Here is a 44,289-nt window from a genome sequence, read left to right as displayed (position 1 = left end):
CGACCGGCTGTCGGCCAATTCAAAGCGCACGCCGGTGTCCGTCTGTTGCGGCAACCCGACCACACGCCCCTCCACCCAACGCGTTTCGCCGTCCAGCGCCGGGCGCAATCGGTCATCCAGTGCCCACTGCGCGCTGATGCAAGCCCAGCCCAAGCCCAGCAGGAAAAACGCCAGCGGATAGGTGCGAAACGGCAGCAGCATCAAGGCCAACACCAGCATGGCCAACAGCCATCCGGTGGGCGGCAACGCCGGAAGAAAGCGCAGGGTCAGTAACCCCAGCGCGAGCGCGAACATCCCTGTTCTCATGAATCATCCCTTTCAATGATTCATTCAGTCTTAGTCGGAGTTCCCAGGGGCGCCTTTGATGTTTTGTCACAAAGTCTGAATTTTCTGTTTATAGAATACGCGCATACTTGCCCCTCGAACTGACCTGGACCCCCTATGCCCCGGCGCTTATTCAAACGGTACATGCCCGACCCCAGCAGTATCAGGGAACACAAGTCATTACAGTTTCTTGGCACCCTGCTGCATGATCCGAACCTCTGGCACCTGAACCGGCACTCGGTGGCTCGCGCCATGGCCGTGGGGTTGTTTGCCGCGTTTATCCCCATCCCGTTGCAGATGTTGCTGGCCGCGATCCTGGCGATTGTGGTGCGCGGCAACATGCCGATTGCCGTCAGCCTGGTGTGGCTGACCAACCCGGTGACGATGCCGGTGGTGTTTTTCTGCACCTACATGACCGGCGCCTGGTTGATGAACGTGCCGCCGCGCAGCCTGCCCGATAACCTGACCTGGGAATGGATCAGCGGCGAGTTGAGCACGATGTGGCAACCATTCCTGCTGGGCTCGGTGGTCTGCGGGTTGGTATTGGGTGCCCTGGCCTACTGCCTGACCATGGGATATTGGCGCTGGTGGGTCGCGCACCAGTGGAAAAAACGCAAATTACGCCGCCGCTGAGGGCTAACGGGCAGGCAGGTGCAGAGGTACACGCTGGCCCTGCGCGCAATGCGCAAGCCCGGGCCGTAAACCGTCCAACCGAATAAAGCGCGCGAAGATACGTTCCAAGTCAGCCTCATCGGTACCTCCCTCCTGTTTCTCCCGCCAGACGCCGGCCGGCGCCGAATCGCCCGAAGATTGCGACATGTCACTAATTTACGAGATTCCCGAGGGCGCAAATGGCTACACTGCGCACGTGGCGTGGGCCGGATGCCTGCGTGGATGATTGATATCAATGTGGTAGCAGGAGAGTGGCGTGCTTAGAAGAATGGGAATAAAAGGCCGCGTACTGTTGCTGACTTTATTGCCGACCAGCCTGATGGCCCTGCTGTTGGGAGGCTACTTCACCTGGATGCAGCTCTCCGAACTGCAGACGCAATTGCTGCAACGCGGCGAAATGATCGCCGAGCAGTTGGCGCCGCTGGTCGCACCCGCCCTGAGCAGCAGGAACACGGATCTGCTGGAACGCATCGCGACCCAATCCCTGGAACAACCGGATGTGCGTACGGTGTCGATCCTGGCGCCGGACCGCTCGTCCCTGGCCCATGCCGGCCCGACCATGCTCAATCAACCGCCCACCGGCAACAGTTCGCACCTGCTGCAGCGCAGCGGCAATGATGCCACCCGCTACCTCATGCCCGTGTTTGGCCGCCATCGCAACCTCGCGGGCGAGCTGATCCCGGATGAGTCCGACCGCCTGTTGGGCTGGGTCGAAGTGGAACTGTCCCACAATGGCATGTTGCTGCGCGGCTATCGCAGCCTGTTCGCCAGCCTGCTGCTGATCGCCATCGGCTTGATCTGCACCGCGGCGCTGGCCCTGCGCATCAGCCGCACCATCAATTCGCCGATCGGCCAGATCAAGCAAGCCGTGGCCCAGCTCAAGGACGGCAACCTGGAAACCCGTCTGCCGCCGTTGGGCAGCCAGGAGCTGGATCAGTTGGCGTCGGGCATCAACCGCATGGCCGAGACCCTGCAAAACGCCCAGGAGGAATTGCAACACAGCATCGACCAGGCCACCGAGGATGTGCGCCAGAACCTGGAAACCATCGAGATCCAGAACATCGAGCTGGACCTGGCCCGCAAGGAAGCCCTGGAAGCCAGCCGGATCAAATCGGAATTCCTGGCCAATATGAGCCATGAGATCCGCACCCCGCTCAACGGCATCCTGGGCTTCACCCACTTGCTGCAAAAAAGCGAATTGTCGCCGCGTCAGCTGGATTACCTGGGCACCATCGAAAAATCCGCCGACAACCTGCTGGGCATCATCAACGAAATCCTCGACTTCTCGAAGATCGAAGCCGGCAAACTGGTGCTCGACAGCGTGCCCTTCAACCTGCGCGACCTGCTGCAAGACACCCTGACCATCCTCGCTCCCGCCGCCCACGCCAAACAGCTCGAACTGGTCAGCCTGGTCTATCGTGACACGCCGCTGTCACTGGTGGGCGACCCGCTGCGCCTCAAGCAGATCCTGACCAACCTGATCAGCAACGCGATCAAGTTCACCCGCGAAGGCACCATTGTTGCCCGCGCGATGATCGAGGACGAACAGGAAGACAGCGTGCAGCTGCGCATCAGCGTGCAGGACACGGGCATCGGCCTGTCCAACCAGGACGTGCGTGCGCTGTTCCAGGCCTTCAGCCAGGCGGACAATTCGCTGTCGCGCCAGCCGGGTGGTACCGGCCTGGGCCTGGTGATTTCCAAGCGTCTGATCGAACAGATGGGCGGCGAAATCGGCGTCGACAGCACACCGGGCGAAGGCTCGGAGTTCTGGATCAGCCTGAACCTGCCCAAGACCCGCGACGACGTTGAAGACTTGCCCAGCGCGCCGCTGCTCGGACGCCGCGTGGCGGTGCTGGAGAACCACGAGCTGGCGCGCCAGGCCCTGCAACACCAGTTGGAAGACTGCGGCCTGGAGGTGACCCCGTTCAACACCCTGGAAAGCCTGACCAACGGCATTACCAGCGCGCACCAGACCGAACAGGCGATTGACCTGGCGGTGCTCGGCGTCACCGCCAACGACATCCCGCCCGAGCGCCTCAACCAGCACTTGTGGGACCTCGAACACCTCGGCTGCAAGGTGCTGGTGCTGTGCCCGACGACCGAGCAGATGCTGTTCAACCAATCGGTGCCCAACCCCAACAGCCAGTTGCAGGCCAAGCCCGCGTGTACGCGCAAGCTGCGCCGGTCCCTGGCCGACCTGATCAGCCCGCGCCCTTTGCGCAACGAACCGGGCGAGCCATTGTCCAGCCGTGCGCCGCGCGTGCTGTGCGTGGACGATAACCCGGCGAACCTGTTGCTCGTGCAAACCCTGCTTGAAGATATGGGCGCCAAGGTCATGGCCGTGGAAAGCGGCTATGCGGCCATTGACGCGGTCAAGCAGGAAACCTTCGACCTGGTGTTGATGGATGTGCAGATGCCGGGCATGGACGGGCGCCAGAGTACCGAGGCGATTCGCCAATGGGAAAGCGAACGCCATGGCACGCCGCTGCCGGTGGTCGCCCTCACCGCCCATGCCATGGCCAACGAAAAACGCGCCCTGCTGCAAAGCGGCATGGACGATTACCTGACCAAACCTATCAGCGAGCGGCAACTGGCCCAGGTGGTGCTGAAATGGACCGGCCTGGCCCTGCGCAACCAAGGGCCGGAACGCGTTCCCGAAGGCCCCGGCCCAGGCGTGCAACTGCTGGTGCTGGACCATGAGGAAGGCTTGCGCCTGGCCGCCAACAAGGCCGACCTGGCGGCGGACATGCTCGCCATGCTGCTGGCCTCCCTGGAAGCCGATCGCCTGGCGATCACGGTCGCCCGTGAAGCCAATGACAATCATGCCCTGATCGAACGCGTCCATCGCCTGCATGGCGCCACGCGCTACTGCGGCGTGCCGCAATTGCGCGCGGCCTGCCAGCGCGCCGAAACCCTGCTCAAGCAGGACGACGCCAAGGCCATGGCTGCACTGGATGAACTGGACATGGCAATTGCACGGTTGGCCAGTGAAGCGCGGGTCAGCGCCTGACGCTATTTTCAGGTGGGGCTTGCCCTAATACCTGTAGGAGCGAGCTTGCTCGCGAAAAACTCCCAGGCACCGCGCTCATTCAGGAAGCACGCGTTATCGTTGACGTTTTTCGCGAGCAAGCTCGCTCCTACAGGCATTTTTCACGTGTAAATCGCAGGGAGCCCCTTTCAATGCGCGTCATTCTTTTCAGCAGCCAACCCTACGACCGCGACAGTTTTAGCGCTGAGCCACTCCCCCAGGGCATCGAGCTGCAATTGCAACCCGCCCGCCTCAACCTCGACACCGTGGCCCTGGCCGAACACCATGAGGTGGTCTGCGCCTTTATCAACGATGACCTCAGCGCCCCGGTACTCGAGCAACTGGCCAAAGGTGGCACGCGCCTGATTGCGTTGCGCTCGGCCGGCTATAACCATGTCGACCTGCGCGCCGCCAAGCGCCTGGGCCTGAGTGTGGTGCGCGTACCGGCCTACTCGCCCCACGCGGTGGCCGAGCATGCCGTGGCGCTGGTGCTGGCCCTGAACCGGCGCCTGCACCGCGCCTACAACCGCACCCGCGATGGCGATTTCAGCCTGCACGGGCTCACCGGGTTCGACCTGGTCGGCAAAACCGTCGGTGTGGTCGGTACCGGGCAGATCGGCGCCACCTTCGCCAGGATCATGAACGGTTTCGGCTGCCGGTTGCTGGCCCACGACCCCTTCCCCAACCCTGAGGTCCAAGCCATGGGCGCGCGCTACGTGAGCCTGCCCGAACTGCTCGCCGAGGCGCAGGTCATCAGCCTGCATTGCCCGCTGACGGCCGACAGCAGGCACCTGATCAACGCCGACACCCTGGCCCACATGCAACCGGGCGCCATGCTGATCAATACCGGCCGCGGTGGCCTGGTCGACACGCCGGCGCTGGTGGAAGCGCTCAAGAGAGGCCAACTCGGTTACCTGGGGCTGGATGTCTATGAAGAAGAGGCCCAGCTGTTTTTCGAGGACCGCTCGGACCTGCCCCTGCAAGACGACGTGCTCGCCCGCCTGCTGACCTTCCCCAATGTGATCATCACCGCCCACCAGGCCTTCCTGACCCGCGAGGCACTGGCGGCGATTGCTGGCACTACACTGGCCAATATTGCAGCGTGGGCCGACGGCCACGCGCAGAACCTCGTCGAGGGATGATCAGCGGTCACATACCGGGCTCATGATAGTCCGGCACCCGTGATAGGATGCCGCGCCTATTTGGAGGATCCATGGCCGAACACGATTTCCGCTTCAGCTTGCTGAGCCCGCAACACACTCTGATCGAATGCCGCGCCCTGGTGCCGGGCCGTTATCAAGTCACCGGCAACGGTGGTTCGATCAAGCATGGCGACGTGCTGATCGTCACCCTGCGCGGCAGCAAAACCCTGTCGATGCGCCTGACCGTGGAAGGTGACGCGCGCTATTCCATCCGCCCGGCGGGCCAATGGGTCGCCATGGCCCAGGGGCCGAAATTCGGCGAGTTGGAGATTCACACCTGGAAGGTCAATTGCGACAGCTGCGACAGCGTGCTGGAGTTCGAATTCGCGGTGGAAACCAAGCTCACCCAGGAACCGCTGCAACCGGCCGCCAATGCCCGCATCAAAGCACTCGGCTGGGCCAGCGAAGGCGACAGTCACCGCTGCCCGAAATGCCAGCAGGCCGCGCAATGAAGCGCCTGCTGCTGCTCGCCGCCATGGGTACGGCCCTGAGCGGCTGCGCCGGCGATGCGGTCAAGCTCAAGCAGGATCACAGCTATGTAGTGGAGTGGATCGGCGAGCGGCCGTTGATGGACTACGCGCACCTGACCGTGACCCTCGGTGCCGATGGTCGCGCCTATGGCAATGGCGGCTGCAACCACTGGTTTGCGCCGTACACCCTTGAAGGCGCCAAACTCAGTTTCGGCCCGATCGGCAGCACCCGCAAATTGTGCGCCGAGGCGTTGATGGAGCAGGAGCACCGCTTCTTCCAGGCCCTGCAAGGCGTACAGCGCTGGGATATCTCGCCGATCGAGCAGACGCGATTCTGGCCGGCCGAAGGCAAGCCGATTCGCTTGTGGCTTGAAGAAGGCTGATATCTCCAATCTTTAGTTTGATGGGGTTCCAAATGTGGGAGGGGGCTTGCCCCCGATGGCGGTATATCAGCCAGCACACACAGTGACTGACACACCGCTATCGGGGGCAAGCCCCCTCCCACACTTTTTAACCGCGCAAGGCCTTGAGTTTGGCCAACACGCCCTCCGCCGTCTGCTCACCCATCAGTTGCTCGCGCACCTTGCCCTGGTCATCGATGATGTAGGTCACCGGCAGCGCCTCGCTACGCGGAATATCGAAGATGCCCTCCGGGTTCTGCGCCAGTACGGTGAACTTGATGCCCAGCTTGTCACTGGCAGCCTTGAGCTCCTCACCCTGCACATTGTCGAAGTTGACCCCGAACACGCCCACGTTCTGCGCTTTCAACTGTTCGGCCAGGGCATTGAGCTCGGGGATTTCCGTGCGGCACGGGCCACACCATTCGGCCCAGTAATTGACCACCAGCCACTGCTTGTCCAGGCGTTCGGCCGGCACTTTCTGGCCGTACTGGTCAACGCCGTAATCGTTACCGCAGCCGCTGAGCAGCAGGGTTGTGATGATCGCCAATGCTCCGATCAGTCGCCTTGTCATGGGGTAATCCTTCGCAAAAATGAACGTGGGCTGCGGCCTATCGCCTCTGACGGTTTAAGGACAGGCGCCAGCACGGGTAGAATACCCGCCACCTTACGCAAGATGCGACCCGCACATGACCGATCTGACGCTTTATCACAACCCGCGCTGCTCGAAATCCCGCGGTGCGCTTGAACTGCTCGAAGCTCGCGGCCTCACGCCAACCGTGGTGCGCTATCTGGAAACGCCGCTGAACGCGGCACAATTGCAGGCCCTGCTGGCCAAACTTGGCCTCAATGCCCGCCAATTGTTGCGCACCGGCGAAGATGAATACAAAAGCCTCAACCTGGCCGACGCCAGCCTCAGCGAAGCGCAACTGATCGCCGCCATCGCTGCACACCCCAAGTTGATGGAACGCCCGATCCTGGAAACCGCCGATAAAGCCATCATTGGCCGCCCGCCGGAAAACGTGCTGGAGATCCTGCCGTGACTGCGCCCTACGTGCTGGTGTTGTATTACAGCCGCAATGGCTCGGTCAGCGAAATGGCCCGGCAGATTGCCAGGGGCATCGAGCAGGGCGGCATGGAAGCCCGGCTGCGCACCGTGCCGGCGATCTCCACCGAGTGCGAGGCCGTGGCGCCGAGTATCCCGGACGAAGGCGCGCTGTATGCCAGCCTGGATGACCTGAAACACTGCTCGGCCCTGGCCCTGGGCAGCCCGACCCGTTTCGGCAACATGGCCGCGCCGCTCAAGTACTTCCTCGACGGCACCAGCAACCTGTGGCTCACCGGCGCCCTGGTCGGCAAGCCCGCCGGCGTGTTCACCTCCACCGCCAGCCTGCACGGCGGCCAGGAGACCACGCTGATGTCGATGCTGCTGCCGCTGCTGCACCACGGCATGCTGATCACCGGCCTGCCCTACAGCGAACAGGCGCTGCTCGACACCCAGGGCGGCGGCACGCCCTATGGCGCCAGCCACCACGCCGGGCCTGACGGCAAGCGTCTGCTCGACCCGCATGAAATCAGTCTGTGCCGCGCCCTGGGCCTGCGCCTGGCCAAGACCGCCACACTGCTGGAGAACGGCGTTGGCCAGAAAGCCTAAGGTCCTGCCGTCCCAGGCGTGGCTGGAACCACGGGTCAAGCTGGCGCGCGCACTGAGTCTGCTGGCGTTTTTCGGCCTGGTGGGCTTGTTGTGCGCCTATTACCTGTTCGTCGCCGACCTGCACGGGGCGCGTCCGTGGGTGATCCTGCTGATCGAACTGGTGCCGCTGCTGGTGCTGGCGCCAGGGATGATCACAGGCAGCGCGCGTGGGCATTCGTGGATGTGCTTTGTGGTGAACCTGTATTTCATCAAGGGCGCACTGGCCGCGTATGACCCGAACCGCCAGGGTTTCGGAGTGCTTGAGATGCTGGCGAGCCTGGCGGTGTTTTGTACGGCGCTGTTGTATGTGCGCTGGCGGCACCAGTTGAATCGGCGACTCGCCGATTGACACACTCTGACGATCGTTCCCACGCTCCGCGTGGGAATGCTGCCCCGGACGCTCCGCGTCCCAGACCTTGTGTAAGGGTGACGCAGAGCGTCACAGGATGCATTCCCACGCAGAGCGTGGGAACGATCAACGATCAGTGGTTGACGGTGTAGGCCAGCATCATCGACAACTGGCACATTGGCCGCCCACTCTCGGCATGCCATTGGTTGAACGCGCCCTGCACCGTCGCCAAATCCCGCAGGCTGGTCGGCGCCTTGTCGACGATCTTCTGCGCATTCAGCGCCGCCACCACGTCATCGCTCGGTACAAAAGTATCCTTGCCTACCATGCGCAGGAAACGCGGGGCCGACAGCCCGCCCAACTGGTGGCCGTGCTTGCTCAGGTATTTCCACAGCCCAACGATATCGGTCACCGGCCAGTCGGCGACAAACGCACCGAAGCTGCCCTTTTCCTGCGCGATATCCAGAATCATCTGCGCATTGCGCGGCACGCTTTTGAGCTTGCCCAGGTGGCGGATGATGCGCGTGTCCTGCATCAGCCGTTCCAGATGTTCGGCGCCCATCAGTACGACTTTTTCCGGATCGAAGCCGAAAAATACCTGTTCGAACGCGGGCCATTTCGCGTCGACCACACTGTGTTTCAAGCCCGCACGAAAGACTCGCAGCGCCAGGGTCGACAGGTAGCGATCATCGCTGATCTTGCGCAATTGCGCCGGCGTCTTGGGCACAGGCAGATGGGCTTCCAGCTTGGCCGCCGAACCGAAGCGGTTCAGACAATATTCGTGCAGCCACTTGTAATCGCGCATGCCCTCTCCTGGCAGTTGAATGGAAAACGGCGCCCGCAAGCGCCGTGTACTAGAGCCTCGATGCGGCTCAGAGGTTCACTACATTGACGAAACGCGAGGCGGCCGTCTCATCGATTTTCAAGCTGGCGAAGTCGAACAGGTTGCGATCGGCCAGTTGCGACGGGATCACATTCTGCAGGCTGCGAAAAATACTCTCGGTGCGCCCCGGGGTCTTGCGCTCCCACTCCTGCAGCATGTCCTTGACCACCTGGCGCTGCAGGTTTTCCTGGGAGCCGCACAGGTTGCACGGAATGATCGGGAATTGCTTGAAGTCGGAATAAGCCTGGATGTCCTTCTCGTTGCAATACGCCAGCGGGCGGATCACCACGTTGCGTCCGTCATCGGCGCGCAGTTTGGGCGGCATGGCCTTGAGCGAACCGTTGAAGAACATATTCAGAAAGAAGGTTTCGACGATGTCGTCGCGATGATGCCCCAGGGCCATCTTGGTCGCGCCGATCTCATCGGCAAAGGTATAGAGCGTGCCACGCCGCAGGCGCGAGCACAGCGAGCAGGTGGTCTTGCCTTCCGGAATCAGTTCCTTGACCACCGAATACGTGTCTTTCTCGACAATGTGGTACTCGACGCCCAGCTCGTTCAGGTAGGCCGGCAGCACATGCTCGGGAAAGCCGGGCTGCTTCTGGTCCATGTTGACGGCAACGATCTCGAACTTGATCGGTGCGACCTTTTGCAGGTGCAGCAGCACGTCGAGCAGGGTGTAGCTGTCTTTGCCGCCGGAGAGGCAGACCATGACCTTGTCGCCCTCCTCGATCATGTTGAAATCAGCGACCGCTTCACCGGCCAGGCGACGCAGGCGTTTTTGCAGTTTGTTCTGGTTGACCGTAAGAGTGCCCATGGCGCTTGGATCCGCTAAAGGTGTGTGACGAAAAGCCGGGGATTTTACCGGTATGAACGACCAAGTTCCAATGTGGGAGGGGGCTTGCCCCCGATGGCGGTGTATCAGTAGCAACTACCTCGACTGACACACTGCCATCGGGGGCAAGCCCCCTCCCACATTGGATCGCGTTGTCATCGACAGACCACGTGGCGATTAAGCCCCGTGTTTACAGCGCGATTTACTCTAAAGGCCCTACAGTTTTCCCGGGTATCACTTCCTATACTGCGACGTGAGGTCGCACAACTATCCAGACCTTGCAGGCCAGTTGGCCGGTGGGCGCTCCGATGGGGGCGATAGGAATAACGACAGGAGTGACCGGCATGATCCATCACGTCGTGGGGCTGTTTACCCATCCCGATCAGGAATGGCGGGAAATTCGTGGCGATAAAGAAGAAAGCATCAGCCACATGTACCTCACTCACACGCTGGTGCTCGCAGCGATCCCCGCCATCTCCGCGTTTATCGGCACCACCCGGGTCGGCTGGGTCATCGGCAACCGCGCGCCGGTCATGCTTACCCAGGAAAGCGCGCTGTGGATGACCCTGATGTCGTACGCCGCCATGCTGGGCGGTGTGGCGGTGATGGGCGCGTTCATTCACTGGATGGCCCGCACCTATGACGCCAACCCCAGCATGGCGCGTTGCGTGGCCTTTGCCACCTATACCGCGACGCCCCTGTTTATCGGCGGGCTGGCGGCGCTCTATCCGCACATGTGGCTGGGTATGGTGGTGGGGACCGCAGCAATCTGCTACACGGTGTATCTGCTTTATGTGGGCTTGCCGACGTTCATGAGTATCGACCCGGATGAAGGTTTTCTGTTCTCCAGCTCGGTATTGGCCGTGGGCCTGGTGGTGCTGGTGGCGATCATGGCGTTTACCGTGATCGTCTGGGGCCTGGGCGTCGGGCCCATCTACACCAGTTGAGCCCCAGGCATGCAGGCAAAGCCACCGAAAAGGTGGCTTTGTGCGTTAGCCATGACCATTCGGCGCCTGAGAGATTCGGAAACCCCCTGCTTTGCGGCATACTGGGCGTCTCTGGAGATATGTACAGCATGCCCGAGCAACTCAATACCCGCGTCGAAGATTGTTTCCTGCAAGCCGAATCCTTTTTCAAACGAAGCTTCAAACGCCCCACCGTCAGCCTCAAGCTGCGGGGCCAGAAAGCCGGTGTCGCGCATTTGCACGAAAACCTGCTGCGCTTCAATCCTCAGCTCTACCAAGAAAACAGCCAACACTTCCTCAAGCAGACCGTGGCCCACGAAGTGGCGCACCTGATTGCCCACCAACTGTTTGGCGAGCGCATCCAGCCCCATGGAGAGGAATGGCAGTTGATCATGCGTGGGGTCTACGAACTGCCGCCGGACCGTTGTCACACCTACGCGGTCAAGCGTCGCCAGGTGACTCGCTATATCTACCGGTGCCCGTGTGCCGACAGTGACTTTGCGTTTTCAGCCCAGCGCCATGGGATGGTCGGCCAGGGGCGGCGGTACCTGTGTCGGCGGTGCCGGCATACTCTTGTGTTCACTGGGGAGACTCGGGTGGAGTGAGGGCCTCATCGGGGGCAAGCCCCCTCCCACATTTTGAATGTATTCACAAATCAAAGGTGGGAGGGGGCTTGCCCCCGATGAGGCCAGAACAGTCACCGAATCACCTTGGCCTGCCGCAAATCCGCAATCCGCTGAGCACTCAACCCCAACTCCACCAACACTTCATCACTGTGCGCACCGACCGCCGCCCCGATATGCCGTGGTGCCGGCAAACCTTCGGAGAACTTCAGCGGGCAGGCCATCTGCGCCTGGGTCGAACCATCGCCCCTCGGCACCTGGCTGATCAAATCGCGCGCCTGCAACTGCGGATGCGCCAGCGCTTCACTCATGCTCAACACCGGTTCCACACACGCATCCACGCCCGCAAATAACGCACACAGCTCGTCAAAGCTGCGTTTTTCAAACTCCACCTGCAACGCCCGCTTGAGTGCCGGCTGCTGCTCAGGCTTCACACCGTGCACCGCGAGCTCCGGTCGCCCCAGGGTTTCACACAGCTGCTGCATGAACGCCGGTTCCAGGCTGCCCACCGACATCCAGCGCCCATCACGGGTGCGGTAGTAATCGTAAAAACTGCCGCCGTTGAGCACATGGTTTTCCCGCTCCGGCTCCACCCCGCAGGCCAGGTAACCCGCGCCGGCCATGGCGTTCAGGCTGAACGAGCAGTCGGTCATGCTCACGTCCAGGTATTGACCGACGCCGCTGTGCTGCCGCGCAACCACCGCCGCGAGCACGCCCACCACCGCATGCAGGGACCCGCCGCCCACATCCGCCAGTTGCACGCCCAGCGGCAACGGCCCACTGTCCCGCCGCCCGGTGTGGCTGGCCACGCCTGCGACAGCGAGATAGTTGATGTCGTGACCGGCGCGGTCCCTGTAGGGGCCGGTCTGGCCGTAGCCGGTGATCGACACATAGATCAGCCTGGGGTTGATCGCCTTCAGTGCGTCGTACCCCAGGCCCAGACGGTCCATGACCCCGGGGCGGAACTGTTCGATGAGAATATCGGTACCCTTGACCAGCTCGAAGACGATCTGCAGCGCCTCGTCCCGCTTGAGGTCCAGTGCCAGGCTGCGCTTGTTGCGATTGAGATAGGCATGGCTTGCCGACGTGCCGTGATCATGGGGCGGCCACACGCGCAACAGGTCCGGCCGCGTCGGCGATTCGATGCGCAGCACGTCGGCGCCCATGTCCGCCAGCATCAGCGAGGCGAACGGGCCGGGCAACAGGGTGGAAAAATCCAGCACTTTGAGGGACGCCAAGGGACCTGACATACAAACTCCGTTTGCGATTGGACTGGCCACAGCGTAGTCAGCCTTCGGTGCCGGCGGCAATCGTCAGAACGATCAAGCGCAGTGACCGTTTTGATCACGGCGGGCTTTTTCGTCGCGGCGGCTTTATCATTGGCCCACGTTTGTTCGCAGAGTGTTCCATGAAGTTCGCGATTGCAGTGTTTTGCGCCGCCCACGCGCCCGCCTCGCGCCGCGCCCTGTTGTTCGCCCAGGCGGCTTTGGCCGGCGGGCATGAAATTGTGCGGCTGTTTTTTTATCAGGATGGCGTGTACAGCGCCTCCAATAATATCGTCGCGCCCCAGGACGAGCAGGACATCGCGCGCCAGTGGCGCGAATTTGTCGGCACCCACCAACTCGACGGCGTCGTGTGCATCGCCGCCGCCTTGCGCCGTGGCGTGCTCAATGCCGAGGAAGCCACGCGCTATCAACGCAGCGCGGTGAACCTGGACGCGCCCTGGGCCTTGTCGGGCCTGGGGCAGTTGCATGATGCGATCCAGGACGCCGACCGCCTGATCTGTTTTGGAGGTGCGTGATGGCCCAATCATTGCTGATCATCAGCCGCCAAGCGCCATGGTCCGGCCCCAGCGCGCGCGAAGCGCTGGATATCGTGCTGGCCGGAGGCGCGTTCGATCTGCCTATCGGCCTGCTGTTTCTGGACGACGGCGTGTTCCAGCTGGCGCGGCACCAGGACGCCAGGGCCGTGCAACAAAAGGATTTGAGCGCCAACCTGCAGGCGCTGGGCCTGTTCGGCATCGACGACGTGTTCGCCTGCGGCCACAGCCTGTCCGCACGCGGGCTGCCGCCACCGGACAATGCGCAGGCCCTGGACAGCCAGGCCATTTCCAGGCTGATTGACCGTTACGATCAGGTGATTACCCTCTGATGTCGACTCTACATGTGGTGAGCCACTCCCCCTTTACCGACAGCCGTCTGGACAGTTGCCTGCGTGTGTGCGGCAACGCGGATGCCATCCTGCTGTGCGGCGACGGCGCCTACGGCCTGCACAACGCAGCGCTGCAAACCAGGGGGGTAAAAGTGTTTGTGCTGGCTGAAGACCTGCAGGCACGCAACCTGCCGCTCCCGGACTGGGCCGACAGCGTCGACTATCCGGGGTTCGTGCAGCTGTCGATCGACTATGGCAAGGTCAACAGTTGGTTATGAACACACTGACCGTCGGCACGCGCAGCCTGGCACTGGACAAGGACGGCTACCTCGTCGACCTGGATGACTGGTCCGATGAGGTGGCGCACGCCCTGGCCACCGCCGAAGCCGTGGAACTGACCCCGGACCACTGGGAAATCCTCATGTTGCTGCGCCAGTTCTATAGCGAATTCCAGCTGTCCCCCGCCACGCGCCCGCTGATCAAGTACACCGCCTTGAAGCTCGGCCCGCAAAAGGGCAACAGCCTGCACCTCAATAAACTGTTCAACGGCACTCCCGCCAAACTCGCCGCCAAGCTGGCGGGCCTGCCCAGGCCGACGAATTGCTTATGACCGATTTTGCCCCCCTGACCCTCTCGACGCCTGAAGAACATCCGTTTGCGCCGTTCGTGCGCATCCTGGGCAAAGGCAAGCGCGGCGCACGCAACCTCACCCGTGAGGAAGCGCGGCAAGCCATGGGCATGCTGCTCGACGAAAAAGTCGAAGACACCCAGCTGGGCGCCTTCCTCATGCTGCTGCGGCACAAGGAAGAAAGCCCGGAAGAGCTCGCCGGCTTCACCGAAGCGGTACGCGAGCGGTTGAACCCGCCCGCACTGAATGTGGATATCGACTGGCCGACCTACGCCGGCAAAAAGCGCCACTTGCCCTGGTTCCTGCTGGCGGCCAAATGCCTGGCGCAACAGGGTGTGCGCATCCTCATGCACGGCGGCGGCGCGCATACGGCGGGGCGCTTGTACACCGAGCAACTGCTGGAGCGCTTGCACATACCGCTGTGCCGCAATTGGCAGCAGGTCGAGGCAGCGTATGCACACGGCAACCTGGCGTTTATCCCGCTGGGCGACTGGGCGCCCCAGTTGCAGCGCATGATCGATCTGCGCAACACCCTGGGCCTGCGCTCGCCGATCCACTCCCTGGCCCGCCTGCTCAACCCGCTGAATGCCCGTTGCGGCCTGCAAAGCATTTTCCACCCGGGTTACCAGGGCGTGCACCGCGATGCCAGTGGCCTGCTGGGCGACAACGTGATTGTGGTCAAGGGCGACGGCGGCGAGATCGAGATCAACCCCGACACCCTCAGCCACCTGTATGGCACCACCGGCGGCCAGAGCTGGGACGAAGAATGGCCCGCCCTCTCCGCCCAGCGCCACGTCAAACCGGCAACCCTGGAGCCCGCACATCTGAACGCCCTGTGGCGTGGTGAGGTCGAAGACAGCTACCCGCAACTGGCGCTGATCGCGACCATGGCCCTGGCCTTGCGCGGCCTGGGACACGCCCGCGAGCAGGCGTTCGAACTGGCACAGCAATACTGGGAAGCGCGAGACAAATCGATTTAATCGATCATTCACCTCCGGTCTTTGCGCTTTTAGTTCGAACTCATCCCTTTAGACTGGGCTCCAACGCTTATTAGCCAAGGAGCCAGTCATGGGTTTGCTGATCGAAGGACACTGGAAAGACCAGTGGTACGAAAGTAGCGCAGATGGCGCTTTCCAGCGCGAACAGGCGCAACGTCGTCACTGGGTGACCGCCGACGGCCAGCCCGGCCCGAGCGGCGAAGGCGGTTTCAAGGCCGAGGCCGGACGCTATCACCTCTACGTTTCCCTGGCCTGTCCCTGGGCCCACCGCACCCTGATCCTGCGCAAGCTCAAGGGCCTGGAAAGCCTGATTGACGTCTCGGTAGTCAGTTGGCTGATGCTGGAAAACGGCTGGACCTTCGACAAGGCCCACGGCTCAAGCGGCGACGCGCTGGACGGTTTCGACTTCATGCACCAGCGCTACACCGCCGACACCGCTGACTACACCGGGCGCGTCACGGTGCCGGTGTTGTGGGACAAAAAGCTCAAGCGCATCGTCAGCAACGAATCGGCGGAGATCATCCGCATGTTCAACAGCGCCTTCAATGAACTGACCGGCAATACCCTGGATTTCTACCCGCAGGCATTGCGCTCGACCATCGACACCCTGAACGAACGCATCTACCCCGCCGTGAACAACGGCGTGTACCGCGCCGGGTTCGCCACCTCGCAGCAGGCTTATGCAAGCGCGTTTGATGATGTATTTGCCGAGCTTGATCACCTGGAACATCACTTGGGCGAGCATCGCTACCTGGCCGGCGAATACCTGACCGAGGCGGATGTACGGCTGTTCACTACGCTGATTCGTTTTGATGCAGTGTATTACAGCCACTTCAAGTGCAACCTGCGGCGGATTGCCGATTATCCGAACCTGTCGAACTGGCTAAGGGAGATGTATCAGTGGCCGGGAGTGGCCGAGACGGTGGATTTCGAGCATATCAAGGGGCATTACTATGCCAGCCATCGGACCATCAATCCGACGGGGATTGTGCCGAAGGGGCCGTTGCAGCGGTTTGATGTTGGCCATGATCGGGCGCGGTTGAGTGGCAAAGGTGTGTGGCGCTGATCCGGATCATGGGCTGGAGCTGATGGCCTCATCGGGGGCAACCCCCCTCCCACACTTGGAATGCATACCCATGTGGGAGGGGGCTTGCCCCCGATGCTTTTGAGCTTCAGACCTGAGACTGAGCGCCTTCAAACCACTTGAGCTTCTCGCGCAACACTACCACCTCACCTACGATCACCAATGTCGGCGCATGCACTTCATGCTCCGCCACCATGCGCGGCAAGTCGGCGAGTGTGCCGGTGAACACACGCTGGTTGGAGGTGGTGCCCTGCTGGATCAACGCTGCCGGCGTATCGGCGGCGCGGCCATGCAGGATCAACTGTTCGCAGATAATCGGCAAACCGATCAAGCCCATGTAAAACACCAGGGTCTGCGACGGCCCCACCAGGTCCCGCCAGGGCAAGTCCGACGTACCGTTCTTCAGGTGCCCGGTGATAAAGCGCACCGACTGCGCATAGTCACGGTGCGTCAGCGGAATCCCCGCATACGCCGCGCAACCACTGGCCGCAGTGATGCCCGGCACCACCTGGAACGGAATGCCGTGGGCCGCCAGTTCCTCGATCTCTTCGCCGCCACGCCCGAAAATGAACGGGTCGCCGCCCTTGAGACGCAGCACGCGCTTGCCTTGCTTGGCCAGGTCCACCAGTTGCTGGTTGATCTGGTCCTGGGGCACGGCATGCTCGGCGCGACGCTTGCCGACATACACGCGCTCGGCATCACGGCGGCACAGCTCCAGAATCGCCGGGGCCACCAGACGGTCATACAACACCACGTCGGCTTGCTGCATCAGGCGCAAGGCGCGGAAGGTCAGCAGGTCCGGATCGCCCGGGCCCGCGCCCACCAGGTACACCTCACCCGGTGCGTAAGGCGGTGCGCCATTGACCTTTTCGATCAGCAGGCGCTCGGCCTCAGCGCCCTGCCCGGCCAATTGGCGGTCGGCAATCGGACCCTGGAAGACTTCCTCCCAGAACGCCCGACGCTGCTGCACATCCGGGTACAAGCCTTTGACCTGGGCACGAAAACGCGCCGCCAACCCGGCCAATTGGCCATAGGTGGACGGAATCCAGGTCTCCAGCTTGGCGCGGATCAAGCGCGCCAGCACCGGCGCATCGCCGCCACTGGACACCGCAATCACCAACGGCGAACGGTCGACGATCGCCGGGAAGATCACGCTGCACAAGGCTGGCGCATCCACCACATTGACCGGTACACAGCGACGCTTGGCATCACTGGACACCTGCGCGTTCAGTGGCTCGTCGTCGGTGGCGGCGATGATCAGCACGCAACCGTCGAGGTCGGCCTCCTGATAACCGCGCAACATCAGGTCCCCGCCACTGCCCAGTACCAGTTCACGCAACTGGTCTTCGATCTGGGGAGCAACCACCCGCAGCACTGCGCCGGCGTCAGCCAGCAGGCGGGATTTGCGCAAGGCAATCTCCCCCCCACCGACGACCAACACACGACTGCCGCGCAGGTTATGAAACAGCGGCAGAAATTCCATTTAGCCGATGACCTCGACGCCGCCCATGTACGGCTTGAGCACCTCAGGCACGCGGATCGAACCGTCGGCCTGCTGGTAGTTTTCCAACACGGCCACCAGCGTACGGCCTACGGCCAGGCCCGAACCGTTGAGGGTGTGCACCAGCTCCGGCTTGCCGGTTTCCGGATTACGGAACCGCGCCTGCATGCGCCGGGCCTGGAAATCACCGCAGTTGGAGCACGACGAAATCTCGCGGTATTTGTCCTGGCTCGGCACCCACACTTCGAGGTCGTAGGTCTTCACGGCGCTGAACCCCATGTCGCCGGTGCACAGCGCCAGTACGCGGTACGGCAGCTCCAGCAGTTGCAGGACGCGCTCGGCATTGGCAGTCAGGCCTTCCAGCGCCTCCATCGACGTCGAAGGCTCGACCACCTGGACCATCTCGACCTTGTCGAACTGGTGCTGGCGAATCATGCCGCGCGTATCGCGACCGGATGCACCGGCTTCACTGCGAAAGCACGGGCTGTGGGCCACGAACTTCAACGGCAATTTCTTGGCATCGAGGATTTCCCCGGCAACGATGTTGGTCAGCGACACTTCGGCGGTCGGGATCAGGTACAGATCAGCGTCACCATCGCGGCTGATCTTGAACAGCTCTTCCTCGAATTTCGGCAGCTGGCTGGTGCCCATCAGCGCCGGCGCCTGCACCAGGTAAGGCGTGTAGGCTTCTTCGTAACCGTGCTCGGCGGTATGCAGGTTGATCATGAACTGCGCCAGGGCACGGTGCATGCGTGCGATCGGGCCGCGCAGCAAAGCAAAGCGTGCGCCGGACATTTTCGCGGCGGTCTCGAAATCCAGGCCGCCGGTCAATTCGCCCAGGGCCACGTGGTCCTTGATCTCGAAATCGAAGGCTTTCGGCGTGCCCCAGCGGCGCACTTCGACGTTGCCATCTTCGTCTTCGCCAATCGGCACCGACTCATGGGGAATATTGGGGATGCCCAACAGGATCGAATCCAGTTCGGACTGGATTTTGTCCAGCTCGACTTTGCCGTCGGACAGCTCGGTGCCCATGCGCTCGACGTCCGCCATCAACGGCGCGATGTCTTCGCCGCGCTGCTTGGCCTGACCGATGGATTTGGAACGCGCATTCCGCTCAGCCTGCAGTGCTTCGGTGCGGGTCTGGACGGTCTTGCGCTGTTCTTCCAGCGCTTCGATGCGCGCAACATCCAAGGCAAAGCCACGGGATGCCAGGCGGTCCGCTACGTCCTGAAGGTTGCTACGTAACAGTTTGGAATCGAGCATGTCGGTCTCTCGTTTATCAAAGTTTGGTCAGGGACAGGCCGGCCCAGGTGGCGAGCAGCCCGCCGAACACGCTGATGCCCAGGTACCCGAAGGCGACCAGGGCCTGCCCGCTTTCCAGCAGGCGCAGCGTATCCAGTGAAAAGGATGAAAAGGTCGTCAGACCGCCTACAAAGCCGACAATCAAGCCGGCGCGAATTTCAATCGGCACTTCCGGGCGCAACAGGAACCAGCCGTACAACAGCCCGATGATCAGGCAGCCCACCAGGTTGACCGCCAGGGTCGCCGCATAGAAATGCTTCGGCCAATGGGCGCTGACCCAGGTGCCGGTGGCGAAACGCAATAATGTACCAGCGATGCCGGCTGCGGACACGGCAAGAATCGTCTTGAGCACTACTTTCTCCGCTGACGGGGGCTGAGACGGTCGAGTTGGGCCAGATGGTTGAGCTTTTCGCCGATCTTCAGCTCCAGGCCACGGGGCACCGGTTGATAGAGCGCCAGCGGCTCGAGCTCATCGGGAAAGTAATCTTCGCCGGCCGCGTAGGCGTCCGGCTCGTCATGGGCATAGCGGTATTCATCGCCGTAACCCAGCTGTTTCATCAGCTTGGTCGGCGCGTTGCGCAAATGCATCGGCACTTCGAGGGAACCATGTTCGGCCGCCGCTCGCAGCGCCGACTTGAAGCCCATGTACACCGCGTTGCTTTTCGGCGCGCAGGCCAGGTAAGTGATGGCCTGGGCCACCGCCAGTTCGCCTTCCGGGCTGCCGAGGCGCTCCTGCACGTCCCAGGCCGCCAGGCACAGGCTCAAGGCGCGCGGGTCGGCATTGCCGATGTCTTCGCTGGCCATGCGCACCACGCGGCGCGCCAGGTACAACGGGTCGCAACCGCCGTCGATCATGCGCGCGAACCAGTACAGCGCGCCGTCCGGGTTGGAACCGCGTACGGATTTATGCAGCGCCGATATCTGGTCGTAGAACGCTTCACCGCCCTTATCGAAGCGCCGACGCGTGTCGCCCAGCAGGCTTTGCAGCAGGTCCACGCCAATCTCGCCGCCGTCTTCGGCAAGGTCCGAGGCGTTCTCCAACAGGTTGAGAAAACGCCGGCCATCGCCATCGGCGGCCGTGAGCAGGATCTTGAAGCCCTCTTCACTGACGCTCAGCTGGCGCTTGCCCAGGCCCTTGTCTTCGTTCAAGGCACGCTGCAACAACTTCTGCATCGCCGCTTCGTCCAGGCTCTTGAGCACATAGACGCGAGCCCGCGAGAGCAACGCGTTATTGAGTTCGAAAGACGGGTTTTCAGTGGTGGCGCCGATGAAGATCAACGTGCCGTCTTCGACGTACGGCAGGAATGCGTCCTGCTGCGACTTGTTGAAGCGATGCACTTCGTCGACAAACAGGATAGTGCGCTTGCCGTACTGCCCGGCCTGCTGCTTGGCGACTTCCACCGCCTGGCGAATCTCCTTGACCCCGGCCAGCACGGCGGAGACCGTTTCGAAGTGCGCATCCGAGACCTTGGCCAGCAGCCGTGCCAGGGTGGTTTTACCCACCCCCGGCGGTCCCCAGAAAATCATCGAGTGCAGCGCACCCTGCTCCAGGGCTTCACGCAAGGGCTTGCCGCGAGCGAGCAGATGCTCCTGACCGACGTACTCATCCAGGTTGGTCGAGCGCAGGCGCGCGGCCAGGGGTTGGGCAATCGGGTCACTTCGAAACAGATCCATGGGCAGCGTTTGAAACCTCTGGGGAGTTTATTCCTGGATCACGTCGGCACCCTTGGGGATGTCGAACTTGAACTTGGACGCTGGCACAGGCTGGTTGGCCTTGACCCCGGAGAACAGGATATCGGTGCGCTGGCCAACGCTGTCAACCAGGCGCATGTTGTTGATCACGCCGTTGCCGAACGACAGCGACAGGGTGTCGAACAACGTGTCCTTGGATTTTGGCTTGAGCGTGAACTCAATGACATTGCTGGTTTGCTTGGAGGTGATGTCGAAACTGTCGTTGATCTTCGACACGTCCCCCGATAGCAGCAGCGCCGGCGTCTGGTTCAGGCGCGGGTCGAGCTTCTTGATGGTCGCCTGTTCCAGGTCCGGGTCCCACAGCGTGACTTTCTGGCCGTCGGACACGATGGTCTGCTCGGCCTTGCCTTCGGTGTGCCAGTAGAACAGGCCGGGACGCTGCACGGCCATTTCGCCTGCGGTCTCCTGCAACTGGGTGCCACCGGCGTCCAGGGTCAGCTGGGAAAAGCGCGCGGTCAGGGTCTGGGATTTGTCCAGCAGGTTCTTCAGACTGGCCACGGAAGCCGGGTCAGCGTGGGCCGAAACGGCGGTCAGGGCCAGTGCCGGCAACAACAGCATGCGGATAATGCGCATGGGAGTCCTCATTGAATAGTCAGGGCGCGCCGCGTGCTGCCACGCGGCGCGGGATCAGTCGCGCATCTGCCCGGGGGCGATGATTTCGCGCGAGCCGTTGGTGTTCATTGCGGTGACGACGCCGGCGTGTTCCATGGCTTCGATCATGCGGGCGGCGCGGTTGTAGCCGATCTTCAGCTTGCGTTGCACGGCGGAGATCGAGGCTCGGCGGCTTTCCAGCACGAACGCCACGGCTTCGTCGTAGAGCGCGTCGGTTTCGGCGTCATCGTCGCCACCCCCACTGCCGCCATCGAAGCCGCTGCCGGCCTCTTCCACGCCCGCGAGAATGTCGTCGTTGTATTCCGGAGCGCCACGCAGTTTCCAGGCTTCCACCACGCGATGCACTTCATCGTCGGAAACGAACGCCCCGTGGACACGGATCGGCAGGCTGGTGCCGGGCGGCATGTAGAGCATGTCACCGTGGCCCAGCAGTTGCTCGGCGCCGCCCTGGTCGATGATGGTCCGCGAGTCGATCTTGCTCGACACCTGGAACGCCATACGCGTAGGAATGTTGGCCTTGATCAGACCGGTGATCACATCCACCGACGGCCGCTGGGTGGCGAGGATCAGGTGGATCCCGGCCGCACGGGCCTTCTGGGCGATACGCGCGATCAGTTCTTCGACCTTCTTGCCGACGATCATCATCATGTCGGCGAATTCGTCGACCACCACCACGATGGTCGGCAGCTTGGTCAAAAGCGGCGCTTCGTCGTGAATGTTCTCGCGCTTGTACAGCGGGTCGGTCAGCGGCGTACCGGCGTCCTGGGCTTCCTTGACCTTGGCGTTGAAGCCGGACAGGTTACGCACGCCCATCTTCGCCATCAGCTTGTAGCGACGCTCCATCTCGGCGACGCTCCAGCGCAGGGCGTTGGCGGCGTCCTTCATGTCGGTCACTACCGGGCAGAGCAGGTGCGGAATGCCTTCGTAGATCGACAGCTCAAGCATTTTCGGGTCGATCATGATCAGCTTGGCGTCGTCCGGGCCCGATTTGAACAGGATCGACAGGATCATTGCGTTCACGCCCACCGACTTACCTGAACCGGTGGTACCGGCCACCAGCAGGTGCGGCATTTTCGCCAGGTCGGTGATTACCGGCTTGCCGCCGATATCATGGCCGAGGGCCAGGGTGACCGGCGATTTGAAGTTGTCGTATTCCGGGGTCGACAGCACTTCGGAGAAACGCACGATCTGGCGGTCTTCGTTGGGAATCTCGATACCCACGGTGGTCTTGCCGGGAATAACTTCCACCACGCGCACGCTGGTCACGGCCAGGGAGCGCGCCAGGTCCTTGGCCAGGTTGGAAATGCGGCTGACCTTGACGCCTGCGGCCGGCTGAATCTCGTAACGGGTAATGACAGGGCCCGGGTGAATCGAGTCCACCGACACTTCGACGCCGAACTCCTTGAGCTTGATTTCCAGCAGGTGGCCGACGGCCGCCAGGGATTCGGGCGAGTAGTTGAGTTGTTTCTTTTCCGCAGGGTCGAGAATCGAGATCGGCGGCAAGGTGCCTTCGACGGCGCTGTCGATGAACAGCGGCGCCTGTTTCTCTTTCTGCACGCGGTGGCTGGGCTCGGGCGCCTTGGGCGGCGCGGGGGCGATCACCGGCGGCACCTGCTTCTCGCGATCGGACATGTGCTTGCTCAGGGCCTGTTCGCGCTCGATCAGGCGCTCCTTGACCTTGGCCTGCTCGCGGCGGTCCGGTGTGCTTGGGGCCACCACTTCGTTGACACGGGTGTCCACTTCACGCAGTTGCGCAACCATCTGCTTGCGCTCCACACGCGCCGTCCACCAGCGGTTGGCGGCGCCCTGGAACAACTCGAACAGGTCAAGGGTAATCTTGCCGGTCACGTCCATCACTTTGAACCACGACAGGTCGGTGAACACCGTGAGACCGAACAGGAACAGCGCGATGAACATCAGCGTGCTGCCCTGGATATTCAGGGTGCGCCGCGCCAGGTCGCCCAGGCTTTCGCCCAGCGCCCCGCCCGCGCCCGCCGGCAGACCGGTCGGTGCATGGAAATGGATATGGGCCAGGGCCGCGCCGGACAACACCAGGAACACCAGCCCGATCAGGCGCCAGGAGAACAGCCAGCCGCTCCACTGCCAAGGCTCGTGACGCTGGCGGAAAATCTGCCAGGTCTTGATCGCCAGCAACAGCGGAAAGATGTACGCGAAATAACCGAGAATCATGAACAGGATATCGGCGCTGTAGGAACCCACCGGGCCACCGAAATTCTGCACGTCGTCGATTTTGCTGTTATGGCTCCAGCCGGGATCGTCCTTGCCATAGGTGAGCAAGGCCATCATCAGGAACAGGCACAGCGCGCCGATCGCGATCAGCGCACCTTCCTTGAGTCGGTAATGCAGGTGCTGACGCCAGGCCGGCACGACTGCTGCTTTGGGTGTTGCGGCGGATTTCTTCAAAACGGGTCTTTTCCTGCGCCTTTTAGCGCGTCCATCTGTTGAATGACTGCACACGACTGCTCTATCCGAGCAGCTGAAAAATGACAAATGTTGCTGAATCTACTTTTTAACACTGCATAACCCATCGATGAAATGGCGATAACGCCATGAACGCCGCATTGTACGGGTTTGCGTGCGCGATGCCACGTACTTGCCCATCACCCGGCGGCCTGAGCCGTTCACGTGTTGCAGCCTGTTCAATTTGAGCATGCATTGTCTTTGCTGACAAAGGCTTATGCGCTGTATTTACCAATCAAGGCAAGCTTGGCAAATGGCCTGCATTGGCCAGACCCGATTACGACCGCACCTTATACGCAGAGTTGCAGAAACACCCTTAGCCATTTGCGCTGGTCCCGAGGCGCTGCGTCGACAATAATCAGGTCCTGGGGCAGGCGCCCGACCTGCCACTCCCCTCCCCTTCCGTAAGCCTGGATGCCATGCTGACCTGGTTACAACGCGACACCCTGACATTCCCGCCACTGGCCAAGGCCATGCGCGAACCCAACGGCCTGCTTGCCGCCGGCGGCGACCTGTCGGCCGAACGATTGATCCAGGCCTATCGCCACGGCTGCTTTCCCTGGTTCTCCGAAGGCCAGCCAATTCTTTGGTGGTCACCCGACCCACGCACGGTGATCTTCCCCGATGAGCTGCACGTCTCGCGCAGCCTGGGCAAATTATTGCGCCAACAGCGCTATAGCGTGACGTTCGATCAGGATTTCGCAGCGGTCATCCAGGCCTGCGCGGCGCCTCGTGCGTATGCGGACGGCACCTGGATCACCGAAAGCATCCAGAGCGCCTACCTGGAGCTGCATCAGCGTGGTTACGCGCACTCCGTGGAGGTCTGGGACCAGGGCGAGCTGGTCGGCGGCCTGTACGGCCTGGCGATGGGCCAATTGTTTTTTGGCGAATCCATGTTCAGCCGCGCCGACAACGCCTCGAAATTTGGCTTCGCTACGCTGACCCGGCAACTGCAGGCCTGGGGTTTTGTGCTGATTGACTGCCAGATGCCCAATGATCATCTGCACAGCCTGGGCGCACGCGGCATACCGCGCAGCGAATTCGCCGGGTATCTGCGCGATCATTTGGACCAGCCCAGCTCAGGGCCGTGGGTTTCTTAGGCGCCATCCGCGTACCTGGCTTACACTTATTTCAAAGCTTATTCCGAGGGTTGATCATGACCGAGTTGGCGCGCTTGAAGTTTTATGCCACTCAAGCCCACTCTTGCAGCTATCTGCCCGACGAGCAGGCCACCACACTGTTCCTCGATCCCAGCCAGCCGATGGATGTGCATGTGTACGCCGACCTGTCGGAGATGGGCTTTCGGCGCAGCGGCGATCACCTGTACCGACCGCATTGCCAGAACTGCAACGCCTGCGTGCCGGCGCGCATCCCGGTCGCGCAGTTTTTACCGGATCGCAACCAGAAGCGCATTCTCAAGCGCAACGCCGACCTGACGGTAAACGCGGTCAAGCCGCAGTACAGCGAAGAATATTTCGACCTCTATCAACGCTACATCGAACAACGCCATGCCGACGGCGATATGTTCCCGCCCAGCCGCGATCAATTTTCCACGTTCCTGGTGCGTGACCTGCCTTTTTCGCGCTTCTACGAATTTCGCCTCGACGGACGGTTGCTGGCCGTGGCGGTGACCGACCTGCTGCCCAATGGGCTGTCGGCGGTGTACACCTTCTATGAGCCCGCCGAAGAACGCCGCAGCCTGGGGCGCTTTGCGATTCTCTGGCAAATAGGTGAAGCGCTGCGCCTGGAACTGGAGGCGGTGTACCTCGGATACTGGATCAAAAACTGCAAAAAGATGAACTACAAGACCCAATATCGGCCCATTGAGCTGCTGATTAATCAAAGATGGGTAACGCTTAACTAGAACCCCTTGGCTTGAACACCCTTTTTCGGGCACAATGCACGCCGCTTTTGCCTGGCGCAGTTGCACCGGGCCATTCACTGGATACCGAGGGCTTTACTGCATGTCGAAAGAAGACAGCTTCGAAATGGAAGGCACTGTCGTCGACACCCTGCCCAACACCATGTTTCGTGTGGAGTTGGAAAATGGGCACGTCGTAACCGCGCATATCTCCGGCAAGATGCGCAAGAACTACATTCGTATTCTTACCGGTGACAAAGTGCGCGTCGAGCTGACGCCCTATGACTTGAGCAAAGGGCGCATCACTTACCGCGCTCGCTAAGCAAGTCAATACAAGACGCCCGGTTATGCCGGGCGTTTTTGTGTGTGTGTGTTATTTACCTGACACCCAAAACCAATGTGGGAGGGGGCTTGCCCCCGATAGCGGTAGATCAGTCACTCATGTAGCGACTGAAACACTGCTATCGGGGGCAAGCCCCCTCCCACATTGGCGCCCGTAGCTATCGATCAGGCCATTTCCGCCGTGGTTTCGAAGTCGAAGGTCAGTTCGCCGTCCTTCAGATCGATATGCACCACGCCGCCATGGTCGGACAGCTCGCCGAACAGGATCTCTTCGGCCAACGGCCGCTTGATCTTGTCCTGGATCAGACGCGCCATCGGGCGTGCGCCCATTGCCGCGTCGTAGCCACCTTCGGCAATCCAACTGCGCGCCGCTTCGGTGACTTCCAACTGCACGCGCTTGTCTTCCAACTGCGCCTGAAGTTCGGTGAGGAACTTGTCCACCACGCTTTTGATAACCTCATGACTGAGGCGACCAAATTGGATAATGGTGTCCAGACGGTTGCGGAACTCCGGCGTGAAGCTCTTCTTGATCACTTCCATTGCATCGGAAGAGTGATCCTGATGGCTGAAGCCGATCGAAGCCCGCGCGGCGGTTTCGGCACCGGCGTTGGTGGTCATGATCACGATCACGTTGCGGAAGTCCGCCTTGCGCCCGTTGTTGTCGGTCAGGGTGCCGTGGTCCATCACCTGCAGCAGCAGGTTGAAGACTTCCGGGTGGGCCTTCTCGATTTCATCGAGCAGCAATACACAATGCGGCTGCTTGGTGATCGCTTCGGTCAACAGACCGCCCTGGTCGAAACCGACATAGCCCGGAGGCGCACCGATCAGGCGCGACACGGTGTGACGCTCCATGTATTCGGACATGTCAAAGCGCACCAGCTCGATCCCCATGGCCTTGGCCAACTGCCGCGCCGCCTCGGTCTTGCCGACGCCGGTGGGGCCTGCAAACAGGAACGAACCCACTGGTTTGTCCGGCGACTTGAGGCCCGCACGCGATAGCTTGATCGCGGTGGACAACGCGTCGATGGCCGCATCCTGGCCGAATACGGTCAGCTTGAGATCACGTTCAAGATTACGCAGCAGCTCCTTGTCGGAACTGTTGACGTGTTTAGGCGGAATCCGCGCGATCTTCGCCACGATGTCCTCGACCTGCGGCACGTCGATACGCTTTACACGCTTCTCAACCGGCTGCAGGCGCTGATAGGCACCCGCCTCGTCGATCACATCGATGGCCTTGTCCGGCATATGCCGGTCATTGATGTAGCGTGACGCCAGCTCAGCCGCCGCACGCAGGGCTTCATCGGTGTACTCGATGCCATGGTGCGCTTCGAAACGCCCCTTGAGACCGCGCAGGATACCGATGGTGTCTTCAACCGAAGGCTCGGACACATCGACTTTCTGGAAGCGCCGCGCCAGGGCACGGTCTTTCTCGAAGATGCCGCGAAACTCCTGGAACGTGGTCGAGCCGATGCAGCGGATATCACCCGACGACAGCAGCGGCTTGAGCAGGTTGGACGCATCCATCACCCCGCCCGACGCGGCACCCGCGCCAATAATGGTGTGAATCTCGTCGATGAACAGGATCGCCTGCGGGCGTTTTTTCAGTTCGCCGAGCAGCGCTTTGAAACGCTTCTCGAAATCGCCACGGTACTTGGTCCCGGCGAGCAATGCGCCCAGGTCCAGGGAGTAGACGACACTATTGGCCAGCAGGTCCGGCACCTGGTTGTCGACGATACGCTTGGCCAGGCCCTCGGCAATCGCGGTTTTACCCACGCCCGCTTCACCGACCAGCAACGGGTTGTTCTTGCGACGCCGCGCGAGGATCTGCGCTACGCGCTCAACCTCCAGCTCACGCCCCACCAGCGGATCGATCCGCCCCTGGCGCGCCAGTTCATTGAGGTTGCTGGCATAGGCATCCAGCGGGTTGCTTGAAGAAGAAGACTCACCGCCCTCGTCGTCCTGCATATCCTGCTCACCCTCGGAATGATCGCCATGCCCGGGCACCTTGGAGATGCCGTGGGCGATGTAGTTGACGACATCGATACGGGCCACGCTCTGCTGCTTGAGCAGAAACACGGCCTGGCTTTCCTGCTCGCTGAAAATCGCCACCAGCACATTGGCGCCCGTGACTTCACGCTTACCGGAGCTCTGTACGTGGAAGACAGCACGCTGCAATACCCGCTGGAAGCCCAGGGTTGGCTGGGTCTCACGGTCCTCGTCATGCACGGGGATCAGTGGCGTCGTGGAGTCGATAAACTCCTGCAGGTCATGCTTGAGTTTGTCGAGGTTGGCGCCGCACGCACGTAGAACGGTGGCGGCAGCTTCGTTATCCAAAAGTGCCAGCAGCAGGTGTTCGACGGTCATGAATTCATGACGCTTCGAACGAGCCTCCTTGAAGGCAAGATTGAGGGTGACTTCGAGCTCGCGGTTTAACATAGCTTCACCTCATACCCAAGTGGTCGGCGTTAACCGTCCTTCTCGATTTCACAGAGTAGCGGATGCTGGCTTTCCCTGGCGTACTGGTTGACCTGCATGGCCTTTGTCTCGGCGATGTCGCGGGTAAACACTCCACATACTGCCCGTCCTTCTGTGTGAACGGCCAGCATTACCTTGGTCGCCAACTCGCGGTTCAGGTTAAAAAACACCTCGAGCACTTCGACCACGAAATCCATCGGTGTGTAGTCATCATTGAACAAAACCACCTTGTACATCGGCGGCGCCTGTAAAGCAGGCTTGGCCTCCTGAACAGCAATGCCTGCAGAACCGTCGTCGTCATGTTCCTGATCCGGGCGATCCTGATTGAATGTTAGTCGAATCTGGCTATTTGCATGCATGGAAAGAAAGGTTCGTCAGTGGTTCAAATACAGTGGTGGGGGCGACCTGTCAGATTTTCAACTCCAACCCTTTGGTCGCCTTGACTATCGGCAAATCGGTGTTACAACCAATAGAGCCCACAGTGGGTAAAAAAGGTCCGCGCAGTCAACCTTATTTATTCGGGTTAGGACGGATAGACGGGATGATACTCCAGTGATGGAGTCTGGTGCAGAGGGATAAGGGAATGGCTAGTGGTAAGGTCAATTGGTTCAACAACGCCAAAGGGTTTGGGTTTCTTCGAGTGGAAGGCTACGAAGAAGACATTTTCGTGCATTACTCACAAATAGAAATGGAAGGGTATAAAACGCTGAAAGCGGGCCAGCTTGTGCAGTTCGAAAAAATTGTTGAAGGCCGAAAAGGAAAACAAGCCGAAAGAGTTTCTCCTGCCACGACCCCAGCGACCGACGAGCCTTTGGCAATGACCGCACAGAAAGAAGAAACAGCCTGATCCTGCATCCTGCGTCGGGCGAAAAGACCGGCCACTCCAATCATCGGATGGCCGGCTTTTCATACAGCGGCTTTACATATGCGAAATCAACGCATCACCAAAGCCCGACGACGACACCAATGTCGCCCCCTCCATCAGCCGCTCGAAGTCATACGTCACGGTCTTGGCCGAAATAGCGCCATTGGTGCCTTTTATAATCAGATCCGCCGCTTCGACCCAGCCCATATGTCGCAGCATCATTTCCGCCGACAGAATCAATGAGCCCGGGTTGACCTGATCCTTGCCCGCGTACTTCGGTGCAGTACCGTGGGTGGCCTCGAACATGGCCACGGTGTCTGACAGGTTGGCGCCCGGCGCGATACCGATGCCGCCCACTTCCGCCGCGAGTGCGTCGGACAAGTAGTCGCCGTTGAGGTTGAGCGTGGCGATCACATCATATTCAGCCGGACGCAGCAGGATCTGCTGGAGCATCGCATCGGCGATCGCATCCTTGACCACTACATTCTTGCCGGTCCTGGGGTTCTTGAACTGCATCCACGGCCCGCCATCGAGCAGGGTCGCGCCGAACTCCTCGGCCGCCACTTCGTAGGCCCATTCCTTGAAGGCACCTTCGGTGAACTTCATGATGTTGCCTTTGTGCACGATGGTCAGCGAGTCGCGGTCGTTATCCACCACATATTGCAGGGCCTTGCGTGCCAGGCGCTTGGTGCCCTCTTTCGACACCGGCTTGACGCCAATCCCGCAATCCTGGTCGAAACGGATCTTGGTAACCCCCATCTCCTCCTTGAGGAACTTGATCACCTTGATCGCCTCGGGCGAACCGGCCTTCCACTCGATGCCGGCGTAAATATCCTCGGAGTTCTCACGGAAGATGGTCATGTCGACATCCCCGGGCTTCTTGACCGGGCTGGGCACGCCTTCAAACCAGCGCACCGGGCGCAGGCACACATACAGGTCGAGTTGCTGGCGCAAAGCCACGTTCAGCGAACGAATGCCGCCGCCGACCGGGGTGGTCAGCGGGCCCTTGATGGACACCACGTAATCCTTGACCGCGTCCAGGGTTTCCTGGGGCAGCCAGGTGTCCTGGTCGTAGACTTGAGTGGCCTTCTCGCCGGCATATACCTCCATCCACGAGATCTTGCGCTTGCCGCCGTAGGCCTTTTCAACAGCAGCGTCGACCACCTTGATCATCACCGGGCTGATGTCGACGCCGATACCGTCTCCTTCGATATACGGGATGATCGGTTGGTCAGGAACATTGAGAGAATGGTCTGCATTGACGGTGATTTTGTCGCCGACTGCCGGAACCTGAATCTTCTTGTATCCCATGCTGAACTCCATCTATGGATTGAACATCTGGCTGCGTTCGAGCCTACTCCAGATAAATGGCGACTGAAACCTCACGCCATGCTCATTTGCGTCGAAAACAGCATAACTTGTCGCCTACAAGCCTGAAAGCAAAGGGAAAACCGCCAATCTTGAGCACAACGTGCGACGTTGCCCGCACCCGGCCCGCCTGCGACCTTTAGACCAATGGACGACCCACCTTTTGTATGAAGGCTCAGCGTAAGCATAGCGACCTATGTATAATGCCGCCGCTGACCAAAGAGTCACGACGGTTGACCGCTCTAGACAGTAGCCTTCAGCCAGAAAGCAGGACTATTACAATAGTCCAAACGCTTGACGCTCGACTGATGCAACCCAACATCACCGCGAAGAACACTCGACATTTCGCTCATGGATGACTTTGAACGAACGCGCTCCACCCGGCGCATCTCGAGTTTCTGCGCACGCTTTCAGCAAAGAAGAGAGTTAATCCGAATATGCCCACCCGCTCGAAGATCATCTACACCTTCACCGACGAAGCCCCAGCCCTCGCCACCTATTCACTGCTGCCTATCGTAGAGGCCTTCACCGCTTCCGCTGATATTGCCGTGGAAACCCGCGACATTTCCCTCGCCGCGCGCATCCTCGCAAGCTTCCCCGAGCAACTGGGCGCCAAGGCCATCCCGGACCACCTCGCCGAACTGGGCGACCTGGCCGTTACGCCTGAAGCCAACATCATCAAGCTGCCTAACATCAGCGCCTCGACCCCGCAGCTGCAAGCCGCGATCAAGGAACTGCAGGCCCAGGGCTACGCCCTGCCGGACTACCCGGAAACCGTAACCACCGACGCGGAAAAAGAAACCCGTGCACGTTACGACAAGGTCAAGGGCAGCGCCGTGAACCCGGTACTGCGCGAAGGCAACTCCGACCGCCGCGCACCGCTGTCGGTCAAGAACTACGCACGCAAGCACCCGCACAAAATGGGCGCCTGGGCTGCCGACTCCAAGTCGCACATCGCCCACATGAGCAATGGCGACTTCTACGGCAGCGAAAAAGCCGTACAGATCGAAGCCGCTGACGCTGTCAAAATCGAGCTGATCGCTCAAGACGGCACCGCCACTGTCCTGAAGGAAAAGACCTCGGTACAGGCCGGCGAGATCATCGACACCGCCGTGCTGAGCAAAAAAGCCCTGCGCGCATTCATCGCCGCCGAGATCGAAGACGCCAAGAAGCAAGGCGTGCTGCTGTCGGTTCACTTGAAAGCCACCATGATGAAGGTCTCCGACCCGATCATGTTCGGCCAGATCGTTGCCGAGTTCTATAAGGACGCCCTGGCCAAGCACGCCACCGTGCTTGAGCAGATCGGCTTCAACCTGAACAACGGCATCGGCGACCTGTACGCCCGTATCAAGGCGCTGCCGGCTGACCAGCAAGCACAGATCGAAGCGGACATCCAGGCGGTCTACGCCGCTCGCCCATCGCTGGCGATGGTCAACTCCGACAAAGGCATCACCAACCTGCACGTGCCGAGCGACGTCATCGTCGACGCCTCGATGCCTGCCATGATCCGTGACTCCGGCAAAATGTGGGGCACCGACGGCCAGTTGCACGACACCAAGGCCGTGATCCCGGATCGCTGCTACGCCACCATCTACCAGGCCGTCATCGAAGACTGCAAGGCCAATGGCGCCTTCGACCCAACCACCATGGGCAGCGTGCCGAACGTTGGCCTGATGGCCAAGAAAGCCGAAGAGTACGGCTCCCACGACAAGACCTTCCAGATCAAGGCTGACGGCGTCGTCCGCGTCACCGACAGCCAGGGCAAGCTGCTGATGGAACAGTCGGTCGAAGCCGGCGACATCTTCCGCATGTGCCAGACCAAAGACGCGCCGATCCAGGACTGGGTCAAACTGGCCGTCAACCGCGCCCGCGCCAGCAACACCCCGGCCATCTTCTGGCTGGACCCACAGCGCGCGCACGATGGCGTCGTGGTCGAGAAAGTTCAGGCTTACCTGAAAGACCACAACACTGAAGGCTTGGACATCCGCATCATGTCGCCGGTCGACGCGATGAAGTTCACCCTGGAGCGCACCCGCAAGGGCCTGGACACCATCTCGGTGACCGGTAACGTACTGCGCGACTACCTGACCGACCTGTTCCCGATCATGGAACTGGGCACCAGCGCCAAGATGCTTTCGATCGTGCCGCTGATGAACGGCGGTGGCCTGTTCGAAACCGGCGCCGGCGGCTCGGCGCCGAAACACGTGCAGCAGTTGGTGGAAGAAAACTTCCTGCGCTGGGATTCCCTGGGCGAGTTCCTGGCCCTGGCCGCCTCCCTCGAGCATCTGGGCGTGACCTACAACAACCCCAAGGCCCTGGTACTGTCCAAGACCCTGGACCAGGCCACCGGCCAGTTCCTCGACAACAACAAGTCGCCATCGCGCAAAGTCGGCAACATCGACAACCGCGGCAGCCACTTCTACCTGGCGCTGTACTGGGCCCAGGCCCTGGCCGCCCAGACCGAAGACACTGCCCTGCAAGCGCAGTTCGGCGAACTGGCCCAGACCCTGGCCGCGAACGAAGCAACCATCGTTGCCGAGCTCAACGCCGTACAGGGCAAGCCAGTGGACATCGGCGGCTACTACGCGCCGAACCCCGAGCTGACCAGCAAGGCCATGCGTCCAAGCAACACCCTCAATGCGGCGATTGCCAAGTTGAAGTAAGGTTGTAACGATGCAAAGAAACCCCGGCCGAGTGCCGGGGTTTCTGTTTCCACTGTTCACCTGAAGAAACCGGGTCAAATGCGGCAGTGGGCCTACCCTAATACCAGTCAGTCAGGGCTTTTTTTAGGAGCGAGCTTGCTCGCGAAAAACTCACAGGCACCGCGCTCATTCAGAAAGCACGCGTTATCGTTGACGTTTTTCGCGAGCAAGCTCGCTCCTACAGACGGCGGTGTACACTTAACAACGCTGCCGCGCTCAAACGTAACCACGATGCGAAGCGAGCCGCTCTTGATCTGGCATTTGATCTTGATCTCAGGAGCCCCGTTAAACCACGCTGGCCGAACGCAGGCGAGGTGCCGAGTGGTGGGGCAAGAGCGTTTTGCTTACTTTTGCGCTTTTCAAAAGTGAGCCGCTGTAAAAGCGGAACCATTAGCAGCCTTTAGCGCAGAAACGGATATGTACCCGGTCCAATCCAACATCCCGACCAGCCCAGAGGCCGCCATCGGGGGCAAGTCGAATCGTCGCACCGCCCCTCCCACATTTGGACCGGGATCGACACAACATCCTGGTCGACCCAGAGGCCATCATCAGGAGCAAGCTCCCACATTGCCTGCACAATCCTGACCCAAGAACGCACCGCCCCTCCCTGAATCTAGAGGCACCCCATGACCTGGCTCCCCCACATCACCGTCGCCACCCTCGTCGAAGACAACGGCCGCTTCCTGATGGTCGAAGAACTCAAGGGCGGCCGTGCCGTACTCAATCAGCCCGCCGGCCACCTGGACCCGAACGAAACCCTGACCGAAGCCGCCGTGCGTGAAACCCTCGAAGAAACCGGCTGGGACGTCGAAGCCACCGGCATCGTCGGCATCTACCTCTACACCGCCCCGAGCAACGGCGTGACCTATCAACGGGTCTGTTTCATCGCCAAGGCCCTGAAACACCACCCGGACTATCAACTCGACGAAGGCATCCTGCGCGCGCGCTGGCTGACCCGGGACGAGCTGATGGGCCTGCGCGACGACTGGCGCAGCGAGCTGATCATCCGCTGTATCGATGATTATCTGGCCGGCCAGCGTCACAGCCTGGAATTGATCCGTCCTTCTCTTTAGCCTTGCGGGCCCAGGCCTGCTAGAATCGCGTCCTTTTTCAAGACACCCGTTGAAACCCTATGCGTGATCCAGCCCCTTCTGACACACAAAAGAAGCGCGTCATCGTCGGCATGTCCGGCGGCGTGGATTCTTCCGTTTCCGCCGTTCTGCTCATGGAGCAGGGTTATGAGGTGGAAGGCCTGTTCATGAAGAACTGGGAAGAAGACGATGGAACGGAATATTGCACCGCCATGGACGACCTGGCGGACGCCCAGGCCGTGTGCGACAAGATCGGTATCAAGCTGCACACCGCCAACTTCGCCGCCGAGTACTGGGACAACGTGTTCGAGCACTTCCTGGCCGAATACAAGGCCGGCCGTACGCCGAACCCGGACATCCTGTGCAACCGCGAGATCAAGTTCAAGGCGTTCCTCGACTACGCCATGATGCTGGGCGCCGACCTGATCGCCACTGGCCACTACGTACGCCGCCGCGACATCGATGGCCGTACCGAACTGCTCAAGGGCCTGGACCCGAACAAGGACCAGAGCTACTTCCTGCACGCCGTCGGCGGTGAACAGATCGCCAAGACCATGTTCCCGGTCGGTGAGCTGGAAAAGCCCGAAGTGCGCAGGATCGCCGAAAAACACGGCCTGGCCACCGCCAAGAAGAAGGACTCCACCGGCATCTGCTTTATCGGCGAGCGCCGCTTCAGTGATTTCCTCAAGCAATACCTGCCTGCACAACCGGGCGAAATCAAAACCACCGACGGTGAAGTGATCGGCCGTCACCACGGCCTGATGTACCACACCATCGGCCAGCGCCAGGGCCTGGGCATTGGCGGTTTGAAAGACGCCGGTGAAGAGCCGTGGTACGTGCTGGTCAAGGACCTGGAAAACAACGTGCTGATCGTCGGCCAGGGCAACGAACACCCGCTGCTGTTCTCAGGCGCCCTGCTTGCTTCGGACATCTATTGGGTCAACCCGATTGACCTGAGCGCCCCGCGCCGGCTAACCGCCAAAGTACGCTATCGCCAGAGCGACCAGCCGTGCACCCTGGAAAAAACCGCCACGGGTTACCGCGCCACCTTCGATGACCCGCAACGCGCGGTCACTCCAGGCCAATCCGTGGTGTTCTATGACGGCGAAATCTGCCTGGGCGGCGGCGTCATCGAAGTCGCGCAAGCCTGGAGCAACCCGGCATGAGCCCGACCCAGGAGCAATTGACGGCCCTTGGCGGTGTATTTCTCGCTGCGGTACTGGTGGACAAGATCGCCAAGACCGGCCAGGTCACCGAGGCAGGCCTGACCTGCATGCTCGGCAGCCTGTTGATCCGCGACCCCAAGGACACCCTGGAAGTCTACGGCGGCGACGACCTGGCCTTGCGTGAAGGTTACCGGGCCCTGATCGGCGCCCTGGAACGCGACCCCAGCACCCTGCAGCGCGAACCCTTGCGCTACGCCCTGTCGATGCTGGGCCTCGAGCGCCAGTTGGCCAAGCGTGACGATCTGCTCGAAACCATCGGCAAACGCCTGCCGCAGATCCAATCCCAGGTTGAACATTTTGGGCCGGCCCACGAAAACGTGATTGCAGCCTGTGGCGCGCTGTACCAGGACACCTTGAGCACCTTGCGCCAGCGCATCCAGGTGCACGGCGACATGCGCAACCTGCAGCAACCGAACAACGCCTCGAAAATCCGCGCCCTGCTCCTGGCGGGGATTCGTTCGGCACGTTTGTGGCGCCAGTTGGGCGGTCATCGTTGGCAGTTGGTGATCAGCCGACGCAAATTGCTCAAAGAGCTTTACCCGTTGATGCGCAACGAATAAGTCGCACCAGCAAACCTTTTCACGCTGTTACGCGTAATACGCCGGTCAGTTGGCGACGGACCGGCGAATTTTTTCATGTATGATACGCGCCCCATTTCGTTGCCCGACTGTCCGAGAACACCCCATGCAGCTTTCTTCGCTCACTGCGGTTTCCCCTGTTGACGGCCGCTACGCCGGCAAAACCCAGGCCCTGCGCCCTATTTTCAGCGAATACGGTTTGATCCGTGCTCGCGTCCTGGTTGAAGTGCGCTGGCTCCAGCGGCTGGCCGCTCACCCCGCCATCAGCGAAGTGCCGGCGTTTTCCGCCGAGGCCAACGCTGCCTTGAATACCCTGGCGGAAAACTTCTCCCTGGAGCACGCCGAGCGTGTGAAAGAGATCGAGCGCACCACCAACCACGACGTCAAGGCCATCGAGTACCTGCTCAAAGAGCAAGCGGCCAAGCTGCCGGAACTGGCCCAGGTCAGCGAGTTCATCCACTTTGCCTGCACCAGCGAGGACATCAACAACCTGTCCCACGCCCTGATGCTGCGCGAAGGCCGTGATGACGTAATGCTGCCGCTGATGCGCCAGACCGCCGAAGCGATCCGCGAACTGGCGATCCGCTTCGCCGCCGTGCCGATGCTCTCGCGCACCCACGGCCAGCCGGCATCGCCGACCACCTTGGGCAAGGAACTGGCCAACGTGGTGTACCGCCTGGAGCGCCAGATCGCGCAAGTCGCCGCCGTGCCGCTGCTGGGCAAGATCAACGGCGCCGTGGGCAACTACAACGCACACCTGTCGGCCTACCCCGAGATCGACTGGGAAGCCAACGCCCGCGCCTTCATCGAAGACGAGCTGGGCCTGGGCTTCAACCCCTACACCACGCAGATCGAACCCCACGACTACATCGCCGAGCTGTTCGACGCGATCGCACGCTTCAACACTATCCTGATCGACTTCGATCGCGATATCTGGGGCTACATCTCCCTGGGCTACTTCAAGCAGCGCACCATTGCCGGTGAAATCGGTTCGTCGACCATGCCGCACAAGGTCAACCCGATCGACTTCGAAAACTCCGAAGGCAACTTGGGTATCGCCAACGCGCTGTTCCAGCACCTGGCCAGCAAGTTGCCGATCTCGCGCTGGCAGCGCGACCTGACCGACTCCACCGTACTGCGCAATCTCGGCGTGGGCTTTGCCCACAGCGTGATCGCGTATGAAGCCAGCCTCAAGGGCATCAGCAAGCTGGAGCTCAACGAGCAGAAAATCGCCGCTGACCTGGATGCCTGCTGGGAAGTCCTGGCGGAGCCGATCCAGACCGTGATGCGCCGCTACAACATCGAAAACCCTTACGAGAAGCTCAAAGAGTTGACGCGCGGCAAGGGCATCACCTCCGATGCGCTGCAAACTTTCATCGACGGCCTGGACATGCCAGCTGCCGCCAAGGCCGAGCTGAAACTGCTCACCCCGGCCAACTACATCGGTAACGCTGTAGAGCAAGCCAAGCGCATCTGATCATCGCCCGACCCTTTGAGACGCCCGGCCGCGCCGGGCGTTTTTATTCCTGTCTTAAAAGTGCTTTTTTTCAATAGGTTACACATGAATCCTGATATCCCTCTTCAACTACTGGGCGGCATCACGGCACGGGAATTCCTGCGCGACTACTGGCAGAAGAAACCGCTGCTGATCCGCCAGGCCATCCCCGACTTCGAAAGCCCGATCGACGCCGACGAACTGGCCGGCCTGGCCCTGGAAGAAGAAGTCGAGTCGCGCCTGGTGATCGAACACGGCGAACGTCCGTGGGAGCTGCGTCGCGGCCCGTTCGCCGAAGACGCCTTCAGCACCCTGCCCGAGCGTGAATGGACCCTGCTGGTACAGGCGGTGGATCAGTTCGTGCCGGAAGTCGCCGAGCTGCTCGAGCACTTTCGCTTCCTGCCCAGCTGGCGCATCGATGATGTGATGATCAGCTTCGCCGCGCCGGGTGGCAGTGTCGGCCCGCACTTCGATAACTACGATGTGTTCCTGCTGCAAGCCCAGGGCAAGCGCAACTGGAAAATCGGCCAGATGTGCAATTCTGAAAGCCCACTGCTGCAGCACGCCGACCTGCGCATCCTCGCCGAATTCGAAGAAAGCGCCGAATGGGTCCTCGAACCGGGCGACATGCTCTACCTGCCGCCGCGCCTGGCGCATTTCGGCATTGCCGAAGACGACTGCATGACCTACTCGGTAGGCTTCCGTGCGCCGAGCGCCGCCGAGGTGCTGACCCACTTCACCGACTTCCTCAGCCAATACCTGACCGACGAAGAGCGCTACACCGATGCCGACGCCCAGCCGGTCAGCGACCCGCATCAGATTCAGAGCGATGCGCTGGATCGCCTCAAGAGCCTGCTGGCCGAGCACATGAGCGACGAGCGCATGCTGCTGACCTGGTTCGGCCAGTTCATGACCGAACCGCGCTACCCGGAGCTGGTGGCAGGCGAAGAGCTGGGCGAGGACGACTTCATCAGCAGCCTGCAAGACGGCGCGATCCTGGTGCGCAACCCGAGTGCGCGCCTGGCCTGGTCGGAAGTGGACGACGACGTGTTGCTGTTCGCCAGCGGCCAGAGCCGTTACCTGCCGGGCAAACTGCGCGAACTGTTGAAACTGGTGTGCTCGGCAGACGCCCTGCACAGCGAGAACCTCGGCGCCTGGCTGGCCGACGAAGACGGCCGCGACCTGCTGTGCGAACTGGTCAAGCAAGGCAGCCTGGGGTTTGCGGATGAATAGGATTCACGTAAGTGTCGCGGACTGGCGAAAGGATATCGACGAGATTCGGCGCATTCGTGAAGCGGTATTCATCGCTGAACAATCGGTTCCACCCGAGCTGGAATGGGACGCGGATGACGCCGGTGCGATGCACTTCCTGGCGTTCGAAGGTGATTTCCCGATTGGCACCGCGCGGCTGCTGCCCAGCGGCGAGATCGGCCGCGTGTCGGTACTCAAGGACTGGCGCGGGCTGAAGGTCGGCGACAAGTTGATGGAAGCGGTGATCGGCGTGGCCGAGAAGCGCGGCCAGAGCCGGCAATTCCTCAGTGCACAGGTGTATGCCGCGCCGTTCTACGAGCGGCTGGGCTTCAAGATTGTCAGTGATGAGTTTCTTGAAGTCGGGATTCCGCATGTGGATATGGTGCGCGGGGACTGATCCGGGACCGCGTCGCGGCTATCGGGGGCAAGCCCCCTCCCACACTTGAAGATGTACTCGGTCAAAATGTGGGAGGGGGCTTGCCCCCGATAGCTATTTCAGCAACACCACAAAATGCCCTGCCTTGCCAGGGCATTTTGCCGTCTACGATTCAACTTGCGACCCGCCGGGCCGACAAACTGGCACTATCCAAGCCAAATGAATTGCAGAGATAACGGACATGTCCCTACGCACCCTGCTCACCGCCCTCCTCCTGGCTGCCAGCGCATCGGCCATGGCCGACACCGAAGTGGTCAACCTGAGCAACCGCACCAGCGCCGACCTGCTGCCCGTGGCGCAGAACTTTATCGGCAAGGACGGCACCGTGAGTGCCTATGGCAATCAGCTCATCGTCAACGCGGCGCCGACAAAGATCGAAGGCCTGCGCACCCTGCTCGCTCAACTCGACACCCCGGCCAAGCGCCTGCTGATCACCGTCGACACCAATGAAAACAACCAGCAGACCAACGGCGACAGCCAGACCCGTATCATCAGCTACGGCACCACCAGCCGCGACGGCGGCATCCAGCAGATCCAGGCCAGCGAAGGCGTGCCGGCGCTGATCCAGGTCGGCCAGAGCGTACCGCTGACCACCACCCAGCAGGACAGCTACGGGCGCCTGCAGAACCAGACCCAGTATCGCAACGTCACCCAGGGTTTCTACGTGACCGCCAGCGTCACCGGCGAGACCGTTCACCTGGCCATCAGTACCAACCGTGACCGCATGAGCCAGGAACGTCCCGATGTAGTGAACGTACAAAGTACCGACACAACTGTCAGCGGCCGCCTGGGCGAATGGATTTCCCTGGCCGGCGTCAACCGTGAGACCCAGGCCGATAAATCCTCTACAACCCGCAGCTACGCTACTCAGGGCCGCGATGACGTGACGGTGCGGGTCAAGGTCGACACGCTGAACTGAAGCACCAAAAACTGACTGGCGAGTCGTATTAGACTAAATATGTAGTGCCTGAAAAAAAGCACTACAAAACATTTGACGCCCCCAAAAAGGCTGTGCATGATGGCCTCGCTCCCGCTAATCAAGGGCCCTGGGAAGGGCCTTCGAACCCTACAAGACGCGACGACGAGGTTTAACTACATGGCACTGACACGCGAACAGCAAATTGCAGCCCTTGAAAAAGACTGGGCTGAAAACCCACGCTGGAAAGGCGTGACCCGCGCTTATTCCGCTGCTGACGTCGTCCGCCTGCGTGGCTCGGTCCAACCTGAGCACACCTTTGCAAAACTCGGCGCCGAGAAGCTGTGGAACCTGGTCACCCAGGGGGCCAAGCCGTCCTTCCGTCCCGACAAAGATTTCGTCAACTGCATGGGCGCCCTCACTGGCGGCCAGGCAGTGCAGCAGGTAAAAGCCGGTATCCAGGCGATCTACCTGTCCGGCTGGCAAGTGGCCGCGGACAACAACTCCGCTGAATCCATGTACCCCGACCAATCGCTGTACCCGGTGGACTCCGTGCCGACCGTGGTCAAGCGCATCAACAACTCGTTCCGTCGTGCCGACCAGATCCAGTGGAAAGCCGGTAAAGGTCCGGGCGACGAAGGCTACATCGACTACTTCGCGCCTATCGTGGCCGACGCCGAAGCCGGTTTCGGCGGCGTACTCAACGCCTACGAGCTGATGAAGAGCATGATCGAGGCGGGCGCCGCCGGCGTGCACTTCGAAGACCAGCTGGCCTCGGTGAAAAAATGCGGCCACATGGGCGGCAAAGTGCTGGTTCCGACCCAGGAAGCCGTACAGAAATTGACCGCCGCCCGTTTGGCCGCTGACGTTGCCGGTACGCCAACCATCATCCTGGCGCGCACCGATGCCAACGCCGCTGACCTGCTGACTTCGGACTGCGACCCGTACGACCAGCCATTCGTCACCGGCGAACGCACCCAGGAAGGTTTCTATAAAGTGCGCGCCGGTCTCGACCAGGCAATCGCCCGTGGCCTGGCCTACGCGCCGTACGCCGACCTGATCTGGTGCGAAACCGCCAAGCCGGACCTGGACGAAGCGCGTCGCTTCGCCGAAGCGATCAAGAAGGAATACCCGGACCAACTGCTGTCCTACAACTGCTCGCCTTCCTTCAACTGGAAGAAGAACCTGGACGACGCGACCATCGCCAAGTTCCAGCGTGAACTGTCCGCCATGGGCTACAAGCACCAGTTCATCACCCTGGCCGGCATTCACAACATGTGGCACAGCATGTTCAACCTGGCGCACGACTACGCCCGCAACGACATGACCGCCTACGTGAAGCTGCAGGAGCAGGAATTCGCTGACGCCGCCAAAGGCTACACCTTCGTGGCGCACCAGCAGGAAGTGGGCACCGGCTACTTCGACGACATGACCACCGTGATCCAGGGCGGCACCTCGTCCGTGACCGCGCTGACCGGTTCGACCGAGGAAGAGCAGTTCCACTGAGTGACTGAGTACACGGCCACTGTGGCCCCAGGGAAGACCTAACCGCAGTGCCGCACAGCCATCACGCCCCGACTGGTTCGGGGCGTTTTTTTGCGCGTAAAAAATGCCGCTGGAACAACGCAGATCAAAATGTGGGAGGGGGCTTGCCCCCGATAGCGGTGGGCCAGCAACCGATGTGCTGACTGACACCCGGCAATCGGGGGCAAGCCCCCTCCCACAATGGATTTTGCAAAAAACATTGATCCAGAGCGGTGTCCGCCCGGATCAAATCAGTTAAAAGATGCGCACCCATAACTAAGCGACACTCAACCAAGTAACGGCAACTTACCCTGCTACACGAGAAACATTCGCTTAAACCCCACGCAAACAATATTCATTATCATTTGGAATGAGAAAACTTCGTTACCACTTAAACAAAACACATTTGATAAAAAGCCCGCTAATGCCCGCCCTGCAAGGGCTACAGCCCCATAAAGGTGCACTATGTGCTTATTCCGCCGAATAATTTCGCCACAGGAATTTTACTTGCCCGGTGTTTAGCCATAAAATCACCGCGATTGATTGCAGTGCGACATATCGTCACTGCATCGTGACTTTTTCGAGCTCAGAGACCTTTGCTCTCTGTTAAGGATTTCCAGCATGACCGACGCGACAGGACTCATGGCCCACAACTGGGGCTTTGCCATTTTCCTCCTCGGTGTTGTGGGGCTTTGCGCCTTCATGCTCGGCGTCTCCAGCCTCCTCGGGTCAAAAGCCTGGGGTCGCAGCAAAAACGAACCGTTCGAGTCGGGCATGCTACCTACAGGTGGCGCCCGCTTGCGGCTCTCAGCCAAATTCTATCTGGTCGCGATGCTCTTCGTGATCTTCGATATCGAAGCCCTCTTTCTCTTTGCCTGGTCTGTGTCCGTCCGCGAAAGCGGCTGGACCGGATTCGTCGAAGCTCTCGTTTTCATAGCAATTCTGTTGGCAGGTCTTGTCTACCTGTTCCGAGTGGGCGCCCTTGACTGGGCTCCGGAAGCTCGTCGCAAGCGGCAAGCGAAGCTGAAACAATGAGGCTTTGGCGATGCAATACAATCTCACCAGGATCGACCCGGATGCTCCTAACGAGCAGTACCCCATCGGCGAACGGGAAACCGTTTCCGACCCGTTAGAAGACCAAGTCCACAAAAACATCTACATGGGCAAGCTGGAAGACGTGCTGAGTGGCGCGGTCAACTGGGGGCGTAAGAACTCCCTGTGGCCGTACAACTTCGGCCTTTCGTGCTGCTACGTGGAAATGACCACCGCCTTCACGGCGCCCCACGACATCGCGCGCTTTGGCGCCGAGGTTATCCGGGCATCGCCGCGCCAGGCGGATTTCATGGTTATCGCCGGTACCTGCTTTATCAAGATGGCGCCGATCATCCAGCGTCTCTATGAGCAAATGCTCGAACCGAAATGGGTGATCTCCATGGGTTCGTGCGCCAACTCCGGTGGCATGTACGACATCTACTCCGTCGTTCAAGGGGTGGACAAGTTCCTGCCCGTGGACGTCTACGTGCCTGGCTGCCCGCCCCGTCCCGAAGCATTCCTGCAAGGCTTGATGCTGTTGCAGGAATCGATTGGCAAGGAGCGTCGCCCGCTGTCCTGGGTCGTCGGCGATCAAGGCGTGTACCGCGCCGAGATGCCGTCCCAAAAGGAACAGCGCCGCGAACAGCGAATCGCAGTCACCAACCTGCGCAGCCCCGACGAAGTCTGATCCAGCCCGCTTCTTTTTATAGAACGAAAACCTGGCTTCATTCTTTACGTTGACCGAAAGCGATAAAAAACCATGACTACAGGCAGTGCTCTGTATATCCCGCCTTACAAGGCAGACGACCAGGATGTGGTTGTCGAACTCAATAACCGTTTTGGCCCTGACGCCTTCACCGCCCAGGCCACACGCACCGGTATGCCGGTGCTGTGGGTGGCGCGTGCCAGGCTCGTCGAAGTCCTGAACTTCCTGCGCAACCTGCCCAAGCCGTACGTCATGCTCTATGACCTGCATGGCGTGGACGAGCGTCTGCGCACCAAGCGCCAGGGTTTGCCGAGCGGCGCCGATTTCACCGTGTTCTACCACTTGATGTCGCTGGAACGTAACAGTGACGTGATGATCAAGGTCGCGCTGAGCGAGAGCGACCTGAGCGTCCCGACCGTGACCGGTATCTGGCCGAACGCCAGCTGGTACGAGCGTGAAGTGTGGGACATGTT

General features: G+C 61.0%; 46 protein-coding genes (1 of these 46 cut by a window edge). 32 read left to right on the top strand and 14 right to left on the bottom strand.

Annotation, left to right across the window (positions count from 1 at the left end):
- The coding region (locus BFP90_RS17455) for a DUF4131 domain-containing protein (RefSeq protein ID WP_141688978.1) at positions 1-294 on the bottom strand (294 nt) is incomplete at its 3' end.
- A gap of 147 nt (positions 295-441) precedes the next feature.
- Here BFP90_RS17455 and BFP90_RS17450 point away from each other — a divergent pair.
- From BFP90_RS17450 to BFP90_RS17430, 5 genes are all read left to right on the top strand, one after another.
- Positions 442-957, top strand: a complete 516-nt coding sequence (locus tag BFP90_RS17450; protein WP_065894963.1) for a DUF2062 domain-containing protein — start codon at positions 442-444, stop codon at positions 955-957.
- Positions 958-1,252: 295 nt separating this feature from the next.
- Complete coding sequence (locus BFP90_RS17445) at positions 1,253-4,006, top strand: response regulator (protein ID WP_065894962.1); 2,754 nt, start codon at positions 1,253-1,255, stop codon at positions 4,004-4,006.
- Between the two features lie 170 nt (positions 4,007-4,176).
- Positions 4,177-5,166, top strand: a complete 990-nt coding sequence (locus BFP90_RS17440) for a 2-hydroxyacid dehydrogenase (protein ID WP_065897566.1) — start codon at positions 4,177-4,179, stop codon at positions 5,164-5,166.
- Between the two features lie 71 nt (positions 5,167-5,237).
- Positions 5,238-5,678 (top strand): hypothetical protein, encoded by a 441-nt coding sequence (locus BFP90_RS17435; protein ID WP_065884984.1) that lies wholly within the window; start codon positions 5,238-5,240, stop codon positions 5,676-5,678.
- Positions 5,675-6,079 (top strand): META domain-containing protein, encoded by a 405-nt coding sequence (locus tag BFP90_RS17430; RefSeq protein ID WP_065894960.1) that lies wholly within the window; start codon positions 5,675-5,677, stop codon positions 6,077-6,079. Before BFP90_RS17435 ends, BFP90_RS17430 begins: the two co-directional genes overlap by 4 nt.
- A gap of 127 nt (positions 6,080-6,206) precedes the next feature.
- Here the strand turns inward: BFP90_RS17430 and BFP90_RS17425 are convergent, their stop codons facing one another.
- Positions 6,207-6,668, bottom strand: coding sequence for a TlpA disulfide reductase family protein (locus BFP90_RS17425; protein WP_065894959.1), 462 nt, complete (start codon positions 6,666-6,668; stop codon positions 6,207-6,209).
- A 115-nt stretch (positions 6,669-6,783) separates the two neighbouring features.
- Between BFP90_RS17425 and arsC the strand changes: the two genes are divergently transcribed.
- Genes arsC through BFP90_RS17410 form a run of 3 tightly spaced genes read left to right on the top strand, consistent with a single transcriptional unit; the run spans position 6,784 to position 8,136 of the window.
- On the top strand, positions 6,784-7,137 hold the full coding sequence (gene arsC / locus BFP90_RS17420; RefSeq protein ID WP_065894958.1) for an arsenate reductase (glutaredoxin): 354 nt from the start codon (positions 6,784-6,786) through the stop codon (positions 7,135-7,137).
- Positions 7,134-7,748 (top strand): NAD(P)H:quinone oxidoreductase, encoded by a 615-nt coding sequence (gene wrbA, locus BFP90_RS17415; RefSeq protein WP_065884980.1) that lies wholly within the window; start codon positions 7,134-7,136, stop codon positions 7,746-7,748. The genes arsC and wrbA overlap by 4 nt, the downstream gene beginning before the upstream one ends.
- Entirely contained in the window at positions 7,732-8,136 is a 405-nt protein-coding gene (locus BFP90_RS17410) for a DUF2069 domain-containing protein (RefSeq protein WP_065894956.1), read from the top strand. Before wrbA ends, BFP90_RS17410 begins: the two co-directional genes overlap by 17 nt.
- Before the next feature lie 133 nt (positions 8,137-8,269).
- Here BFP90_RS17410 and BFP90_RS17405 read toward each other — a convergent pair whose 3' ends face one another.
- Positions 8,270-8,941 carry a DNA-3-methyladenine glycosylase I gene (locus tag BFP90_RS17405; RefSeq protein ID WP_065897564.1) on the bottom strand — a complete coding sequence of 224 codons (672 nt, stop codon included), beginning with the start codon at positions 8,939-8,941 and terminating at the stop codon, positions 8,270-8,272.
- Positions 8,942-9,008: 67 nt separating this feature from the next.
- Entirely contained in the window at positions 9,009-9,833 is an 825-nt protein-coding gene (gene ttcA, locus BFP90_RS17400) for a tRNA 2-thiocytidine(32) synthetase TtcA (protein WP_065894954.1), read from the bottom strand.
- A 362-nt stretch (positions 9,834-10,195) separates the two neighbouring features.
- On the opposite strand from ttcA, the gene BFP90_RS17395 reads away from it, so the two are divergent.
- Together BFP90_RS17395 and BFP90_RS17390 are read left to right on the top strand one after the other, a co-directional pair.
- Positions 10,196-10,798 carry a Yip1 family protein gene (locus BFP90_RS17395; RefSeq protein ID WP_057721811.1) on the top strand — a complete coding sequence of 201 codons (603 nt, stop codon included), beginning with the start codon at positions 10,196-10,198 and terminating at the stop codon, positions 10,796-10,798.
- Positions 10,799-10,926: 128 nt separating this feature from the next.
- Positions 10,927-11,421, top strand: a complete 495-nt coding sequence (locus tag BFP90_RS17390; protein ID WP_065897567.1) for a SprT family zinc-dependent metalloprotease — start codon at positions 10,927-10,929, stop codon at positions 11,419-11,421.
- 92 nt (positions 11,422-11,513) lie between these two features.
- Here BFP90_RS17390 and BFP90_RS17385 read toward each other — a convergent pair whose 3' ends face one another.
- Positions 11,514-12,689: a CaiB/BaiF CoA transferase family protein gene (locus tag BFP90_RS17385; protein ID WP_065897562.1), complete on the bottom strand. Its 1,176-nt coding sequence runs from the start codon at positions 12,687-12,689 to the stop codon at positions 11,514-11,516.
- 158 nt (positions 12,690-12,847) lie between these two features.
- Here BFP90_RS17385 and tusD point away from each other — a divergent pair, with 158 nt between their 5' ends.
- The 6 genes from tusD to BFP90_RS17355 all read left to right on the top strand — a co-directional run bounded on the left by tusD (position 12,848) and on the right by BFP90_RS17355 (position 16,282).
- A complete protein-coding gene (gene tusD / locus BFP90_RS17380) occupies positions 12,848-13,240 on the top strand; it encodes a sulfurtransferase complex subunit TusD (protein WP_065884976.1) in 393 nt (130 codons plus the stop codon).
- Positions 13,240-13,590 carry a sulfurtransferase complex subunit TusC gene (gene tusC, locus BFP90_RS17375; protein WP_065894952.1) on the top strand — a complete coding sequence of 117 codons (351 nt, stop codon included), beginning with the start codon at positions 13,240-13,242 and terminating at the stop codon, positions 13,588-13,590. Before tusD ends, tusC begins: the two co-directional genes overlap by 1 nt.
- The gene (gene tusB / locus BFP90_RS17370; RefSeq protein ID WP_065894951.1) at positions 13,590-13,868 is read left to right on the top strand and encodes a sulfurtransferase complex subunit TusB; all 279 of its coding nucleotides are present in this window, start codon (positions 13,590-13,592) and stop codon (positions 13,866-13,868) included. The genes tusC and tusB overlap by 1 nt, the downstream gene beginning before the upstream one ends.
- Complete coding sequence (locus BFP90_RS17365) at positions 13,865-14,200, top strand: TusE/DsrC/DsvC family sulfur relay protein (protein ID WP_065897560.1); 336 nt, start codon at positions 13,865-13,867, stop codon at positions 14,198-14,200. Before tusB ends, BFP90_RS17365 begins: the two co-directional genes overlap by 4 nt.
- The gene (locus tag BFP90_RS17360) at positions 14,197-15,198 is read left to right on the top strand and encodes a glycosyl transferase family protein (RefSeq protein WP_065894949.1); all 1,002 of its coding nucleotides are present in this window, start codon (positions 14,197-14,199) and stop codon (positions 15,196-15,198) included. The genes BFP90_RS17365 and BFP90_RS17360 overlap by 4 nt, the downstream gene beginning before the upstream one ends.
- 88 nt (positions 15,199-15,286) lie before the next feature.
- A complete protein-coding gene (locus BFP90_RS17355) occupies positions 15,287-16,282 on the top strand; it encodes a glutathione S-transferase family protein (protein WP_065894948.1) in 996 nt (331 codons plus the stop codon).
- A gap of 106 nt (positions 16,283-16,388) precedes the next feature.
- Here BFP90_RS17355 and cysG read toward each other — a convergent pair whose 3' ends face one another.
- From cysG to BFP90_RS17325, 6 genes are read right to left on the bottom strand one after another with little or no spacing between them, the layout of a single operon-like run.
- The gene (cysG, locus tag BFP90_RS17350) at positions 16,389-17,783 is read right to left on the bottom strand and encodes a siroheme synthase CysG (RefSeq protein ID WP_065897559.1); all 1,395 of its coding nucleotides are present in this window, start codon (positions 17,781-17,783) and stop codon (positions 16,389-16,391) included.
- Positions 17,784-19,064: a serine--tRNA ligase gene (gene serS, locus BFP90_RS17345; RefSeq protein WP_065897558.1), complete on the bottom strand. Its 1,281-nt coding sequence runs from the start codon at positions 19,062-19,064 to the stop codon at positions 17,784-17,786. It abuts the gene before it with no gap.
- 16 nt (positions 19,065-19,080) lie between these two features.
- Positions 19,081-19,455 carry a fluoride efflux transporter CrcB gene (crcB, locus tag BFP90_RS17340; RefSeq protein ID WP_057721801.1) on the bottom strand — a complete coding sequence of 125 codons (375 nt, stop codon included), beginning with the start codon at positions 19,453-19,455 and terminating at the stop codon, positions 19,081-19,083.
- Positions 19,455-20,777: a replication-associated recombination protein A gene (locus BFP90_RS17335; protein WP_065894945.1), complete on the bottom strand. Its 1,323-nt coding sequence runs from the start codon at positions 20,775-20,777 to the stop codon at positions 19,455-19,457. Before BFP90_RS17335 ends, crcB begins: the two co-directional genes overlap by 1 nt.
- A gap of 27 nt (positions 20,778-20,804) precedes the next feature.
- The gene (gene lolA / locus BFP90_RS17330; RefSeq protein WP_065894944.1) at positions 20,805-21,428 is read right to left on the bottom strand and encodes an outer membrane lipoprotein chaperone LolA; all 624 of its coding nucleotides are present in this window, start codon (positions 21,426-21,428) and stop codon (positions 20,805-20,807) included.
- A gap of 54 nt (positions 21,429-21,482) precedes the next feature.
- Positions 21,483-23,891, bottom strand: a complete 2,409-nt coding sequence (locus tag BFP90_RS17325; RefSeq protein WP_065897556.1) for a DNA translocase FtsK — start codon at positions 23,889-23,891, stop codon at positions 21,483-21,485.
- A 476-nt stretch (positions 23,892-24,367) separates the two neighbouring features.
- Between BFP90_RS17325 and aat the strand changes: the two genes are divergently transcribed.
- From aat to infA, 3 genes are all read left to right on the top strand, one after another.
- Positions 24,368-25,048 (top strand): leucyl/phenylalanyl-tRNA--protein transferase, encoded by a 681-nt coding sequence (aat, locus tag BFP90_RS17320; protein ID WP_065894943.1) that lies wholly within the window; start codon positions 24,368-24,370, stop codon positions 25,046-25,048.
- Positions 25,049-25,104: 56 nt separating this feature from the next.
- Positions 25,105-25,812 carry an arginyltransferase gene (locus BFP90_RS17315; RefSeq protein WP_065884965.1) on the top strand — a complete coding sequence of 236 codons (708 nt, stop codon included), beginning with the start codon at positions 25,105-25,107 and terminating at the stop codon, positions 25,810-25,812.
- Positions 25,813-25,912: 100 nt separating this feature from the next.
- A complete protein-coding gene (infA, locus tag BFP90_RS17310) occupies positions 25,913-26,131 on the top strand; it encodes a translation initiation factor IF-1 (RefSeq protein ID WP_002553999.1) in 219 nt (72 codons plus the stop codon).
- Between the two features lie 185 nt (positions 26,132-26,316).
- Here the strand turns inward: infA and clpA are convergent, their stop codons facing one another.
- Positions 26,317-28,587 carry an ATP-dependent Clp protease ATP-binding subunit ClpA gene (gene clpA / locus BFP90_RS17305; RefSeq protein WP_065884964.1) on the bottom strand — a complete coding sequence of 757 codons (2,271 nt, stop codon included), beginning with the start codon at positions 28,585-28,587 and terminating at the stop codon, positions 26,317-26,319.
- 29 nt (positions 28,588-28,616) lie between these two features.
- A complete protein-coding gene (clpS, locus tag BFP90_RS17300; protein WP_005789091.1) occupies positions 28,617-28,985 on the bottom strand; it encodes an ATP-dependent Clp protease adapter ClpS in 369 nt (122 codons plus the stop codon).
- Positions 28,986-29,209: 224 nt separating this feature from the next.
- On the opposite strand from clpS, the gene BFP90_RS17295 reads away from it, so the two are divergent.
- A complete protein-coding gene (locus BFP90_RS17295) occupies positions 29,210-29,473 on the top strand; it encodes a cold shock domain-containing protein (protein WP_065885049.1) in 264 nt (87 codons plus the stop codon).
- A 72-nt stretch (positions 29,474-29,545) separates the two neighbouring features.
- Here the strand turns inward: BFP90_RS17295 and icd are convergent, their stop codons facing one another.
- Positions 29,546-30,802, bottom strand: coding sequence for an NADP-dependent isocitrate dehydrogenase (gene icd / locus BFP90_RS17290; protein ID WP_065885048.1), 1,257 nt, complete (start codon positions 30,800-30,802; stop codon positions 29,546-29,548).
- A 494-nt stretch (positions 30,803-31,296) separates the two neighbouring features.
- Here icd and BFP90_RS17285 point away from each other — a divergent pair, with 494 nt between their 5' ends.
- The 12 genes from BFP90_RS17285 to nuoC form a co-directional block, all read left to right on the top strand.
- On the top strand, positions 31,297-33,522 hold the full coding sequence (locus tag BFP90_RS17285) for an NADP-dependent isocitrate dehydrogenase (RefSeq protein WP_065894942.1): 2,226 nt from the start codon (positions 31,297-31,299) through the stop codon (positions 33,520-33,522).
- A gap of 665 nt (positions 33,523-34,187) precedes the next feature.
- Positions 34,188-34,634: an NUDIX hydrolase gene (locus tag BFP90_RS17280; protein ID WP_065894941.1), complete on the top strand. Its 447-nt coding sequence runs from the start codon at positions 34,188-34,190 to the stop codon at positions 34,632-34,634.
- Between the two features lie 59 nt (positions 34,635-34,693).
- Complete coding sequence (gene mnmA / locus BFP90_RS17275; protein WP_065897554.1) at positions 34,694-35,818, top strand: tRNA 2-thiouridine(34) synthase MnmA; 1,125 nt, start codon at positions 34,694-34,696, stop codon at positions 35,816-35,818.
- On the top strand, positions 35,815-36,438 hold the full coding sequence (gene hflD, locus BFP90_RS17270; RefSeq protein ID WP_017137510.1) for a high frequency lysogenization protein HflD: 624 nt from the start codon (positions 35,815-35,817) through the stop codon (positions 36,436-36,438). The genes mnmA and hflD overlap by 4 nt, the downstream gene beginning before the upstream one ends.
- A gap of 124 nt (positions 36,439-36,562) precedes the next feature.
- Positions 36,563-37,933, top strand: coding sequence for an adenylosuccinate lyase (gene purB / locus BFP90_RS17265; RefSeq protein WP_065894939.1), 1,371 nt, complete (start codon positions 36,563-36,565; stop codon positions 37,931-37,933).
- 84 nt (positions 37,934-38,017) lie between these two features.
- Positions 38,018-39,184 (top strand): ribosomal protein uL16 3-hydroxylase, encoded by a 1,167-nt coding sequence (locus BFP90_RS17260; protein WP_065884956.1) that lies wholly within the window; start codon positions 38,018-38,020, stop codon positions 39,182-39,184.
- Positions 39,177-39,599 carry a GNAT family N-acetyltransferase gene (locus BFP90_RS17255; protein ID WP_065884955.1) on the top strand — a complete coding sequence of 141 codons (423 nt, stop codon included), beginning with the start codon at positions 39,177-39,179 and terminating at the stop codon, positions 39,597-39,599. Before BFP90_RS17260 ends, BFP90_RS17255 begins: the two co-directional genes overlap by 8 nt.
- A 220-nt stretch (positions 39,600-39,819) precedes the next feature.
- Positions 39,820-40,557 (top strand): secretin N-terminal domain-containing protein, encoded by a 738-nt coding sequence (locus BFP90_RS17250; protein ID WP_065897552.1) that lies wholly within the window; start codon positions 39,820-39,822, stop codon positions 40,555-40,557.
- A 177-nt stretch (positions 40,558-40,734) separates the two neighbouring features.
- Entirely contained in the window at positions 40,735-42,060 is a 1,326-nt protein-coding gene (aceA, locus tag BFP90_RS17245) for an isocitrate lyase (RefSeq protein WP_025858968.1), read from the top strand.
- Positions 42,061-42,699: 639 nt separating this feature from the next.
- Positions 42,700-43,113: an NADH-quinone oxidoreductase subunit A gene (locus BFP90_RS17240; RefSeq protein WP_003192109.1), complete on the top strand. Its 414-nt coding sequence runs from the start codon at positions 42,700-42,702 to the stop codon at positions 43,111-43,113.
- Positions 43,114-43,123: 10 nt separating this feature from the next.
- A complete protein-coding gene (locus BFP90_RS17235) occupies positions 43,124-43,798 on the top strand; it encodes a NuoB/complex I 20 kDa subunit family protein (RefSeq protein WP_003174719.1) in 675 nt (224 codons plus the stop codon).
- Positions 43,799-43,870: 72 nt separating this feature from the next.
- Positions 43,871-44,289: the 5' end (the start) of an NADH-quinone oxidoreductase subunit C/D gene (gene nuoC, locus BFP90_RS17230; protein ID WP_065897550.1), read on the top strand. Its footprint extends 1,366 nt past the window's final position; only the first 419 of its 1,785 coding nucleotides appear in the window; its start codon is at positions 43,871-43,873; its stop codon lies beyond the right edge, outside the window.

This window comes from Pseudomonas sp. 24 E 13, assembly GCF_900004715.1.
Classification (GTDB): domain Bacteria; phylum Pseudomonadota; class Gammaproteobacteria; order Pseudomonadales; family Pseudomonadaceae; genus Aquipseudomonas; species Aquipseudomonas orientalis_A.
Note: the sequence above shows the minus strand (reverse complement) of the source record. Positions and strands in the feature narration are given on the sequence as shown.

Excerpts from the sequence above, each read along its gene's own strand:
- BFP90_RS17450 (WP_065894963.1), top strand. The coding sequence starts at position 442 with ATGCCCCGGCGCTTATTCAAACGGTACATGCCCGACCCCAGCAGTATC.
- BFP90_RS17440 (WP_065897566.1), top strand. The coding sequence starts at position 4,177 with ATGCGCGTCATTCTTTTCAGCAGCCAACCCTACGACCGCGACAGTTTT.
- BFP90_RS17435 (WP_065884984.1), top strand. The coding sequence starts at position 5,238 with ATGGCCGAACACGATTTCCGCTTCAGCTTGCTGAGCCCGCAACACACT.
- BFP90_RS17430 (WP_065894960.1), top strand. The coding sequence starts at position 5,675 with ATGAAGCGCCTGCTGCTGCTCGCCGCCATGGGTACGGCCCTGAGCGGC.
- BFP90_RS17425 (WP_065894959.1), bottom strand. The coding sequence starts at position 6,668 with ATGACAAGGCGACTGATCGGAGCATTGGCGATCATCACAACCCTGCTG.
- arsC (WP_065894958.1), top strand. The coding sequence starts at position 6,784 with ATGACCGATCTGACGCTTTATCACAACCCGCGCTGCTCGAAATCCCGC.
- BFP90_RS17405 (WP_065897564.1), bottom strand. The coding sequence starts at position 8,941 with ATGCGCGATTACAAGTGGCTGCACGAATATTGTCTGAACCGCTTCGGT.
- ttcA (WP_065894954.1), bottom strand. The coding sequence starts at position 9,833 with ATGGGCACTCTTACGGTCAACCAGAACAAACTGCAAAAACGCCTGCGT.
- BFP90_RS17395 (WP_057721811.1), top strand. The coding sequence starts at position 10,196 with ATGATCCATCACGTCGTGGGGCTGTTTACCCATCCCGATCAGGAATGG.
- BFP90_RS17390 (WP_065897567.1), top strand. The coding sequence starts at position 10,927 with ATGCCCGAGCAACTCAATACCCGCGTCGAAGATTGTTTCCTGCAAGCC.
- BFP90_RS17385 (WP_065897562.1), bottom strand. The coding sequence starts at position 12,689 with ATGTCAGGTCCCTTGGCGTCCCTCAAAGTGCTGGATTTTTCCACCCTG.
- tusD (WP_065884976.1), top strand. The coding sequence starts at position 12,848 with ATGAAGTTCGCGATTGCAGTGTTTTGCGCCGCCCACGCGCCCGCCTCG.
- tusC (WP_065894952.1), top strand. The coding sequence starts at position 13,240 with ATGGCCCAATCATTGCTGATCATCAGCCGCCAAGCGCCATGGTCCGGC.
- tusB (WP_065894951.1), top strand. The coding sequence starts at position 13,590 with ATGTCGACTCTACATGTGGTGAGCCACTCCCCCTTTACCGACAGCCGT.
- BFP90_RS17365 (WP_065897560.1), top strand. The coding sequence starts at position 13,865 with ATGAACACACTGACCGTCGGCACGCGCAGCCTGGCACTGGACAAGGAC.
- BFP90_RS17360 (WP_065894949.1), top strand. The coding sequence starts at position 14,197 with ATGACCGATTTTGCCCCCCTGACCCTCTCGACGCCTGAAGAACATCCG.
- BFP90_RS17355 (WP_065894948.1), top strand. The coding sequence starts at position 15,287 with ATGGGTTTGCTGATCGAAGGACACTGGAAAGACCAGTGGTACGAAAGT.
- cysG (WP_065897559.1), bottom strand. The coding sequence starts at position 17,783 with ATGGAATTTCTGCCGCTGTTTCATAACCTGCGCGGCAGTCGTGTGTTG.
- serS (WP_065897558.1), bottom strand. The coding sequence starts at position 19,064 with ATGCTCGATTCCAAACTGTTACGTAGCAACCTTCAGGACGTAGCGGAC.
- BFP90_RS17335 (WP_065894945.1), bottom strand. The coding sequence starts at position 20,777 with ATGGATCTGTTTCGAAGTGACCCGATTGCCCAACCCCTGGCCGCGCGC.
- lolA (WP_065894944.1), bottom strand. The coding sequence starts at position 21,428 with ATGCGCATTATCCGCATGCTGTTGTTGCCGGCACTGGCCCTGACCGCC.
- aat (WP_065894943.1), top strand. The coding sequence starts at position 24,368 with ATGCTGACCTGGTTACAACGCGACACCCTGACATTCCCGCCACTGGCC.
- BFP90_RS17315 (WP_065884965.1), top strand. The coding sequence starts at position 25,105 with ATGACCGAGTTGGCGCGCTTGAAGTTTTATGCCACTCAAGCCCACTCT.
- infA (WP_002553999.1), top strand. The coding sequence starts at position 25,913 with ATGTCGAAAGAAGACAGCTTCGAAATGGAAGGCACTGTCGTCGACACC.
- clpA (WP_065884964.1), bottom strand. The coding sequence starts at position 28,587 with ATGTTAAACCGCGAGCTCGAAGTCACCCTCAATCTTGCCTTCAAGGAG.
- clpS (WP_005789091.1), bottom strand. The coding sequence starts at position 28,985 with ATGCATGCAAATAGCCAGATTCGACTAACATTCAATCAGGATCGCCCG.
- BFP90_RS17295 (WP_065885049.1), top strand. The coding sequence starts at position 29,210 with ATGGCTAGTGGTAAGGTCAATTGGTTCAACAACGCCAAAGGGTTTGGG.
- icd (WP_065885048.1), bottom strand. The coding sequence starts at position 30,802 with ATGGGATACAAGAAGATTCAGGTTCCGGCAGTCGGCGACAAAATCACC.
- BFP90_RS17285 (WP_065894942.1), top strand. The coding sequence starts at position 31,297 with ATGCCCACCCGCTCGAAGATCATCTACACCTTCACCGACGAAGCCCCA.
- BFP90_RS17280 (WP_065894941.1), top strand. The coding sequence starts at position 34,188 with ATGACCTGGCTCCCCCACATCACCGTCGCCACCCTCGTCGAAGACAAC.
- mnmA (WP_065897554.1), top strand. The coding sequence starts at position 34,694 with ATGCGTGATCCAGCCCCTTCTGACACACAAAAGAAGCGCGTCATCGTC.
- hflD (WP_017137510.1), top strand. The coding sequence starts at position 35,815 with ATGAGCCCGACCCAGGAGCAATTGACGGCCCTTGGCGGTGTATTTCTC.
- purB (WP_065894939.1), top strand. The coding sequence starts at position 36,563 with ATGCAGCTTTCTTCGCTCACTGCGGTTTCCCCTGTTGACGGCCGCTAC.
- BFP90_RS17260 (WP_065884956.1), top strand. The coding sequence starts at position 38,018 with ATGAATCCTGATATCCCTCTTCAACTACTGGGCGGCATCACGGCACGG.
- BFP90_RS17255 (WP_065884955.1), top strand. The coding sequence starts at position 39,177 with ATGAATAGGATTCACGTAAGTGTCGCGGACTGGCGAAAGGATATCGAC.
- BFP90_RS17250 (WP_065897552.1), top strand. The coding sequence starts at position 39,820 with ATGTCCCTACGCACCCTGCTCACCGCCCTCCTCCTGGCTGCCAGCGCA.
- aceA (WP_025858968.1), top strand. The coding sequence starts at position 40,735 with ATGGCACTGACACGCGAACAGCAAATTGCAGCCCTTGAAAAAGACTGG.
- BFP90_RS17240 (WP_003192109.1), top strand. The coding sequence starts at position 42,700 with ATGACCGACGCGACAGGACTCATGGCCCACAACTGGGGCTTTGCCATT.
- BFP90_RS17235 (WP_003174719.1), top strand. The coding sequence starts at position 43,124 with ATGCAATACAATCTCACCAGGATCGACCCGGATGCTCCTAACGAGCAG.